Below are 44,289 nucleotides of genomic sequence, written 5' to 3'. Positions count from 1 at the left end.
CAAACCAGAGTGGATAAACTGCTAAACGAACTGACTCACGAAACTGTTGCTTCTATCACTGGTTTTAGCTTCATCAAAGAGGCGTTATTTGTCGCAGGTATTCTTTAAATTGGTATTAGGTTTTCGGCAGTCGATTGGTGAAATAGTCATCAAGTCCAAACGGCTGGCTCAACTCTGCTTCCATGCCGTCCAGCATCTCTGGATGATTTGAGGTTAGTGCCCAGTCGCGATCCCAGAAGATGCGATCAATCAGTTGATCAACAACGGTATGCCAGACTCTTAGATTATCCGAGTGGGGTTGGAAAGTGTCTAATTCTTCGTCAAACCCAAATTCTTCTTGCCCCGCTTGCCAATTGGTTAAAAGATATTCCTCAAATGCTCTCCAAACTAAGGTCCGGTAAAAATATCTAAGGCTGTCCTCTTCATGGAATCCTTCTTTCTCCAGGTAAATCTCATCTCCGAGCCGCATCTTGAGAAACGCGAATGGAAAATAAGCGGCAGCTTCGACCACATTGGTTAGCATTGGAGGTTCGATGTTTGGGTCGAGCAGGGCAGAGAGGCATCGGTGAAGCAGAACCACTTTTTGTTCAAAACTGGAAATGTCGAAGATACGATCGCCTGTCAAAACTTCTGGCCCCTCTAAATCACGGGTGTCCTCAAGATGCTCGATCGCATCTTGCATGGCAGGAGATACACTTCTGCCTCAACCCCTTCGAGAACTCGCTCTCCTAAATGAGTTCGCCAGGTCATAAAACCATATCCTCCACCTTCCATTCTGACGATCGTCCCGTATTTGATCAGGCAGCCCAACTGACTACAGATTATTTTTTGATTTACACAAGTCGTCGAAGTTTCGGTATGCTGCGATCAACACCTCGTAACGCTGTTGATTGAAAAGCTGTGAAACCTGAGTATGTCTTGGATGGTCGTCACACCACGACGCTTGAACAGTTCTACAGCGAGATTGGTCGAGTTTTGTTGGATGGGCAGCCTTGGGGCGAGAGTCTCAATGACCTCGACGAAATTCTATCAGGTCACTACGGGCTGCTGCCGCGATCGTTCCGATTAGTGTGGTGTCATGTGGACATTGCCCGTATCGGTCTAGGCTATGCCGAAACCGTTCATCAACTCACACAGCGGTTGCGCGATTGTCATCCTACTGTCCTAATTAAGACCGCTTGGGCATTGCGCTCAGCACTGCGAGAACAGGGACCCACCGTGTATGACTGGATTGTAGAGATAATCAGTAATCATCCGAACGTAAAGCTAATTTTGGTTGAGTCAGATCTACAGAGTGACGCTTAACAGCAGACACTAACACCCGTGTTCCCGAGGCACAATCGGGCGAGCAGTCTTGCGGATTCAATCTGACAGCTTGAACAAATCTGAGTTGTGTCGCAAAAATGCTAATCTTGGGAAGCTTAATTTTCTCTGCTTCCATCCTAAATAACTTGCCAATCCCTGTTTAAACCGCGACATTTTTTGCCAGAAATCATCTTGCTGAATGTGCGGTGGTATTGTCGCTATCCCTTGAGCTATTGGAACCTGGAAGGACATTGCCAGGTTAATCGGGACGTAGAATAATTGGACTGGTTTAACTCGGATTACACCTTCTCATGTACTCTCGTCATCGCTTTCCCGGTGAAATCATTAATTCCTGTGTTTGGCTGTACTACAGCTTTCCCCTCAGTTACCGGGACATCGAGAAAATGATGCTGGTCGCCTACAGCGTGGCGAAGACAACGCGGTATTGAGGTGACTTACGAAACGATTCGGGAATGGTGTCAGAAGTTCGGGCAGTAATAGGCGAATCAATTGCGGCGCAAACGCCCTTACAATTTGAACAAATGGCATCTCGACGAAATGGTGGTCACGGACACGCTGCTCGTGTGTCAGAGACAACAAAGGGCAGCAATACTATCTGTGGTGGGCAGTGGATTCGGAAGGGAATGTGCTTGATGTCTTGCTGCAACGACATCGAGACACAAAGGCGGCGAAGCAATTCTTGGGCAAGCTGTTGGAGCAGCAAGGCTTTGTGCCACAGGTGAGCACGTACTCGTCGTGTAGCGCAGCTATCGTGAAGGACAAATTGAAGAGCGACGAAGCGGCGAAGAAACAAGTGATGCTGAGTGTAGAACATCAATAGCACAAAGGATTAAACACGAGCGGAGAATTCGCATCAACCGACAAGAGTGCGAGAGCGACGAATGCGGCGATTCAAGCCCCCAGACAAGCCCAATGCTTCCTTTCTGCTTTTGACTCGATTCGAGGGCACTTTCACCCGAAGCAACATGAACTGAGTGCAAAACGCTACCGAGAACAGCCACGTCAATGCTTTGAGAATTGGCGAGAAAGTAATATTGAGCAATGCTTAAAGTTAAAGGATCACGGTGCTTGATCTTGAAAATGCGCGGTTAAGTTGATAATACTAACTGCAATGCTCATGCTGCAATTGCAAGGTGCGCGATCATTCAATCTATTAAAGTTCAGCATTAGAATGATGGTAGAGAAAACAAAACTCATGCTTCAAAAATCAGGAAGATGCCCCAGCCAAATTCAGACTCTACCCAAAACACGTTTAACATTTCCAATAGTCCTATCACCAACTTAGCTGGCTCTGGCTCGATTCAATACAATGAGGCGTTAGCAAAAAACGATACTTTGCCAGAGACAGAAAGCCATAAAAAAGTCATCCTGTTTCTAGCGGCTCAACCGATCGCTACAGCAAAATTACGATTAGATGAAGAAATCCGAGGGATAGATGAGGGATTGAAGAGATCGCAACACCGCGATCGCTTTGAACTAAAACAACAATGGGCAGTGCGTCCAAGAGATTTACAACGGGCAATGCTCGATTGTAAGCCTCAGATTGTTCACTTCTCTGGGCATGGTATCGGTCGTGCAACTGATGCTGCTCAATCCTCGGAAGCAACGCGAAAACTGATTCCGGTCGATCATGTGGAAACCTTTGAAGAAGGATTGATTTTAGAAGATCAAACTGGGCAAGCGAAACTGGTCAGCACAGAGGCATTAGCTGCACTGTTTGAACTGTTTACGGATTCGGTTGAGTGTGTCGTGTTAAATGCCTGTTATTCAGAGCGGCAGGCGAAAGCGATCGCTCAACATGTTCCTTATGTGATCGGCATGAATCAAGCGATTGGAGATCGAGCGGCAATTGAATTTGCGATCGGCTTTTATGATGCGATGGGTGCTGGGGAATCCATAGATCGTGCGTATAAGTTAGCTTGTGTTGCAATTCAGATGGCAGAAATTCCAGAGCAGCTAATCCCAGTGATGAAGCACAAAACCTAGGGTAGAGAGATGAAAGCATTATTTCATTAACTAGATTATGTATCAACCACCCTCAAAATGCGGTCAGAATCAATCCTATCTACACGCTTTTGATAAACTAGGGCTTGATAAAGCATAGCTGCAATTTCTGCTCTAGTTGCTGGCTCCTGAAAATCGAGCTGAGTGGAGTTGGCAACCTTACCAATTATTAGTTCATTCTTGAGCCCCCCTGCAATTTTCTCAAGAGGAATCCAGGAAAATCGAGTCTTCTGCAATGGAACGTCAGAAATGTTTCTCAGCAACTTTTCACGCTCAGCAGCATCGGGTATGGTAGGAACGTTTTCCAAAGAATCGAAGATAGCATCAAATACTTGACCTCGATTAGTAGGATGATTTGGTACGAAAGTTATTTCTCTTACTAGCAATCTATCATCATGCTTTTCTGCCTCACCAGATATTAATCCCAGTCTCCAGACGTATTCTATATCGTTACAATACTCGGATTTAATATCCTTATCTTTAAACCGCAGCAGTACATTGGCTTTGTGGGTACGCGGATCACCTCCAAATGTATTAAGTAATAATAGGGCAAACTCTTGCTTCAACATGGGATCGTCCGGTCTAAATTGAACTGCACTGTTATCAACAAACGAGCCAAGCAAACCCACGTCATGCAAGGCATTGAGAATTTTAGCTATCCAATGTTGATCGTCAATATCCGTAAATTTGAGTGCTTTACTTTGAGGAGTAATCCATACTAACTCTTTGGGAATGTCTTGCGGTTCTGAGGATACTTCGCAGTAGCCAGATTGATCTATAAAATTCTCCTTACCATTGAAGCGCCAGTAACCAACTAACCCGTTTTTGACCTCTTCTTCCCTGTTGAGATGTTGGTTGAGATGAGCTTTGATTCCACTGTCAGGACGGACAACTTGCCAAACTCGTAGCTCCGCGATCGAGCAATTAAGAGATTGGGGTTCATGAATATTAGACTGAGAATTTGCACTGTTCTTAGGAGCAATTCTTAAAGTTTGGTGATTTGCAGCAAACTCATTGGCAGGAAAAGTGACGATAGATTTATATGTGGTTTCATAGTTTAATGTTTGCACTTGAGCTTGAATTGCAATCACATCTTGCAGCTTGCCATTCAGGTACAATCTAACCTCTTTAGATGTTGCACCCCATGAAAAGGCAATATGATGCCAAACTTGAGTATTCCGAACTGTTTCTTGAGTCTGAATCTTGGTCAGCAAGTTTTCCGAACTTAATTTCAACTGAATTTTTCCATTAATCCAACTCAAGCTATAGAATCCTTCTTCACTTTCTCCTTCGCTAATAATCTCGCCACTTCCGTATCTAAATTTCATCCAAAACTCAACTGTAATTCCTGGTTCATCTTTTAACACCTCACTTTGTGAGATTGTGTTTAAGTTTTGCGGCGTTGTCTTCAACCTAATTTCCTGATTGGCTTCCAACCCGAAAGGCAAGGGAATCGTTGGAAAGTTACAAGCGCTGTGCAAGCTCAATTGCTGGCTCGCTTCCTGAATTTGAAGTTTACTTTCAGATGCATATGATCTACTTTGTGCTGCATAATTACAAAGATAGTACCCACGTTCTTTAATATTCGCTTTAATTTCTTGAGAATCTTGGTGCCTATCTTGTTCGACTTCTCTAAAGCTGCCTTCTTCAAGCCGCCAATAACCAACTAGGTTCTCGTCGTGGAGATCGTTGTTGCTGAGACGGTAGTACATTTTTCTGGCAATATCCTTGGGTTGAAGAGCCATTTTCCAGAGACGTACTTCCGACATTGTCCCCTTAATGTAAGCTGTGTAAAAATCCTGCGCGTTGCTCAAGTTTGAATTGGTAATTCTTGCACCGATTACAGCCTTGCAAATGCGACCAGGTTTTCGCATACCAACATAGCGTCGATTGGCAAGTTGACCGTTGATGTAGATTTTGACTTCCTTGTCCTCTGGGTCAAGTGTGACAGCAATGTGGCTAAACTCGCCGATCGGCAACTTCTCTCTCGTACGAACCTCGTAGGTTTTTGCCTGCTCTAATGCCGCTAAAGTCAGCGAACCAAAAACGCCTTCATCTGGCTGACAGTACGTGCGTTGCAACCTTTTAACTGCGTAAGCTGTGACGCTTGCTGCCTGCAACCATGCTTCTGGCTCTTTCCATTTTTGAGGCCAATCAAAGTCACCATTAAGAGAAACTTTTGGAGTTTCAGGAAATTTTTGATCTAAAAGAAAGGGGCTATTCCAATCGAGGCTTTCTAAGCAGTGTTGCAGTTCAAGTACTCTCAAGCCATGATGATTTGTATATTCTTCATCTGCATTTGTTCTGGTTTTTCGTTTGGTTCCCAAGCCTAAAAATGTTCCTCGAACTTTAAAGACACTAATAGCCTCAGACGGAATAATAATTATTGTTTCTTCTACTTGAATAGGAGACAGTTTCTCAGTACTAGTTAAGTTTTCTATAGCCTTCGCAAACTTACCGCTAAATTGGCTTTCTTCAAAACACCAAGCATTAAATCCTGTAATAGCTGTTCTCGTATCCTCATCTAGCCGCCCACTCAAAGTTCTAAGATACGTTTCCCGATAGTTTTCTGATTGACCGCTGTAAGCCTTATCAGGAAAAAAGCCAAGGCAGTATAGAACACACTGTAATGCTTTAATTTTTTCTTCCAATTCTCTAACTTCTACTTCCTTAGTGGGATCAATTTCGAGATTTATTTGTATCTCTTTTTGATCGATAGATTGTAAAGCAAGAATATCTAAAGGGTGTTTCTGCTTTTCCTCGCTTTGAATTAATGGGTATAACAAGCCATTTTGGGGGAAAGCAGAAGAAGAGATCTTCCAAAACGGTTCTCTGGAGAAAACAACATGACCCTCCGGTGTAATTTTGAGAGCCAAAATGTACTGGCCAAAAATCGAGTCTTCTTTAAAGTCTTCGTACCACGTTTCTTGGCACACCTGACTAAAAACTGTGGCATCCGTACTAGATGGATAAGGATTGACCCAAGCTTCAATCGCGAACGATGCAAAATCGCCTACAACTTCCTTAGGAGTAATGTCAATGTAATTAGTTACACCATCAAATTCAAGCACAGAAGGTAAGGGAGGAAAATCTAGCTCTTCCTGTGTCAGAACAAAATCATCGATAAAACTTTGTAACTTAGAATTGCTAACACTTTTTCTTTTGAGGTCACCCACAATTTGGCAAATTCTGATCCCTTGCTGAGTAGATTCTTGGTCAGAATTATTTGTTGTAGGGGGAATGACTGCGTGATGCAAAGCAACTAGTTCCCATCTTGCATTAAATACTGGGCTACCTGACGAGCCATAATCTGTGTTTGTGTTGTATCTCAAAAAGTGTTTGTAAAGACCGCGCTCAGTAACCTTATACGAAGAAATTTGTTTTCGTTTTCCTTTAGGATGATGAACAATGAAACCATTATCTCCAGGTAAAAGCTGATCCGAGCAAATTGGTTGTTGATTAGATTCCTCCGCCATTGCTGAGTTTAATGCAGCTTCTAATTCAGTTAATTTAGCTTTGACTTTTGATTCACCTTCGCTTTCTAATGTGGCTGATTCCGCTTCTGATTGCTTTTGCTGCACTGGCAGTGGCAAAATAACGAGGATTGGTTTTTCAACTCTGTTCTCCTGTTCATATTGGGTCACCCAGTCCTGTTTGACAATAAAACCACTATTTTGTATCTCCTCAATCTTGGCTTGCAAAACTGCATTTAACTGCTCATGGCTATCTGGATCAATATCCAGTTGAAGATAAGAAAGCCCAGGACAAACACTGTCGCTATCCTCAGCAAGTGGTAGCCAACCAAAGTAATATCCTGGTGGCTGGGCAAATCTATCGGATTTTAGTTGAACCAGTGTGTAGTCTAGCCCTGGTTCAGATACGAACAACATTTCAGGAGCTAGTTCGTAATCGATCGAAGATTGAAGATTGCCCTTTTCATCTTCAATGTAATTAAACTGAGCAATACACTGTTGAGCAACTTCTTTACAAGAAATGACATGATGATTTGTTAGAAGATGCCTTCCTCCAATCAGGAATCCTGTTCCAATTGGAACAGGATTAATTTTAGCAAGCTGGTTTTCATTGATCTGACTGAGTGCATCTAGATTGCTGATGGAGACTTCCAATGTATCCACACTGTCAAGCGCGCTTTGCAGTCCTTCAATGTTTAATTGGTTGGGAATAGAGAAAATCTCTTTTACTTTTTCTACAGAATCAAATTTATCTGAAGCTTCCCACTTCTTAACATCAGTCTTTATAGCCTTTAAGAAATCCCGAAACGCTTCGAGGGAGAAGTGCCTAGATATACGACATACAGCAGAACTCTGTTCAGCGCCTGCTTTCAGAGAGGAAATCGGCAGAAATGCTCCTTGATCTGACAGTACAGTTACCAAGGCAGGTCGCCGTGAACGAATTCGAGCTTGAATAAGCTTAATCACTTTAGTCCAATCTTCGACCTCAGGCTGTAAAGCATTGCCCTTTAGCGCTCCTATCGCTGAGATCTCAATTTTACCTAGGCTAATAGCACCTTGGTTCAGCCAATCTTTGTTTACATTTGTAAATTGCTCAAGACTATGCTTCATACCTACGTTTTCTCAAAGTGAAATATTAGCCTAGGAAAAACTGCTTAAAGAGTTCTCAGAACTTCAGGAGTAAAGCTACTAGATTGACATCATTTGCTTAAAGAACCTCGTTCATGTATGTAATTTATGCTGAGAAAGAAGACCAATTCAAGACTTATTTTGTTAAATCATTCTGTTGATTTAACAAAATAATCAAGACAACTGAATAATTTGTAGAAGAAAATCTGGCGATTTCGAGATCGTTTTATTATGCAGAAGATCAAGCAGAGTCAGCATTTCGCCCACAACATCAGAGGTAAGCGTTTTCAACAAGAAGCTTTACAGAGTGACTTACAGAATGCTTCCGCTGGTCAATCGATTTGGGCTAAGCTACTTCTAATTGTGTTCATTGTTCTTCTTTGTTTTGCTGCGATCTTCCTGGTTGGCTATGCAGGAGGAATTACCAGTTTAAATGCTGCTGTTGGAAAGAAGGCTCCATTGGAATTTCGAGCAATGGCACTCGTGACGATTGTTGTTCTCACAACAGCAATTTTTCAGACGTTGCCTCGGATTTTGCTTGCATTTCTTCTCAGCTTTTGTGGGGCGGTAGTTGTACACGAAGTCTTTAGAAATTTAGGCTTGCTTCAGCTTTCTGATTCTGCACCTTCTTTTAGTGTAAATACGTTTATTGCGATCGCTTTTGGTTTAGGCACTAGCACCATTAGCTTTTTAGGCATTCGCTTTGTTCTGGCTCTGACGGATATTGTATTTCTTCAAACGAAACCTTTAAAGTTATTGGGTATCTTGATTGCTATTTTTGCGGCATTCTCTGGTTCGCTTGCGGCAATTTCAGGGGAGTTGGAAGCCCCTAATTCTGAGTTTAGAACTTTATTGACAGTGTCATCGAATGCTCGAATGCTAGTAATGGCTAGTGGAACGGTATACGGGCTGAGCTTAGCAATGGGCGGTTGGCTTGCCAATGTTCTTCGAGGTACACCCTGGAGATATCCGAGTTCATATCGGCAGTGGGCAATCGCTGTCGGCTCTTGGTGGGGCACGTCTTTCTTAAACTTAGATTTGAGCGACGTTAACTTTAGGGGTACGAAGCTTGCGAATACAGACTTTCGGGCACGCAAGCTATACCGCACTTGTTTTCAAGGCGCGATTGGCTTAGAGCGAGCACGAGTAGACAATCAGTACCTCGACTTAGAGCATCCCAAAGTTCAGCGCCTGTTGACGCATGGTAGTAGCCGTGATCAAGATTTTCGAGGGTTTAATTTACAAGGTGCATATCTTCAGAACGCAGACATGCGAGGCTTTGATCTTACAGACACTAATCTTACCGGAGCAGACTTCAAAGGCGCAGATTTACGAGATAGTATCCTGATTCGTACTCAACTAACCAACACAGATTTCCAGGGCGTTGACTTGCGAAAAAACGTTTTAATCGATGCAAACCTTACTGAAGCTGATTTACGAGGAGCAGACTTGCGAGGCAGCATTCTCGTCCGTGCTCAAGTTGCGAGAGCGAATTTTACAGGAGCAGATTTAACGGGAATTTGCATCGAAGATTGGAGTGTCAGCAGTAAAACTCGCTTTACTGATGTGCGCTGTGATTATATTTTTCGCAAATATCAGGATGGACAACCTAGCGATCGCTATCCGATCGATCGAAACTTTGAACCCGGAGAATTTGCTTCATTGTTTGCAGAACCTGAAGACGAGGTGGAATTAGTCTTCAAGGGCGAGTTCAATATTGCTGCTCTTAGCCTTGCACTCTACAAATTGCAAACGGATACTCCAGAACTAGATTTAGAGCTTAGAGGCGTAGAACAACGCGGAAAACTGTGGGTGGCAAAAATCAAAAGCACCAGTAGTTTGCTCAATGAACAGCTCATTCAAGAGCGTTTGACCTCAGTCTATCAAGATCCTTCCAATGGCAATATCACTGTTGAGGAAACGATTAAAAACTCGATTTACCGAGACTATGAAGAAACAAAACATCGGCTGGCAGAAAGTGAGCAGTTAATTAGACAGCTTGCCGGTGTTACTGGAAATCAAGCAGAAGCATTGAAGGAACTATCTAAGCAATCGTTCGGCAACAATTTCTTTATCTCAGGCAGCACAATTACAAACCTTGCGGGTTCAGGGCAAATTGAGTATCGCGAAGCTGCCAGTAGTATTCGTAGTCTCGTAACTAATCGTGTCGATCCCCGCGCAACTTTGCAAGGGCTCATTGATCAACTCAATGCTCAAAACGTCGCCACAACAAGTGCAACTCAGAGGGAACTGATTCAACAAGTCCTGGTATCTGAAGCAAACCAGGACCCTAAATTTAAAGAATTTCTGCTTCAGCAAGGACAACAGATTATCAGCAGCGTGTCGAGTGGAGAGATTACGATCGCTGTCCGAGCCGCGATTAGCACTTTACGCAACTCCGAATGAAGCGCAGCAATTGATAACTTAAGACATTTATCTTCAGAAAACTTTAGTAGTTATTGAACCCGTGACACTACATTTTTAAACGCTTTATACATTGCCATAGAATTGCAAAGATTGCTTTCTCAACGCCCTGATCAAAGCTGTTAGGTTACTATTGATGTAGTTGAATTAAACAGATTACCATGTGGCAATTGCTCTCAATGAACAAGATTTTACTTACGTTTACGTTTTTATTACTTGGCGCGTCGTCGGCGCTTGCGGTTGATTTAGGTAACAGAGATAGCCAGAGTTATGAGGTTCGAGTTACCTTCTCTAAGGGAAGATCTAGGGATACCTCTATTGGTGCTACGTCGTTTATCAAAGATATTTGTCGCAGCGATTGCGAGATTGAGGTAAAGGGGGTCGGAAAAATTGTCGCATATCAAAATCAGGTTGTTGTAATTGAGAATGGTGTATTAAAAACACAGTAGAAATTTAAGCATCTCTTGAGTATTTCGTGGAATGTCAATCGGAGGGATAACGTTCAATTTCCTGACAATCTTTTTTCTGTACGCGCAACGATGGATTACTTGTTAGGTAATTATGAGCTAACTGGCAACCCTTTTTCAGAAGTGAGTCAAGATCAAGATCTTGCAAAGGATTTAATCGCCATAAGATAACTGTTTTATCTTTGCTAGCAGAAGCAAGAAATCTTCCATCAGGGCTAAAACTCACACCATTGACTTCATCAGCGTGTCCGTCCAGCGTTTCTATGGGTCTGCCGTCTAGCTGCCATAGTCTCACCGTTTTGTCCCAACTTCCAGAAGATAGGATTTGTCCGTTGGGGCTAAAACTAACGCCAATCACGGCGTTTTTATGACCTGAAATGGTTCTGACTAATTCTCCGGTCTCTACTTTCCAAAGTTTAATTGTTTTGTCACCCCCTCCAGAAGCTAGCATTTGTCCGTCGGGACTAAATCCTACACCTGCAACAAAATCTTGCTGCGTGCGTAACGTTCGCTCAAGACTTCCATCCTGCCTCCAAATTTTAACTGCTCCATCTTGACTTGCTGTAGCGATTCTTTGTCCTTTAGGGCTGAATTGAACATCAAAAATCCAGCTTGCATGTGCGTTATAAATTGTTCTAATCTCTGATCCGTCTGAATTCCATAATTTAAGTTCTTTAGCATTGCTGACAGTAGCAATACGCTCTCCATCAGGACTAAAACTCACGCCCCAAACCTGGGCTATATGAGGTAGAACTTTTAGAACAGTTTGACTATGACGATCCCAGAGTCTCACTGTTTGATCGAGACTCGCAGAAGCGATCGTCTTGCCGTCCGGGCTAAAACTGATCCTGGTAACTGGTTTTTTGTGTCCCCAAAAAGTTGCTGTCAATCTTGATCCGGAAGGACTCCATAGTTTGAATGTTGAATCAGCACTCGCTGAAGCAAGAATACCCCCTCGATCGAAGCTAACACTCCAAACTCGCTCAGCATGATCCGCGAAGATTAGATTGTGAGTTTTAATTTTCGAGTTAGATGAATCTTTGTTTTCTATACGACCGAGTTTCCAAAGCCTCACGCTTGCATTAGTACTTGAATTAATATTAGACGAAACCAACGTTTCACTATTCCCCACAAAACTAACTCCTGAAATGTCGTTTTCATCGCTATGCAAAACTTTATCAGCTTTAATAATGTCATCGCCTTGCTGATCAACCGACCAAATTCTAATTGTGCCGTCTCTACTACTAGAAGCAACAATCTTTCCATTTGGACTGAAGCTGACGCTCCTGACTAAATCGCTGTGTCCTCTAAAGATTTTGAGTTGGCGACCATTGAGGCTCCAAAGCTTAGTGGTTCCGTCATCACTAGCAGAAGCAATCATCTTTCCATTAGGGCTAAAGCTGACGCTATTAATCGCTTTAATGTGCGCTCGTTGGATTGCTCGAATTAATTTTCCATCTAAATTCCATAGTTGAATTGTTCCATCATAGTTTGCAGAAGCAATTAATCCAGAACTGCTCACAGCAACATCTCTGATTAATTCACTTCCTTCCCACTTATTAGTCAATGTTCCATCAATTTTCCAGAGTCTGATTTTGTGGTCTTTGTCTGCTGACACGACCGTTTTACCGTCTGCACTAAAACTAACACTGGTTACTTCGTGTGTATGTCCTTTCAAGGTTCTGATCAACTGTCCATCTTTCAAACGCCAAAGCTTTACCGTTCTATCAACGCTAGCAGACGCGATTGTTTGTCCATCGGGACTGAAGTTGACTCCATAAACTCTATCTTTATGCCCCGTTAAGTCGTGAAGAAATTTACCATCTTTTTGCCAAAGCTTCACCGTTTTGTCGCCGCCTGCTGAAGCAATAATTTCACCATTTTGACTAGCAGCAACATCCCAAACCTCTAATGTATGACCCAAAAAACGATTGCGTTCTCTTAACTGATACACAGCTTGTTGCAAGGCGTTAATCACGTCGCGCCGCTTTTCATTTTCTATCAAGATACTTTTCCAGTTTTTTAGCTCTTTACCCGCTTTGAGTGCTGTTAATAAAGCATCAAGCTGCTGACCGGACGAAAGAAGCGCTTTAGAATTAGTACTCAATACTTCCACAGTTCTGATTTGAGTCTCTCTAATTTGGTAGATTCCTTGAATCGTTAAGATACTAAAAATGATGGCTGCACCGATGAGTCTGCTTTTAGTCCTTGCTGCTTTCGCTTGTAACGCTTCAATTTCTGCTTCTTTTCGTTCGTTTTCTAATTCCAGTTCAAATCTTTTCTTCTCTAATCGCTCATTTTCTAATGCTAATTCAACTCTTTGGTTCTGCAATTCCTGAGAAGCTAGCAGAAACTGAGAATCATCATCGCTTAGACTCTTCCCAATTGACCAACTCAGTGCATCTTCTAGCGCTTTGCCACGCAATAATCGTGATTCATCTTGCTTATTAGACTTGAGCCAGGCAGAGATCGCAACCGGATAAGGTCGCAGTTCAGCGAGACATCGCTCTACCCAGTCTTTATCAAACACACAAGCATAAATGCGGTTAAACACACAGAGTTGACCCTGGCACTTCATCACCAAACCCGTGAGGCGCAATTCGATCTGATCGGAACTATCATTGATCGCAATACTGCCCGCTTGTAAGATTTGCTGATAGAGTCCGAGCAAACGTCCTTTTCGATGATCCCCACTTCTAAGGAGACGATTGCGGATCGTATTTAAGTGCTCTGGTGTGTCTTTTATTTCCCAATTTTCCAGAATTTGAGTTTGCACTAATTCTGCAACCCAAGCAGCTTCTTGCCCTGGTAGAATTTCTTGATTTGATTTCAGGGCGAGTTGACAGACTTTTTGCGTGAGAAACGGTTGTCCCCCTGTCCACTCTAAAATCGCCTGGATTAAAGCCTCTGGCTGATCCGTTTTACCGGCTAATCCTCGTGCAAGCGGAGCAGATTCAGAAAATTGAAATCCTGTAAGTGCGATCGAGTGCCCAATGTTGAATGGTGTTCGCTGCTTATCTCGCATCAGATCAGAGGGCGTCGCCACACCGATAAGCACAAAGGTTAAGCGATTAAATATCGGCTGATCAGCCCGTCGATTATAGAAATCGCGAATTGCTGCAAAAAAATCATCAATGTTGAAATCGAGGCTTAAAACGCTATCAATCTCATCAATAAAAATGACAATACTGCTTTGAACCGCAGGTAGCAGTACAGTTTCGATAAACTTGCTAAACCGCTGTACTGGTGAGAGTAGGGCTTGACTCTTTGACCAATCATTCAAATCAAATGCGGCATAAAGTTCAAAACTGCTGACTAAACTATCAATAACTCCGGTGTACCATTGCTCAGTCGTGATGCCTTTGGTGCCGATCGTCGTAATATCGATCCCAGCACAAGCAATTCCTTCTGTTTGCAGTCGCTTTGTTGTTTGCACTTTCAGGCTCGATTTACCCATCTGCCGAGAATTCAGCACATAGCAAAACTCACCTGCTTTTAGTTTTTGATACAGTTCCTCATCGGCTGCTCGTTGGATATAAGTTTCGGCATTGAGCGCTAAACTGCCACCAACTTGATAGCGAAAAGCCATGCTTACTCAACTCCTAAGCGATCGCGAAAATATAGGCGGTAGAGATTACACAATGGGATGACTCCATTCCCTTGAAGTTCGACGAGTCCCATACTTCTTAGCTTGAAGGCAACACTCGGATCAAGACAAACAGGTTTCGTAGCAGAGATTACTTGCTGCATTCCTGCTCTTAGTTCTGGATCGTCTTCTAGGTTGAGCAGATGCCGTCGGAGATGATCGCCGAACAAGCCTTCCTCAGTAGGTGCGACTTGCATAAACTCAGATAGAGTGAGTTCCCGACGCGCGATTTTGTAGAGCGCTTTGCGGAGTAGATAGGGATGACCATCCACGATCGACATTAACTGCTCGATTTCAACCGACGACCAATTCAAACCGTGGCGACTAACTAAATCTTCGACTTGAGGCTTCGTCAGTTCGGGCAGATCGATCGCCAATCCGACATTAAACGGAGATTGATGAATATTGAGCGGAATATAAACCTCTTTGGAATGGACAATGACAAGCCGGAGTTTTCCCCACTGAGGTTTAATTTTGCCGTCTTCGTTCCAGTTTCGCAATAATGGAAAAAAGTCTTGAGCAATTTCTGGATGCTGAAACACCTGATCCACTTCATCTAAACCTAGCGTTAATGGCTCACTTAGGTTCTTGAGCAAGTACCGCTCAAAGTATTTTGTGCAGCTACTTTTACTCCCTATGTTGTCATCCCAGTAATCGTCAAGCCGATTTTTCAACTCTAGTTCCTCGCTGACCTTGGCACAGAACCATCGCAAGAACGAATTCAGACTGGTGAGTAGACCACTATCTATAGATAAGAAATTGAGATAAACAGTGCGATGCCCTTGCTGTCTCGCATGATTCAAAACACGCTGCATCAGCGACGATTTTCCCATCTGGCGAGGTGCTTTGATCCGAATTAATTCTCCCTCCTGCTCGATCGTCTCATAACAATCGTCTTCGATCGGCGGACGCTTCACATAGAATGGTGAATTTAGACTCACAGTACCTTCTGGATTCGCTAGGACAACTGGTTTAGTCGTAGTAACCTTGGGGCTTGATGGCTCGGATTGTTTTTCAGCGTCACTAGAGTTAGGAGCCACAACAACCGTAAGTTTGCGAGGATTATCAGGCATCGGTTCTTCCACAACAACAGGAGCGGACGAAGCAAGTTCTCCACGCTGCTTTAGAATTGGCGTAAGCTCTTCAGGAATACCTTCTAAACCAATATTGCAACAGCCATATCCAAAGGCAGCTTCAATTGCTTCGCCAGCGCCAAGCGCACTATAAAATCCAATCGCAAATTCTCGTGCCGCATCATCTCCAATTGCTTGATTCATCCCGATAACATGGGGAATGTGCTGCACGATTTCGTTAGCTTGAACTTCTGAATAGCAAGCGTTCAGCACGACACAAGTAACTTGCTCTTGTAATTTGAACAGCTTTGCTAAGGTATCGGTCCGCACAGTTTTAGGCTGCCCAGCGTCATCTTCAAGCACCAATCCCTCTGTGCCAGCACCATGTCCTGAAAAGTGAACAATATTTGGCTTCACCTCTATCATGGCTTGCAGCATGTCTCTTGTACGCACTGCCGATTTTTTAGTTAACTCGAAGCGATCGCGATATTTAGCAGATTTCAATACATCTTCAACTTCCCGAACTTCTTCCTCTAATCTCAAAGAAGTTGTGGTTGTTGGATTGGCAGCGAGAATCAGGATTCGTGTGGCATCCGTGTTCATTGCATAGCTCGCTTGAGAATGGTAACTCAATGAATAAGGCTTAGAATAATTATCAACCCCAAGTTGCTAACTCCGGAGGTTTTTTAACATTTCTACTGAATTAGTCAGATGAGCATTCTCACACATCAAGTAGTTGCTTTCAAGCAGAGAAATTGATTCTATAAGTAGTTGCTTTCAAGCAAAAAATATTCTATTTCCACCCATTAACCAAGTATATTTTGCCAGGACGTAGGCTGCCTGTAGCAGTTAATGAATCTGGCGTTGTCTTAATTCTATCTGCTTCAAAATCGACTCGCGATCGCTGAAGTCTTTCAACGGTAAATATATTTTCTTGTTGTCACCCTAGATGGTGATTGTGTTAGAAAAAACTGTTTTATAAGCTTAGCTTTTTCATTATCCTTTGATTGTTTGATTGCATTCTCAACTCTGTAAAAGCTTAGGGGTCAAACTAAACTGAATCGATTTCACACTGATATCTTTCAAGTCATCGGGATCGATCGTATCAAGTTGGGCACCATAAGCATCAGGAGAAGCCGGAAACAGAAATAAAGGAATTTGCCTAGGCGATGCGAAGAGACGCACCTCCCGAATGCCTGGTTGTCCTTGAGGCCTGAAAACATAACTGGTTTTGGTTTCCGTCGGCGGCAATCCCTGTAAAATAACGATCGCGTCGTTCCAGAGAGTTTCTAACTGAAACCGACCTGCCTCATCAAAACCAACCATGTAAACATGCACTGGATTTTGAACCGGATTGGTGATTCTAAGCTGACAAGCTGTTTTGGGTTCAATCAAATACCCCTAGCTGTCACCAAGTGGCTGCTGCTCGACAACGCGAAGAGTTTCTTGAGTGGAACCGTTCAGAACGGTTACTTCAAGCGGAAAATCAGACTCTGGAATTGAAAACACGGGTATCCAGCAGGGGAGCCAAACCTGAAGCTTCATAAGATCATTGTTGGACAGCGGAATTTGTGACTGATTCAAATTGAGATTCACCAGTTGATCAATCACCTCGGTTACACGGTCGAACTGTCTTTCAAAGAATCTCAACCTAAACTCCAGATAGAGCACTTCAGGACTCAATGGTTTCAGGGCGATGACCTGTTCTGTGAGATCTTTGAAAAGAGCGAATTGCCCTGTTTGTAGGGCTGAGAATGCACGAGCCTTTAGTGCCTCAAAGCTTTGATTTCGCAATGAAAATACGATTTCACCACGATCGTCGAGATGAAATGAGCCGAAGCCTGGCGTCTGGGCTGAGTTAGAAGCCTGAGCCACTTTTTGCTGCACAAATAGCCCCAGTTCTGACCCTGTGATCAAGCCATTGCCCTCCAGGTCTGCTTCACCCCAATTAAAGCCATGAATCAAGGTTCCGGTAAACAGAGAATGTCCAGGAATAGCTCCACCGTCAAGTGCGGGCTGTTCTCGTTGAGCAGAGGTGATCACTTTACGGCTTCTGCGCTGGGTGAGATCTTTCTGATAACGAACCGCATCTCGAAAGCTGTGTGCAGCTCCACCCAGGGCAAAACCACTGTGACAGGAATCCAGAATGACCAGAATATGTCTGGCGGGAAGTTCTGCAATCTCCTCCAGCCAATGGCTGAGCCGAATGTAATCACTCCAATATTCCTTCGAGTCAGGTCTACGAGCATCGACCGGAACAATAAATCCGGTTTCGGAATGGTCTTCAACACGGGTATGACCATGACCTGCAAAAAACAGAACTAGGCTGTCATCCTCTTCCAGAACATCGCGTAACTGATCCTCAATCAGGGCTTCGATCGCATCTTTGGTTGCGGCACCATTGATGAGCGGAGGAATCGGTGCCAGAAATCCGAGTTTATCAATAAGCGCCTGCTGAAAGCCAATCGCATCCTGAACGGCATTTTTCAGTTTTTGCCAGTTGGCATAGTCATTAATCCCAACGACAACGACAATGAATCGCCCCATTGGTACATCAGAGATTTTGGAATCAATGGGAGTCAGTTTGCGTTTCAGTGAAGTTTCATCAACTTGTTCAGGCATCGTAAATCGGGAAAGGTCAAAGGCTTTTACTTGAGTTTAAGTGGTTTTTTCGCTGTTCACTCTCTTACAACCTCAAATACATCGTGAACGGGTGTCGGAGCCTGTTCGCTGTTGGTCTCAGTTCTTACCCTTACTCGGTAGAGTCCTGGCTGTAAGTCATCGATCGCTAGCACCCATTCTTTCTCCTGCTCTACAAAATCGAGGGTAAGAGCAGGTCGATCACCAGAAATAAGCTGGATATCTGCCTTTAATGTTGTTGCTGCATCTGGTAAGTTAATGAGTCTTGCACGCATCAAAATCGGCTCGTTTGCCAAATACAAATCCTCTAAGCTTAGACCAATTGCAGTTTGAGGTTCGCCCTTTCTGACATCGGATAGATTGTACTGGCTCATGCGTAGCGTGTTGAGCAGATTATCTAGAACTTGCGCCTGATTTTGCACTCCTCCATGTTGTTCGGCGATAAAGAAATTGTCGAGTTCTTGCGATCGCTCGATCGGAATCGCAGAAACCTTCGGCACGGTTCCGTCTCCATCTCCCAAATCGAAACGGTTTTTCAAAATGGCTGGTAAATCCTCGCTGACAAGCAGTTTTCCATCCATCAGTGCAGCCGATTGCAGCGTTGGCTGTTGCACACCAGAGATCGGCATTGTTGTGAACGATCGAAGATATTGCTCATTCTTGAGGTGCTGCTCAACTGCTGTTTCAATTTCTCGATGGAATGCTAGAGCATCTTGCGCCTTCAGCTTGTCAATATTGGGAAGGTTATCTACTTCTGCAGTGCGATGATATTCACCATTGATGTTGATGGCTTTGTAGATCGGCAGGAGTTGATAGATGGAAGTGAGCGATCGCATTACGTCTGTCAAATCTAAAAAAAGCTTTTTGTACCCATTGGCTAGGAAATTAACGGCATTGAGTGAGCCACGATAAGGTGTTCCAAAGGTGAACAATGCTCTGCTGTCTTGCCAGCCTTCCAAAACTTCTAGGTAGTAGCGAGACACTAACCCTCCCATGCTGTGTGCCATCAGAATCACTTTGGCATCGGAAGCTCCACTTTTTTCACGCCAGCATTTGAGCCGTTTATCAATTAGCTTTTTCAGAATTCGGGCATTGGCTCGATTATCTCGTCGCCAATCGTAGGGAAACTGGTAGAAGTTTGCTGCTTTGTCATCCGGGTCGTTGTAGATATCACCAGGAGTGATATCAAAGTTATCGGTAACCAGGCGTGCGGTTCTGGTGTAGCCATCAATCTTCCAGAATCCTGGAATCAGATGAGTATCTTGAATCAGTGCCGTTGCCCGAATGCCATCACCCAAACTTGCAGCTTCTGAATCATCTTCAGATAACTTTAGATTGCGAATCGTTTCACCAGTCTTGCTGAGTACCTGCCAAACTGCCTGCCCGGAGATAGCCCACAGGTCTTTGCCATCCTTCTGCAAAACACTTCCCAGGATGCCAGGAAGGATGATGACCATGTCTTTCATTGGAGCTTTGTTTGCCATGGTTACTCTCCTAAAAGTTGACTGTCTTCACTTTACTGGTTGCTTGTGAGGAAGCTTGAATCAAACATGATTCTTTTGCTTGGCTTTAGTTGGGATTCATTCGGGCAAAATGCTCTAGAAGCATACGATGGAAAAAGACATAACCACCCCCGATTTTTTTCATCAAGAGACGATCTGAAGCAAAGTCGAGGAAGCGAGCATAATTGTTGGGAATTCGGCCTTTCTCGTGAAGCAACTGGCGTAAAGTGAAGTGTTGAATGCAAGCAATTCCACCATATTTCAACCCAAAAACCAGTCCAAGAATCAGCCCATAAATCAGCACCAAACACAGCCCATCAATCAGCCCATAAATCGGCCCAAAAATCATCCCAAAAACCAGCCCAAGAATCAGCGCATAAATCAGCCCAATGAGAAGACCGTTTCTTAGAGAGGTGTGAGTTCCTTGATTCGGAACTGCTCGTTGAACGATGTCAGAGTTGCCCAGTCCGCTACCCAGCCCAAAACACAGCCCACCAATCAGCCCACCACCCAGCCCATAAATCAGCCCATATCTCATCAGTTCATAACGCAGCCCACCAATCAGCCCAAAACCATAACACAGCCCACCAATCAGCCCACCAATCAGCCCAAAACCAACTCCGCTAAACAATTCGCGAATGAATCCAGACTTTGCCCTTTGCCACGACCAACTCAGTTTCTCTAAGGGTAATATTTTTCGGGGTAAGCTAATAATCAGCCCAACACTCAGCCCAACACCCAGCCCAACACTTAGTCCAACACTCAACCCAACACTCAGCCCACTCAGCGGCTTACCAGTCAGCTCATAATTCAGCCCAAAAATCAGCCCAGCAATTAGCCCAGCAATCAACCCGGCAATCAGCCCAGAAGCTACAAAAGCTCTAATTCGATAAGCTCTTTCCTCACTGCGATTCTCGAGCCAGTTGGGCTGCATCTTCTCAATCAAAAATACCGTTTGCTTTTCCTGCACCATCCGGCTGGCTAACCAGCTTAGCCAACGCAGCACCTGGTTTTTGGGATAGTCTGAAGCCGCCCCTCGCTCTAGCTGGCGATCAATGTAGGTATCAAACAAGTGCTGGCTACGATCTGACGTTGAGCCAAGTTCCTGCGTCAACTGTTCCACAGACCACCCTTGATAGGCCGCACTCATCAGATTCAAAATCAGTGGGGTTTGCGCAAACTGCTCTAGGTCACCATCTCGTTTGAGCAAGGTTTCTAAGCCTGCGAGAGCACCACCCACACTGTCTAAAAACTGATATACCTGCTTAGAGGAGAGCGGTTGCAGGCAAAGCGCACTGCTGATCTGGAGGCGTGCAGTCAGGGCTTCATAATCCTTGACCCGGCTACAGACCGCAATCTCTGTTTGAGGAAACAGCCCCATAAACTCGTTCAAGGCCCGAACACAATCATTGCGATACTCTTCCTTGACTTCATCTAGACCATCCAGCAACAGAATGAGCTGCTGCCGTCTAATCCAGGGTTCACTCAAGGATTTTGGCACTTGATATTTTTCTCGCAGTTCATCGATCAACCAATCCACAATGGATTTGCGATCCTTTGCCCAAGACGACAGGTTAAACACGATGGGTACGGGTAAGCTCAAATTCTGTTCACTGCGTTCAATCAGGCGTTGCGCCAGTTGCAGCAGAGCAATCGTCTTCCCAGCTCCCGGACTACCCAAAATTAATAGGGTTCGACCCTGCCCCATTTCCTCATAGATCTGCGTTTCCCGTAGCTCCTCATAGGAGTCATCGAGTTCCACAGACAAGGCTTCAATTCTCTGAGACAGGTCGGCGATCGCATCGGGACGAGCTTTCAGGTCAAGACGCATAGCAGCATTCCCCTGAAGCGACGGCTTGAGAAATCCTTCGATCCAGAATTCCTTCACCTTGCCGACGACAATCTTGCGCTGGGCATACTCCGATTTTGTCAGATCCACCGCCTGCTGGGCCGAAAACTGTCCAAAGTTGTCATAGGCTTCTCTTGCCTGATCTTTGTAGTCTTTGCGATCGATCTCCTGGTGAATCGTTTGAACAAAATCCGGTGGAAGATTCAAGTTTCCTGACGAAGGATGAGCTACCTGAGCCGAAATGCTTGCTACTGCACTGGAAGAAGGCAGCATCCCCTTCTTCCATAACACGGGCTTTAAATGTTCAGGCAGATGAAGTTGTTTTGACGGTGCAACTGCTCCAACAGGCGCGAATTTGCGATACTGTCTCGATTGAGTGGATTGAACATTAGTTTCACTCCAAATCTGAATGGCAATACACCCTAGCTCATACGACTGCTCGATCGAGCTTCCATTCGCCAATCCCTGATAAAATCCCGTGGCAAAGTAGTAGGCTGCTTTATCGAGAATCGGCTGACTCATCCCAATCACATAATTGATGGATTCAACGATCGCTTCTGCCTGTCGATCGCTGTCGCAAGCATTGAGTACTGCACAATTAATCTCATTTGAGAACGTCTTGAACAGCCCAGCTAATATCTCTGTGCTAACGAGGCATTCTCGTCCTTCCTCATCCTGAAAAACTAACCCTTGCTCTCCCCCTCCATGGCCACAAAAGTGCACAACTTGTGGATGATGTTCTGTCAACAGCCTAATCAGGTCATGGGGACGCGCCCCCAACCCCAATCCAATTTCAAACTTCCCAACCCGCTGTATCGCGGTAATCAAATCGGAAACTTCTCGATCAAGATCAAGGTCTCGTCGTGGATTAGATGACAGAATGAGAAGCTTTGGCATGGCAGTCCAATGGCTCTATATCTCTAATGTAATTTTGCTTTCTAGGAAACATCTCTCTAAACTTAAAACTTAGCCTTGCCTTGTTTACCGTTCCACCACAATCTGAATTTGCTTCGTCACCCACTCTTGTTTTGGATCAACGACCATTGTTGCAGCGCGAGTGATGTTCGGTGCTTTATCTAAATCAGCCCCGATCGCTGCCAAAAGATTGTTGAGCGGATTAATCCCTTCAGCTTCTCCTCTGGTCGTAGATTGTTGAACTACGTCTTTTAATTCCTGATCCAGTTCGGCTCCTCTTGTTGCAGGTGGCTCATCTAGTGGCGGTAGCGTTAACCAACGAAAGTCCGCTAGCCCCTTTTGAACTGCAAATACTTTGAGCGTTTCTTTTGCCTGTTGATAATCTCCGTTATCTGGGATGGTCATTCTTAGCCCAATTTCTTCCTTTGCTCCTGTTTCAAGCTGAAAGAATGGTGACTCTAGCCCACCCAGCGGAATCTGTGAAATTGCCCATGTGGGTTCAATATCTAGTACAGCGACTTTAAGTGGTTGAGATCCCTTGTTAGTTAGACGCAAGGTAACAATATCACCATCCTTAATAACCGGATTTTGGGGATCATCAAAGGCGGTACCATCCTCTTTTAACAACTCCAGGTCAACGGCTTGAGCTAGCTTGGAGCTAGAATTATCCAGGCTCTGCACGGCTTGATATTTGGCAAGATGCACCAGTCGATCAACCACTCGTGTAGGGGCGGTTGGATCATCAATCCGGAGTAGGGGATTGAGATTTGGAATCGGAGAGCCGATGCTAATTTCGTAGTTGCCCCAACGATCAATCGCGACTTGATAGTGGGCAGATTCCCCTTCTTTGACTTCCACAACCCAGCTATTCCCGATCAGCGCTTGCCTCACCGCCTCTAGTGCTGGTGTTTGGTCATTCATCAGCCTCAACGGCAGTTCATGTTTCTCTTTTCCCTTAATCTTCTGGAAGAAACGAACCCGTCGAATTAGATCAATCGGAGCAGAAACCATAATTGCGGGCGCACCGGGTTCTAGTCTGCCGTTGAGTTCGATTCCGCCTTCTTCTAGCTTCAAGATTCTTGCTGTAGATTGAGAAGCATCGCTCCCCGTCAGTTCTACGATCGCGACTTGACGCTGCTTGTCGGAGAAATCAGTTGTGTTGAGGGGATAGATCGAAAAGCAAGTGCCTTTGCTCAATCCTTGTGCTTGTCCTGCATTTAGCGTGATTTGAGTCGCATCGACTTTGATCACAGAAACCGTATAGGGAGTAGCCCAGAGATCGCTGCCAAACACTCGTCGATCGCTTTCTCCCAGAATCATTGGTAATTGCTGTGGAAACTTGCTTTGAATTTTGGCGTTGATGCGATCGTGCAACAGTTTGTAAGTCAGCGGCTGATTGCTGGTCGCAACGCTGGTGAGCGTATCAATCATCCAGTAGGTTAAGGCACCGTGACGCTCTGTACCGCCATTAACAGCATATTCATAAGCAAGCTCATTTGGACGACAAGCTGCCAGTAAGACATACTCTCTCGCTTGTGGCAATCCTGCAACTCCAATGGCTCGATCGCGCGTCAATCCCCGCCAGTTGCGCTCTAGCTCTTCGCGTTCAGCCACTAGGCTCTCTGTCGATCGTTCCAGCGTATCCAGTTCTATACTGCTGCGGATTTCGACATCTCCACGGGTTGCACCACCGGAATTACAGCAATCTAAAACAACGGTCACAATCAGTCCTTTATCCGTCATTCGCTTCAGCAGGGTTGTTATCTCAACGTCGCGAAGGTAGCGACCTTCTGGCGTATCCCCAATATCCATTGGCACAATGCCTTCATCGGTTTGGTCACGGCTTCCCTGCTTTAGGGTAGGGTAAATTGTTTTGACGCGTCCTCCATGACCAGAGTAGTGGATATAGACTTGCTCATTCGGTTGGGCTGATTGGGTAATATCATCGAACGCCCTCACAATGTTCTCGTAAGTTGGCTCTTCTCCGGCAGATCGAACGGCTGCGAGTGTTGTATCTTCTGGGTTGGGAGAAAGTAATTTACGGATGCGCTCCTGTGGAACCTTTAAGGTTTCCTTAAGAAATGTGTCAACGAGATTAATATCTCGGACTGCTCCTCTCAGGCTTCTAAACAGGCGATTGGGTTTGTAGTAATCGATGCCAATCAGGAGAACATGAAGGTTTGAGGCTACTTCTGTCATAAATTACGCTCTGCTTTGCGGTTGGCTGCATACATTTGCATCACTTGCTGCATCAACGTTGATGTTGATGCAGCAGGAATTTTAGCTTGAGGAACTAATTTGAAGATAGTTTTTATGCCATCATGCCCAGTGTTTTGGGTCCAACAATTCCGTCAGACACCAAGCTCTTCTTCTGTTGAAATTCTTTGACCGCTTTATCAGTGCCAGGCCCAAATTCCCCATCGATAGCAACAGCAATGCCCGCCTTCTTCAAGCCTTCCTGAAGTCGCACAACATCCGAGCCTTCCATACGCGGCATCATGAGCTTGAGCAGACGAGGTGTATCATCCCAGGGAGCTTTGGCGAAACCTTGAGCCGGGGAACGATTTAATGCGCCTTCAGTTTGAGGTCCAAAGGCTCCATCTTCGCCAATTCGATCGTTAGGGTTGTTCTTATTCCAAAGCTGCTGGAATGCCTGGATTGACTTGCTCCGAATATCCGTTGTGCCTCCTCCTTCAAAGTCGAAATGGGGCGGATCACCCGGTAGCGGATTCCAACCGTAGCGCATCAGATAAGGTTCCCAACCTATCGCATCTTCGATGTCGATCGCCAATCCAGTTTGGTGATTGCTCGTTCCCGGTGGTGCAACAGGGTTGGAGTTATTAAAGCGATCGTTGTACAACAGCATTTGCTGAGCGATCGTGCGATAGCAAGAGTTGACGAGCATTTTGATTCCCCGATCTTGAATTGCACGCGCTAAACCCTGCTTTGCTGCTGACTGAACATAAGGAAAAGCTGCATCGAGCAAATCCACATTGAGGTCATCAAAGCTGGAAAACGCATTGGGTAAGTTCAGTTGAAGCTGGTAAATCAATTGCTGCGATAGACCGTTGACGATCGACGTTGAGGTCGCGCTGGGTGCATCTTGAATCAGACCTTGAAAGCTAGCTCTAACACCAGTTCGATCGCGCTCATTGATTTCAAGACAAGGTTCGATGATAGAAGTCATAATGATTTTCCGGTTTGAGGTTGAACAAGTTAGAGACCCAACGCTTGCAAGGTTTGAGCACCAACAATTCCATCTACGTCAAGTCCTTTTTTCTGTTGAAACTGCTTAACGGCGGTATCGGTGGCTTGCCCAAACCAACCATCGGCACCATCGCCAACGCTTAATCCTGCTTTGAGCAATGCTTGTTGCACTCGGCGCACGTCCTCGCCTTGCATCATTGGCGTTGTTAGCTTCAATGTTCGGCTTGCTGATGTTCCAGTGGCGGCTGGGATGTCACCCTCAAAGGTGAGAAACGATTGCCAGGGTTTACCCAGGAAGAGGGCTTGTTCTGCCAGGCGGCGGCGGGTGAGTCCGAGCCAGGGTTGTCCATCAACTTTGTTCCAGACAGGGAACTGTTCAGTTGCGCCTTGGTAGTCTCCGGTGTTGAGTTTTCTCAGTAAGGTGGAGCCGCCAAAGCCCTCGGTTCCGGGCCCTACATTAAAACAGAAGCAGACGAGTGCGGAGAATTGGTCGTCGTTGAGATCAACTTGAACTGCCTCTTCTACATAAGATTCAAACCGCCCTAAATCTTCATGCAAAAATTGCTCTGCTTGGGCTTGAGTAATCGTCATGCCATCGTATACCCCATTGGTATGACCATAGCCGATCGTCCAGACCTGTGCACCATCGTCGTAAGCTTCTAGCTCACAGCCTTCAAAGGTTGTCAGGAGTTTGAAACCTTCGCTGTTAATCCGGCGACCGCCTCGCGGAGTGGGAACATCAGGGGGTGATTGATCGGGTGAGGCAACTCTAAAAGTAGTAGCAGTACTAAATTTTAGGGCTTCTGACAGAGCAGTAACCTGCCCGTGGGTTTCTGTGACTTTGACTGCTTGATCGCCTTCATATTCGTAGAGGCGACCATCGCTGTACAATTCAAGCGATCGTTCCATGCAAATGCTTCCTATCTTTAGAATTTGCACAAGCAACACCTTACCTTGAGGTTTTTGTTCTCAAAGCATGAGGTGACTTGCGCTGATACAACAGTTCAAATTGAAGCGAGCGATGACCTTGAACGGAGCAAATTTTGTGTGTTAATGAAGCACACTTGAAGCTTTCAATTAAAGTTAGAGTGTTATAGCTAAGCCGAGCAGAGATCTCTGGAGTTTACTGCTCAGCGCTTCAAGAATATTGAAGGAGCACTGTTTCTTTGAAGACTAATTCATTGATCTACAAGTGAGACTAAAGCTAGCACAGCAATGAAAACAGATACTCGAAATGCGATTAGTTCTGAGTCTTTTTAGATAATAGGGTAGGTTAGCCGTTTAAGATCGCAAACACTCTTTAAATTATATTAACTTCTTCATGAGTCAGTAGCCTAAGAGCTATTGTCAGTAGCAGTATTTAGGAAGAATCTTGATATGGCAGCTTCTACAGATCAGGCGGTCGACCATCTCAATCAGTTAGGCTACAACGCGCTAAAACTGCCAAGACAAAACATTGCTCCCTTAATGGTTCTATCTCGCGATCCCCAGACTTCTATTTGTAGTCTCTTTGGTCATATTAGCGATATTGTCGAAGATCCCAGTGTGCCTTTGCCCAAGATTTGGGAGAATCTACACGCTGGAACGATTAGTGGGATGCGGACGAACCGACTAGAGTTCAAATTTGGTCTGTCAATTTTGAATACGCTGCTATCGGCGATCGGGGCAAAGAGTGCTGGATTTGAGTCGGCGTTTGGCAATGCATCAACGCTTGAGTTTGAATATGAAAATGCAGTTTTGGACAACGTAATGCCTGCTTCAGTCTCTGCCTATCTTCGCAGAGCGACACCGTTTATTGACGAGTCTTTGATCCCGCACTTCGATGCGCCAGGAGAAGCCTTCATCATCATTGATGTGCTGAAATCCAATTCTTTCGGGATTCGAGCTTATCGAGACGATGGGGGTGGTATTGATCTCAATCTGAATGCAGTCAAGGAGATTGTGGGTATTAGCGCGAAGTTTGCGATTGAGAAGAAGGCAGACCTAAAAATCTCTTTCAAAGGTGAGGAACCCTTGGGATTTGGGTTCAAAGCTTGCCCAATTTGGGTAGATACGGTGGATGGAAAATCGCGCTTTCGGTTAGATCCAAGCACGAATCAAGCGATCAACTTTCGCGGAGCAACCGAGGCAACGGCAGAGGTTGAGGAAGAATTGACACCTATGTTAATTGCTCCGAATGAATTGATGGAGCTTGATTGAGGTCGAGAAGCGGTGTTCGATCGAAGAGTTGATCCTTAGTGAAGAGAACGATCGCGCCCATTGGATTGCTAGGAAAAGAGTGAACCGGACAACTCTTCGACAAACGCTACCAAGCTATCCGGTTCGGGTTGATTTTTGGAGGTTGTTACCTTCCTCGCCGGAGCAGACTGGACTCCCTGGTGTACGCCTGATCGAAATCCCTTCGACCAGTTCTGACGAGTTGGGAGTACTCACGCGAGAACGCAAACCACCCGAAAACCGAAATTGAAGTACCGAGTGGCGGGATCGATGAAGAAGCGAGCCGCAGACCGACAGATCCTCGGATTGCTGCTCCACGAACCGCCGCGCAACAGCCGAGATTCTTCAGCTCCGCCTTCACTCCAAACAGTTCCATCAACTGGAGCACGATCGTAACTATTATGCCCATAATCGGCGCACCATTCTCGAACATTTCCGTGCATATCGTATAACCCAAAGGCGTTAGGTGGAAAACTTCCTACATCTGTTGTTTCTCTACGGTATTCTCCTTCTTTACCAGAACCATAGGTATAGTTGCCGTCGTAATTTGCTAAATCTGTTGTGATAGTCTTGCCAACGTGAAAGGGTGTAGTTGTGCCAGCACGACAGGCATATTCCCATTGGGCTTCACTAGGCAGGCGGTAAGACGTTCCGGTTTTATGAGAGTTGCGACCTTCTACAAAGCGGTTTAGCCGTTCGCAAAACTCAACCGCTTCAAACCAAGAAATCCGTTCCACAGGGCGATTATTGCCTTTGCCTTTGAAAGAAGAAGGGTCAGCACTTAGATCACGATCCACTTTTGGGAGCGCTGCGATCGCGCTCCACTGAGCTTGGGTCACGGCAAACTTGCCCATGTAAAAGGGCTGAATTGTCACGGTATGCTGTGGTCCTTCCTCGTTCGATCGTTCTAATTCACTTGCTGGTGAACCCATCATAAATGTTCCACCAGGAATAGCTACCATCTCCAGCATCACACCATTTCCCAAATCCTCAACAAAATATTCTGCCTGTCCTCCCCGATAGCTAACAGCGTAGGTTCGTTCAGTTTCAGTTTTATTACGAAACAACCCCGGTTTCTCAACCAGCTTATCGGTAACGCTGAGGGTAGCAGCCTGATACTCAAATGTCTGGAGCGGAGGATTGCGTTTTGCTTCTTCTCGCTTGCGATGCTCTTCTTCCAGGCGTTGCTGCTCTAGGTCTTGTTGCCTTTCCAGTTCAAGCTGCCGCTTTGCTTCTTCTCGTCTTTGTTGCTCCTCCGCTAGTCGCTGTTGATAGGCTTGTTCCTTCGATGTGATTAATGGTTCTTCAATTCGCGCAACATCCTCATCGCTCAATTTTAATGACTGCTGAAATTTCCTCAACTCACTCCGAACGAAAGAATCGATTGGGTATTGAGAATCGACTGCCCTTGTAAATTCCTGCTCATACCGTTGCAGCTTAACCTGATATTCCTGCTGTCTCTGCCGTTCCTGCTGTTTGAGCTTTTCCCGATACTCCTCCTCGGCGGCTTCAAAAATTGGGTCTGCAATTGTCTCTACTTCCTCATCCGTAAGCTGCAATTCCTGACGAAACTCTTGCAGATTAGCCTCGATTTCAGGATCAAACGGATAATGCCCCTCCTCAATTAGCCGAATCAGCATTTCCTGATACTCGTCACGAGCTTGCTGAAGTGGCTTCCGCTCTTCTTCGAAAATTCGGTTCGCTTCTTCAACAGACAATCCTAAATTTCTTCTAAGCTGTTCTAATCGAATCTCTTCAAACTTCGTCAACTTGCGATCGACTAAAAACTCTCTGACTTTTGCACGATATTGCTTCTGGCTAGAATCTTCCTCAGTCAGCGCCTTCGCCACATCCAGTTGAATTTCTTCTCGCTTTGCCTGAGAAAGTGGTTGCTCAGACCCTAGTACAACCCGATTGGCATCTTGTGCCAGTGTAGGCCTGCACCTGAGAATGGGCTTCAAATGCTCTGGAATTACTATCTTCGTAACGGTATCCACCACCTCAGCCTTACGCTGCTGCTCTGTTACCGCAGAGCGCACCTTGGAACTCCCCGAAATCTCTAACTGAATCGCATTCTTACCAAACTCAAACGCTTCTCCGATCGGACAGTCATACCCTAAGGCTCGATAAAATCCCTTCGAGAACGAGATCGCCGCATCATCCCGAATCTCCTGATTCATGCCAATCACATAATCAATATGATTGACGATCTCATTCGCTTGCTCTTCTGAATAGCAGCATTGAGCAAAACACAGCCCACATTGCCAGAAAATAGCCGGAATAGGTCAGACAGCGCTTCTGCTCTAACCCACTGCTCACCCCCCTCATTGTCCTCAAACACTAACCCCTGTTCACCACTGCCATGCCCGCAGAAATGCACAACTTGGGGACGATATCTGAGTAACAAATCTTGCAAGTCCCCGACGCGAACCGCCAAAGCATCCTCGACCTCAAACTGCTGCCGGTTGTGCGATCGCTCAATCACCTGTTTCAAATCTCGAATTTCGCGATCGAGATTCAAATCTTTGCGAGGATTCGATGCCAGAATTAGAATTTTCATGGAAGCAACAGTCGGGGGCACAGCCTTGTGGGTTGGGACTATCTATTAGAGTAGCAAGCCTTTTAAGGTAGCAGCTCTTCCCTTAAGTTACCTTTACGATTGTTTCGACCCCTGGAAGCTACTCAAACTCCGACTTGCAACATCTGCACTCAACCCCCAGAGAATCAGCCCCAAATAATCAGGCAACGGTCGCGCCCCAAAGGTTGTCCCATTTTCCACGTAGAGCGTGTTCAGTCCCGCGATCGACAAGCCAATCAAAAGCGCCAATGACAAAATAGGACGCACAATCCAAAACGTCGCTTCGGTGCGAACGCGATCAGATACACCAGAGATTCCTACTAAGAAATCTTGAAAACGGTTTAAGCGAGAAGGTTGGGCAAGCACGATCGCAGGTTGCTGGATATTCTCTTTCAGGTTAATTTCAGCACCGCGAATAGTTTCAGCCACGTCCGAGTCACCTGCTCCACGCGGAGCATAACTATCGACAAGCTGACCAACTTTCTCCAAAGCTTCTTTACATTTCGCATCCTCTTCTTGAGTGAGGTAATGTCTCGCCCTTTGCAGAAGCTCGATCGCTTCCTCCTTCTCCGGCTCTGGCAAGTCTAATGAGGCTTCTATTTGTCGCGATCTGTTAAATGTATCAAGCCGATTCCGGATCATGCTTAATCCGGTTGTTGCATCCTCAAGCTGTTCTCGATCAATCAGGGTTCGGACGCGATCGAGCATTTGAACTAAGATTCTTTGATCGGCTGGATCAGCAGTTCTCAGATCGATCCGCAAGCGATTGAGGTCTTTGAATACTTTCATTTGTGCCTCACCACGAGTGTCCATGTACTTGAGCAATCGACCCACGAGAATACCTAAAAACAGAATCAGCAGAGGTGCGCTCGGTCCAGTTCTGACACTGAGATTAATCGGTAAAGTCAGGCGATTTGGTTGATTGCTCAAAGTGAGATAGGCAGCTCCTGCATAATGGTCAGGCGGCATAGTGGCGCGATCGAGAGTTAAGACCAAGCGACTAATTTGATTAGCAGGTAGGGAATTGGAAGCGATCGCGATCGTTTGACTTGGAAGCTGATAGTTTGTGAGCTTACCTTCGAGAATGACTGCAGTATTGAGGACAGTCACGACAGTCGAAGCAGGATTGTCAAAATAGAGTTCACGCTGTTGGTTTTGAGTACTGGCTGGCAGCAAAAGGCGAGCAAGACCACAATCGAGCAATCCAATGCAATTGACCAGTTGAAGCTGAATTTGCTCGGTTCGTTGCAAGGGAATTAGGGCAGGCTGCGGACTCGCAACAGTAGTTACGCTCGGCTGTGGAGAGGGTACTAGAGAATTGGTAGGCTCTGGAGCCGTTTGGGCAAGAATCGGGGGCTGAAGAATTGCTAGTGGAACTAAAAGCGTAAGTATCAAGCGTCTCATGAGTTTTCCTTACAAAATGAAGCAATGAATGATTAACGATCAGCTTTGTTTAGGTTCAAAGCTGGCAGCCGATTTACTTGGAATTGTCTAATTAGGGTGAATCTGCATTTTGGGTTTCTCGGATTGGTGCGATCGCTGGTTAATTCTACTCTGATCGCTGCTCTAAATTCGTCGTAAGAGAGCGATCGCACACTTACCTTTTGCTGATAATGCTGCACAAAGCATAATCTCTCATTTAGCAGGAGAGCGACTGTAAGCTTAAGGTATGAAGATATGACCAAGAAGCCATACGGTACATCTTTATAACTATCGGATGATTAAGACGTTAGTAGAAGGCTAATCTTGCACGACCTACTTCATATCAAGCTCGTAAGTGAATCTGAATAGTTCGGCAATGCGTTAAGGTCAAGTCAATCTCCTGCTCTACTATTGCGTTCTCTCTTTATCTATGTCCTTAAGAAGCGCTACTCTTCGCGATTTGCTCCCGATTCATCAAAATTAAACTGGGATTGTACCGTCAAGTTTTATCCTAGATAGAGAAGCAATTTAGGCACATGAGTACTCAAGCAGTTCTAATTTTGTGTAACGATCAGTCTCGCTATCCATTAGTAGAATCAGTAAAACTAGGTCGAGCAGCAGACTGTCAAATTAGGCTTGATAGCTACACAACAGTTTCAAAGGTTCATGCTGCGATTCGTCTGATTCCTGATGGTGAATGGGAGATTGAAGACTTCGATAGTACAAATGGTACTTATGTGAATGGTCATCGCATTCTGAAAAATCAGCGTTTGAAGAGTGGCGATCGCATCACGCTAAGTCAAACACAACCCGAATTTCTATTTCAGCTTGAAACTCAAGAAAGTTCTGAGCAGGTTTCACAAACGATTCAGCAGGTTGAGAATAATCTCTGGGGATTAGTTCACGACCTCTCTTTACAGACACTAACAGGTCATTCGTCTCCTGTTCGTGGAGTAGCTTTTAGCTCAGATGGAAAGTTGCTCGTGAGTGGAGGAACAGATAAAAGTATTCTGCTTTGGAATTTAGTAACAGGGCAGCAAGTGAGAACATTTGAAGGGCATAAGCTGGCGGTGAATGCTGTTTCATACAGTGCTGATGGCAATGGATAGCCAGTGGGAGTGCTGATAAAACTATCCGAATCTGGGAGAGTCGAACAGGGAAACAGCTTCAACTTTTAGAGGGTCACAGCATGGCAGTGAATGCAATCTCGTTTCACCCTCAGCAAAAATTGCTTGTGAGTGGGAGCGCGGATAAAACAACTAAAATCTGGGATTTGAACACATCAGAAGTACAGACGATCGAGAGCAAAATGGCAGTAACCGCAGTGGCCTGGAACGCAGATGGTTCAGTGTTGGCGATCGCTACTCGCGATCGGCTCTTAAAACTTCGGGATCTGAAGACTCAAGTGGAAATAATGACAATTTCGAGTTTGCGATCGATTGTGAATACGATTCGGTTTAGTCCAGATGGGCTGGTCTTGGCGATATCAGGAGACGACAAGATTTTGCGGCTTTGGGATGTGAAGAATAATCAGGAGATTCGAGCGATTGGGGGGTTATCCTTGGCAAGTGGGTAGTCTTGCAATTAGCTCTGCGGGAGACTGCTGTGCAAGTGGGAGTAGTGACAACACCGTTAGGGTTTGGAACGTATGCGAATCGTTCGCATGAAGAACATTAAGTGTTTCAATCTTTATTCGATCTCAAATTATTAAGTCTTTTCAGTGTTTCTTTGGGCATTAGTTTTTTCCAGTTATGCTATGACTCAGCGAACAATACAGTATCTAGAATTTGTCGAACTGCACGATCGATAATTTCTTTCAACTCCTGCTCAATCTTGGTCTGACTCTGATCAACTAGAGGATCGACTGATTCACGCACCACAAACTGGCTTATGTCAGTTAGTCTGCGATCGAACTCGCCTTGTTCTAGTAATCCTCGAGCAACGAATTGCTGGATTTGGGCGATTGCGTCTTGTTGATGCTGCTCCATGCTCTGAATTAGCGTTGAGACTTCGGTTTCGGTTGCTGTTTTTGCTTCAGTAATATGCTGATTTAGTCCTTCGATTTGCTGATGGGTAGATTCCAGGGCTGCAACGAGTTGTTCCTGCCTTGCCTGAATCGAAGCCTCGGCTTTTGCTAGAGTCGTTGAAAATTGCTCACTGAGTTGTGTCACCGTATCTCGACTCTGATTGAGTTGCTGCTGAAACGCTTCAATAGCTGTCTGTGCAGATTGCAATTCTTCAACAAGGCTTTCCCCTTCTGAAAAACTTTGCTGCAGTTCCTCGATAGATGATGCTAATTCATCTACTTTAGACTGAATAAGTTCTGGTTTCTCTGCAATCTCTGACTCTAATTCTGCGATCGCACTTGCAATCTGCTCTAATGTCGAAGCTAAAGCTTCGGGACGCTCTCCCAATGCTGCTGTCAGACTTTCTAGTGGATCTTGAACTTGATCATTTGTGGAATCTGTCATCTTGCTATATCCCAATCACATCTAGACCTGCATTGACTAATTCAGCCGTCTTCTTCGCACCTACTAACGCGGGCAGAGATGGACTAATCGAGCTAGTAACGCTTGTTCCAACACTCATTAAAACTAAGCTGGTTGCAATCTCGCTAATGAGTTCCGAGATCGTTTCTTCAATGAGCGATCGAATCTCATCTTCTAACTGGCGGGTTAGCTCATCTGTGCAGTGATGCCCTGTAGTTTCAAACATCTGACAGGCTTGATCGCTGAGAGTTTGCCCTAGCGTTTCCGCCTCAGTGCTGAAGGTTTGAAATCCTGTTGTTATCTGATCAGAAAACTGATGAAACTGATTTTCTAGCTCAGTTAGCTGTGTTTGACTCATTTGCTCAGTGAAGCCTTCTAACTCAGTTTGAACTGAGTTAGTATGAACCTCTGACAAATCATGCTCTAACTCTTCAAGGCTAGTCTCTAGGGTACCTTGGAAGGTTTGAAGTTGAGAGGTGAGTTGTGCGATCGTTTGCTGAAAATCTTGGACTCTAGACTGTATTTCCTGATGACTTTGATTCACTGCTTCGCTAAGATGTTCTACAACTTCAGAAGTTGCTGTAATTGATTCTTCAGCCTGATCACACACTTCCTCCCAAGAACTCTGTAAGTCTGCTAATTGTTGCTCTACTTCATCGGCAGATTGCTGAATCGTTTCTGTAATTTGCTCTATTGACTCTTCAGCTTGACTTGCCGCTTGCTGCAACTCATTCAGTTCAGCAACGATCGTCTCGGTATCTAATTCCTGAATTGCAGCCTCTAGAGCTTGCTGTGTTTCTAAAAGATTAGTACTCATAGCATTTTCTCGACTAGATCCAAAACAGGTTTAATGTCTTCAATCAGACGGGTTACTTCTCCAATTTGATCTACGATTCCCCCTATCGAGCCGTCTAATTGGTCATGTACTCCGTCTCCAGCTTGACCTAGTACATCGATCGCGTGAGTTAATTCTTGACTAGACTGAGTTAATTTTCCAAGAATTTCATCCGTAAAATGATGACTGAGACGATCGAGATTTTCAGTACTTGTCGTGTCTAGTAAGGTTTCAAATTCAGTGAGACGGTGTTCGCTGGAATCAGCAAGCGTTGTAAAGGCATCGACCAGAGATCGTATCTGTATGCGTGTTTCTTGTCCAAATTGATCAAATTGAGCGATTAAAGCAGTCTTGCGGGCTTCAACGCTACCTTTCATAGTTTCGACTACAGTTTGTAACTCGTTCACGTCATGTAGCGATTCTGTAACTTGCGTCTCAAGTTCTTGTTCGACAGTCTGAATGTGGTTGGAGATTTCCTCAAACTCACCCTGTAATTCTTCTGTTTTAGATTGAATTTCTTCTAGTTTCTGATTAACTTGTTCGTTTAGTGTGGAATAGTGCGATCGCGCTTCGTTAATGCTCTCAGTTGCCTGTGATTCTAGAGCTTGTGCTTTTTCTGCAAGCGGTTCTAGGCTATCAATAGTTTGTTGTATTTCTTCTTCTAAGCTGTTTTCTAATTCAGTGAGATGAGCCTCTAAAGTCTCTAAACTTGCTTGAACATCAGAAGCAACGACGGTGTTTTCTGCTACCTCTTCATGAACTTCTTCAAGAGGTGCATCTGTTACCGATTGATTAAGCTCTACGCGCTCTGTCATCGATCACTCCTAACGAATGCAAATCTATCAATCATTACATCGAAGTCCGGTAAGTTCCCAAATTTCCAGGAAAAATTAAGGCGTAAGAAAAACTAGGGCGGCAAACTTGCTGCTCATCAGCGAGATCGCGCTTTAGAGTCAAGCCGACAAAGCGAAGGCAACAGCTTAGATTACTCAGCCTTCTTGGGAAATTGACATTTCACGTTAATTTCCAAATTGCAGTCACCTTTCGCATTCTCAATGTAAGGGACTTCCGCTTCGCTGCTGATGTTGATGCCGAATTTGAGCGTCACTTCGCTGACTTCGGCGATCGCGACACTCTTAAAGGTATTCAGCGTATGCAGCGTATAGGCTCGAATGGTGTGTTCGATCGCTTGGAAATTTTGTGTAATTGCCTTCTGGGGTTCGTCTGTAAATAAGCCTCGTTTCGGTTCACTGGTTCCCACAGATTTATCGGGTACGAGAACACCAGAGGCAGTATTGTCTGTTGCTTCGATGTAGATGATGGTGCCGTCTTCAAGAGCGATCGGGGTCAGTTTTGCCATAAAGTGCGTATCAAATAATAATTCTGTTCAAAGTTAGCTCAAGAAGCCAGTCGAGTAAATGAAGTTCAACGAGAGTCAATCGTACTCTTACTTTTTGCTGGTGATGCCGCACATGGCGCGATCGCTCTCGCTCACATTTCAATTCGTTCTTAGGTAATCCTGCACCCAGTTACACCCAAGCTCTATGAGGTTGTCAAGGTTCCAGCTCCACAGCTTGACCGTCTTATCAATACTTCCTCCTGAAGCAATCGTTTGTCCATCAGGACTGAAGCTGACACTCCACACAGATTCATCGTGCCCCTTCAGCGTGGTGATGGGGGTGCCGTCTCGCTTCCACAGCTTGATCGTATAATCAAAACTTCCTGAAACGATCGTTTGTCCATCGGGACTGAAGCTGACACTCACCACAGCATCATCGTGCGCCGCCAATGTGTTTTGTTCCCTTACTCCGTAAACGTATATCTGTTGGTTTAGCTACATCTGTTACGCAGCACTACCGAGCTTCAGGAGTTCCAATCATCCGAAACCTAAAATATTAGAGATGGTTTTTTTGATGATAGTGATGTGCTTTACATTAATGAGGCGTTTGCTAAAGCAAATGGTAGTAAAGCCGCACGAGCATTCGATGTTTTAACTGTTAGGACGGGTGCAAACCTGGGAGATACTTGCGTCCTACCCGCAAAGTTCGACAATTGCCAGACATTTACGACCCTCATCACAACGCCACAGCAAACCCTCTTAGATCCATATTTCTTATGTCTCCATATGAGCTCTTTCAAGGGAAAGAAGGAACTCGCGCGATTGCAAGTAGGTGGTGGTAAACAGAATTTAAACACAAGTAACCTGAAGAATTACCGGGTTGAGCTTCCTCCTTTGAGTGAACAGAGATCGATCTCCACAGCCCTCTCCGATATTGATGCACTTCTCTCCGAACTAGACAACCTCATCGCCAAGAAGCGCGACCTCAAGCAGGCAGCGATGCAGCAGCTTCTTACTGGTAAGACACGGCTACCAAGATTTGATGGTGAGTGGGAGGTAAAGCAATTAGGCGATTTAGGGCATTTTCTGAAAGGCAGTGGCGTAAGAAAGGACGAAGCTCATAGTGGAGATTTGCCATGTATTCGGTACGGTGAAATCTACACACATCATCACAATTGCATAAAGTCATTCAACTCGTGGATTTCATCAGAAATAGCGAAGACTGCAACGCTCATTAAACAAGGTGATATTCTATTTGCTGGATCTGGTGAGACAAAAGAAGAAATTGGCAAATGTGTTTGAAGCATATGCAGGGGGAGACACTGTGATCCTTAAAACGTTTGACGTAAACGCGATGTTTTTGGGTTACTACTGTAATACTGAGCCTATTAACTTACAGAAGGCAAGCAAAGGACAGGGAGATGCCGTCGTTCACATCAGCGTTAACGCCTTGTCCAGCATTGAGGTAACGCTACCAGGCATTCTTGAACAAACCGCGATCGCCCAAATTCTCTCCGACATGGACAGCGAAATTGCCGTGATCAAACAACGCCGCACCAAAGCCCGCGATCTCAAACACGCCATGATGCAAGAACTCCTCACCGGAAGAATTCGCCTTAAAATTGAGGCGTGATGTGAAGCAACAAGATCATTGATTCAAAGGAGCCGCATCAATGGCACTACTAGAAACCTTAAAACAACAGCGCTCAGAAATTCTGCAAGTTGCAGCGCGGCATGGAGCATTTAATATACGAGTCTTTGGCTCAGTCGTGCGGGGAGAAGAAACCCCAGAAAGCGATATTGATTTTTTGATCGACTACGACAAAGAGAAAACCTCAGCTTGGTTTCCAGGCGGCTTACTCATGGATTTACAGGAATTGCTAGGACGAAAAGTCGATATTTTGACAGAACAAGGAATCAGTCCACGGATTCGAGAAAAAGTCCTATCCGAAGCGCAACCCCTATGATTTCTGAGCGCGATCGTGTCTACATAGACCACATTCTAGAATGTGCCGCCCTGATTCAAACCTACACCCGCACTGGCAAAGCAGACTTTATCGCAAATTCGCTGATTCAAGATGCCGTACTACGACGACTGCAAACAATGGCAGAATCAACTCAGCGACTTTCTGACACCTTAAAGCAACAAGCACCCGCGATCGACTGGCGTGCATTAGCAGGGTTTCGGAACATTCTAGTCCACGACTATTTAGGCGGAATCGACCTTGAGCAAGTCTGGAATGCAGTAGAGCAATCCTTACCAGAGCTAGAAACCGCGTTGCGGGAACTCATAGAGCAGATCGAAAATGACACGCCATGAACTGCGATCGCCCAACTTCTCTCCGATATGGACAGCGAAATCGCCGCGGTCGAGCAACGCCGTAACAAAACCCGCGATCTCAAACACGCTATGATGCAAGAACTTCTCACCGGAAGGATACGCTTACAATAAACCCAATCCTAGGGACGATCGTGCAATGGATAAATTAGACCACTACCGCACCTGCATCCAAACCCTGTTAGAAAACACAGTCAATTCAGATCCCAAACCGAAGACATCGAAAACGAACTTTTCTGGCTCTTACGCAATTTTGGTGAAGTAAGGAATTTGAGCAGCCTGAAACCCAGTACATACGTCAGCAATCAGCGATCTCAACTTTGCTTCACCAAAATTGCGTAAGAGCTGAAATAATCTAATACTCAACACAACACACATTGATTTGGGAAGGAAAGTGAGCAATCACTACGCACCTCAGATAGAACAAAAAGGTTAGCATAACGTGTTAGCTCACCTAGGCACACCTACTCTAGCCCAGATAATTGTGTTATTGGATGAACTATTTTGATCTACAAATGTTTTGATTTCAAGTATCACTATCATTTGATTTGGTGTTAGAGTGCTGACTTTCTCCTGTAGCTTATAGTCAGGTGGCTTGGGATAATCAACCCTCACATTCACGCCTGTAATTACTACAACTGGATCATTAATAGTTGGGACTCGTGTTGGTGTAATTGTAACTGGTTGAGAAGTTGCAACTAATGGTTCTCCGGTAGAAGCAGAACCCGATGTATTTCTTACAGCACCTAGCCTAATCCAACCAATGGATTGTACCTTTGAGTCGCTACTAGATGATGCTGATGTACTACAAATATCTCTGGCAACGTTTGCTTTGTCTGTTGGCTGCACTGCTTCTCCAGACTTAATCATCCCTGTTTTGCAATCAACAGCAATCTGATATAGTCCGTTGGCAGTTTCTATAGTTGCTATCGAATACGCCGCTAACTTCTGAATCTTAGTTATTGTATATATTCCTTTTCCTAGGAAAAATCGGCAGGAAGCCAAAGTGGACATTATTAATCCCATTAATAAGAAGCAAGTTATGATTTGAGGCTGTTTTATCCTTTTGAAAACCCCCATTTAGAATTTTTCCTCCTGACAGCAATATTTTCACTCAAAAACGTCTAGATCCTTGCTAGACAAACTTGTCTAACTCTGTACAAATAATATTGTCCAAATCATATCCGTGATTGTGCTGAATATTTCTTTTCTTTCACCAAATCTTTACCATCCTGGGTACGTTTTGATCGACTACCAAAGGTGTCCGTAGCTGATTGACGCACAAAAGCGGTAGCCGCTGGTGCTGGGACTAGGCAGGAACTTGTCGAGTATCTCGAAAAATGGTGTCGAGTTTCAGCTTCACCAAAACTGATATTGGTAGCGAAACATTGCTTAATGCTAAATCCCTCAAAATTTCGTTGTCGATCAACCTCAAACAGTTAAGTTCTGTAATTTAATCGAGGCTAGAATCAGGGTTGCAGAGGTAACGAAAAGTTTCGCCAGCAATATCAAAACTGTGTAAAAGCTACTTTTCTGTGACACTGTTCGCGACCATTATCAACTTATGTGGATTGGCTGGAACGGGCTTAGCCGCGTATATCCCACTATTCTCCACTTCGACATCAAAGACGGCAAAATCTGGCTCCAGCAAAACACTACAGATATCGATGTCGGTCAATCAAAACAGATATCGTACTCAGACTACATCCTTCTTATAAACGCCCGTATACTGGTTACGGTGTAGCCTAAATTACCTGATTCATGCCTGAAAAAGCCCGCTCCGAAAGAGTGACCCAAAATCGCGTCGTTGCCCTCTTTACCGACAAAACTCGACCCGACTGTTTGGAATACCGCTATCTCGGTGACTGGCACAAGCGATCAAGCAATCGCAACATTGAACCCGATCTCCTACGCGACAACTTGCGATCGCGCGGCTACACCGATGCCCACATCTCCGCCGCCCTGCAAAAACTCGAAACCGCAGCCGACACCACAGGGATCACCCTCTACCAGGCAAACCTCCGCACCTACCAACTCCTACGCTACGGCATCCCCGTCCAAATTGCCGCCGGACAAGACCACGAAACCGTCCACCTGATCGACTGGAACAACCCCGAAGCCAATGACTTTGCCCTAGCCGAAGAAGTCACCCTCAAAGGCGGACACGAACGCCGCCCCGATCTCGTCCTCTACCTCAACGGCATCGCGATCGCCCTCATCGAACTCAAACGCAGCTCTGTCGAAGTCAACGACGCAATCAACCAACTCATCACTAACCAAGAAGAAATATTTAATAAGAACTTCTTCAGCACGATCCAATTCGTCTTTGCTGGAAGCGACTCTAAAGGACTCTACTATGGCACCACAGGCACACCCGCAGAATTCTTCGTCGCCTGGAAGTCCCAACATCCCAAACCCAATCCAATCCCGACCGGATATTTCTTCGATCGACCCCTCGCCGAACTCTGCAAAAAATCCCGCCTCCTCGATCTCATCTACAACTTCATCATCTTCGACGGTGGCAAGAAAAAAGTGCCCCGCCCGCATCAATATGCAGGCATCAAAGCCGCTCAAGATCGGATTCACCAACGAGAAGGCGGTGTAATCTGGCACACTCAGGGCAGCGGTAAAAGCATCCTCATGGTGCTGCTGGCGAAATGGCTACTCGAACACGACCCGGAAGGACGCATCCTAATCATCGCCGATCGCGACGAACTCGATAAACAAATCGAAGGAGTCCTGAAAAACGTTGGCATCGTTGGGGAAAACTCCCCTTCCCCTCGAATTACCTCGCGATCGCAATTCGTCGAAAAACTGACCGACACTAAGCCCCGCGTACTCTGTGCCCTGATTCATAAATTTGATCTCGACTCCAAAGCGCCCCCGCCCAACATTCACGGACGCTTCTACGTTTTCGTTGACGAATGTCACCGCACCCAAGGCGGCGACCTGAACAAGCAAATGAAGCGCTGGCTGGCGAGTGCGATCTTCATCGGCTTCACCGGAACCCCCTTGCTCCGAAAAGACAAACAAACCACCCGCGAAGTCTTCGGCACCTACATCCACACCTACAAATTCCACGAAGCCGTCACCGATAAAGTCATTCTCGATCTGAAATACGAAGCCCGCGATGTCCCGCAGCGCCTCACCTCGCAAAAAGCGATCGATGCCTGGTTCGATCAGAAAACCCGAGGACTCAACAACTTCCAACGCGCCGTTCTCCGCAAACGTTGGGCAACAATGGAGGAGTTGATGAGTTCCGGCGAACGCAAGAACCGCATCGTCGCCGATATCATTCATGACTTTGGTACAATTCCCCGCTTGAATGACGATCGTGGTACTGCCATCCTCGTCGCCGCTTCGATTTATGATGCCTGCCATTACTTCCGCCTCTTCCACAACACGACCTTCGGTCAATACTGCGGCATCATCACTTCCTACGAACCGAATCACAACGCCATCTCCCGCGAACCTCCGAACAGCGATGAACACTACAAATACAACACCTACACCCAGTACGTTCTCCGAGACTTCCCCACTACAAAAAAATACGAAGACGAAATCAAACGCCGCTTCAAAGATGAACCTGTGAACTGTAAACTTCTCATCGTCGTGAGCAAACTTCTAACTGGCTTTGATGCGCCTTCTTGTACCTACATCTATCTCGACAACGAAATGCGGGATCACACCCTCTTTCAAGCCATTTGTCGCACCAACCGTCTCGATGGTGATGACAAAGAATATGGCTACATCGTCGATTACAAAGAACTTCTAGAGCAGGTACAAACCTCGATCGCGGTTTACAACTCCGACGAGTTAGATATTGATGAAACGATCGGAGACTCCAACATTCTCCTGAAAGACTGCGTTCAAGAAGGCAAAGCAAGACTCGACTCTGCCCGTGAAGCCCTCCGCTATCTGTGTGAACCCGTCCCCCTCCCCCGCGAAGTCGAGCAATATCTGCATTACTTCTGCGGCGATGCCGATGATTTCAATGCGCTCAACGACACCGAACCGCTCCGAATCTCGTTCTACAAAGCGGTAGCAACTTTCCTCCGCGCCTATGCTGCGATCGCTAGAAGTCTCGATGTTGCAGGCTGTTCAGAAACAGAGATCGCCGCGCTAGAACAAGAGACAAAATTCTACACCGACATTCGATTGGCAATCAAACAACACTCCGGAGAAGAGCTAGACATCAAGCCCTATGAGTCAGATATGCGTCATCTGATCAATACCTACATTCAGGCTGACCCATCGGAGAAACTCGGAGATCTCAGCAGCCTGTCTCTAACAGAAGCCATTATCAAAACGGGCATCCACGACGCGATTGCCCAAAAGCTCAATAAAAAAGGGAATCTCTCGAACAATGCGATCGCGGAAGGCATCATCAACAATGTTCGCCGAACGATCATTCGGGATCAACTCACCGACCCCAGATTCTATGCAGAAATGTCGAAGCTTCTCGATGATCTGATTCAGCAGAAACGCGACGATACCCAATCCTATGAGCAATTCCTTAAAAACGCTGAAGCCCTAGTTCGTCAGTTTCAGCAAAGACAGCCGACTGTGGATCTTCCTGCGACATTGAATGGCAAACCAGAAGCGATCGTCCTGTTCAATAACCTCGCGACCATTCCAGCCGCCACCTTCCAATGCCCCGAAGATCCAGACGCAAAAGCTGCGATCGCCCTCGAACTCGATCAAGCCATGCGAGAACGCGCCCCGGCTGGCTGGAAAGGTGACGAAATGCGAGAAAGACAAGTTCTCAATGAAATCTTTCCTATAATGTTGCGTGATCGGAGTGCGACTCTGGCAATCTTCGAGATTATCAAAAATCAGATTGGCTACAGATGACCCAAACCATCCAAGTTGGAGAGATTCCCATTTCCGTCACGCTCAAAGATGTTCAGAACGTTCACCTGTCTGTGCATCCCCCCGATGGGCGCGTCACTTTGGTCGCTCCAGTTTCAACCCGACTCGATGTCGCCCGAGCTTACGTCATCAGTAAACTTGGATGGATTCGCGATCAGCAACATCAATTCCTGAGTCAAGCGAGAGAAACGCCCCGACAATTTATCGATCGAGAAACTCATTACATCTGGGGACGACGCTATCTCTTATCTGTAGTTTACAAAGATGAGAAACCCAACGTTACTCTCGACCACAAACGCATTACGCTCACAGTTCGCCCCAGCAGCGATACCATCAAACGCGCCGAAATCTTTCACGAGTGGCATAAATCTCTGCTGCATGATGTCGTTCCAACTTTGCTTCAGAAATGGCAGGCAAAGATGGAAGTTGAGGTGATGCTCCTATAGATGTCAAGTGTTTTTTGTGTTCTTAAGCCTGAGTCACGTCAGGCACTTCGGAAGTTGAGCGCGTTTTGCGAATGATGTGATAAATCTCCCGTGCTACAT

33 protein-coding genes and 4 pseudogenes are annotated in these 44,289 nt (G+C 45.5%); 17 read left to right on the top strand and 20 right to left on the bottom strand.

All coding sequences use genetic code 11. From position 1 onward, the window contains the following. Window positions 1-115: 115 nt before the first annotated feature. On the bottom strand, window positions 116-682 hold the full coding sequence (locus tag NC980_RS21440) for a hypothetical protein (RefSeq protein ID WP_190377305.1): 567 nt from the start codon (window positions 680-682) through the stop codon (window positions 116-118). 218 nt (window positions 683-900) lie between these two features. Between NC980_RS21440 and NC980_RS21435 the strand changes: the two genes are divergently transcribed. The 5 genes and pseudogenes from NC980_RS21435 (at window position 901) to NC980_RS21415 (ending at window position 3,312) form a co-directional block, all read left to right on the top strand. Next, complete coding sequence (locus NC980_RS21435) at window positions 901-1,305, top strand: barstar family protein (protein WP_190377304.1); 405 nt, start codon at window positions 901-903, stop codon at window positions 1,303-1,305. Between the two features lie 141 nt (window positions 1,306-1,446). Further along, window positions 1,447-1,551: pseudogene (locus NC980_RS21430) on the top strand (IS6 family transposase); the annotation flags it as partial. Between the two features lie 65 nt (window positions 1,552-1,616). After that, window positions 1,617-1,754, top strand: a complete 138-nt coding sequence (locus NC980_RS21425; RefSeq protein ID WP_242027011.1) for a hypothetical protein — start codon at window positions 1,617-1,619, stop codon at window positions 1,752-1,754. Between the two features lie 179 nt (window positions 1,755-1,933). Then, window positions 1,934-2,146: a DDE-type integrase/transposase/recombinase gene (locus NC980_RS21420; protein WP_347272615.1), complete on the top strand. Its 213-nt coding sequence runs from the start codon at window positions 1,934-1,936 to the stop codon at window positions 2,144-2,146. A 395-nt stretch (window positions 2,147-2,541) separates the two neighbouring features. Continuing rightward, a complete protein-coding gene (locus tag NC980_RS21415; protein WP_190377303.1) occupies window positions 2,542-3,312 on the top strand; it encodes a CHAT domain-containing protein in 771 nt (256 codons plus the stop codon). A gap of 35 nt (window positions 3,313-3,347) precedes the next feature. Here the strand turns inward: NC980_RS21415 and NC980_RS21410 are convergent, their stop codons facing one another. Next, window positions 3,348-7,913, bottom strand: a complete 4,566-nt coding sequence (locus tag NC980_RS21410; RefSeq protein WP_190377302.1) for a LamG-like jellyroll fold domain-containing protein — start codon at window positions 7,911-7,913, stop codon at window positions 3,348-3,350. Window positions 7,914-8,162: 249 nt separating this feature from the next. Here NC980_RS21410 and NC980_RS21405 point away from each other — a divergent pair, with 249 nt between their 5' ends. Then, on the top strand, window positions 8,163-10,337 hold the full coding sequence (locus NC980_RS21405) for a pentapeptide repeat-containing protein (protein WP_190377301.1): 2,175 nt from the start codon (window positions 8,163-8,165) through the stop codon (window positions 10,335-10,337). Between the two features lie 501 nt (window positions 10,338-10,838). Here the strand turns inward: NC980_RS21405 and NC980_RS21400 are convergent. The 9 genes from NC980_RS21400 to NC980_RS21360 form a co-directional block, all read right to left on the bottom strand. Continuing rightward, on the bottom strand, window positions 10,839-14,411 hold the full coding sequence (locus NC980_RS21400; protein ID WP_190377300.1) for an AAA-like domain-containing protein: 3,573 nt from the start codon (window positions 14,409-14,411) through the stop codon (window positions 10,839-10,841). A 2-nt stretch (window positions 14,412-14,413) separates the two neighbouring features. After that, complete coding sequence (locus NC980_RS21395) at window positions 14,414-16,144, bottom strand: AAA-like domain-containing protein (protein ID WP_190377299.1); 1,731 nt, start codon at window positions 16,142-16,144, stop codon at window positions 14,414-14,416. A 420-nt stretch (window positions 16,145-16,564) separates the two neighbouring features. After that, the gene (locus tag NC980_RS21390) at window positions 16,565-16,936 is read right to left on the bottom strand and encodes a hypothetical protein (RefSeq protein WP_190377298.1); all 372 of its coding nucleotides are present in this window, start codon (window positions 16,934-16,936) and stop codon (window positions 16,565-16,567) included. Window positions 16,937-16,942: 6 nt separating this feature from the next. Continuing rightward, a complete protein-coding gene (locus NC980_RS21385) occupies window positions 16,943-18,163 on the bottom strand; it encodes a caspase family protein (RefSeq protein ID WP_190377297.1) in 1,221 nt (406 codons plus the stop codon). Window positions 18,164-18,219: 56 nt separating this feature from the next. Further along, the gene (locus NC980_RS21380; RefSeq protein WP_190377296.1) at window positions 18,220-19,665 is read right to left on the bottom strand and encodes a lecithin--cholesterol acyltransferase; all 1,446 of its coding nucleotides are present in this window, start codon (window positions 19,663-19,665) and stop codon (window positions 18,220-18,222) included. Window positions 19,666-19,750: 85 nt separating this feature from the next. Next, the gene (locus tag NC980_RS21375) at window positions 19,751-22,429 is read right to left on the bottom strand and encodes an NACHT domain-containing protein (protein WP_190377295.1); all 2,679 of its coding nucleotides are present in this window, start codon (window positions 22,427-22,429) and stop codon (window positions 19,751-19,753) included. A gap of 84 nt (window positions 22,430-22,513) precedes the next feature. Then, a complete protein-coding gene (locus NC980_RS21370; protein ID WP_190377294.1) occupies window positions 22,514-24,646 on the bottom strand; it encodes a caspase family protein in 2,133 nt (710 codons plus the stop codon). 112 nt (window positions 24,647-24,758) lie between these two features. Then, entirely contained in the window at window positions 24,759-25,634 is an 876-nt protein-coding gene (locus tag NC980_RS21365) for a peptidoglycan-binding protein (protein WP_190377293.1), read from the bottom strand. Between the two features lie 29 nt (window positions 25,635-25,663). Beyond that, entirely contained in the window at window positions 25,664-26,563 is a 900-nt protein-coding gene (locus tag NC980_RS21360; RefSeq protein ID WP_199298569.1) for a glycoside hydrolase family protein, read from the bottom strand. Window positions 26,564-27,031: 468 nt separating this feature from the next. Here NC980_RS21360 and NC980_RS21355 point away from each other — a divergent pair, with 468 nt between their 5' ends. Further along, a complete protein-coding gene (locus NC980_RS21355; protein ID WP_190377292.1) occupies window positions 27,032-27,853 on the top strand; it encodes a hypothetical protein in 822 nt (273 codons plus the stop codon). Between the two features lie 230 nt (window positions 27,854-28,083). Here the strand turns inward: NC980_RS21355 and NC980_RS21350 are convergent, their stop codons facing one another. The 3 genes from NC980_RS21350 to NC980_RS21340 all read right to left on the bottom strand — a co-directional run bounded on the left by NC980_RS21350 (window position 28,084) and on the right by NC980_RS21340 (window position 31,853). Further along, window positions 28,084-30,051, bottom strand: a complete 1,968-nt coding sequence (locus NC980_RS21350; protein WP_242027010.1) for a formylglycine-generating enzyme family protein — start codon at window positions 30,049-30,051, stop codon at window positions 28,084-28,086. Between the two features lie 5 nt (window positions 30,052-30,056). Continuing rightward, on the bottom strand, window positions 30,057-30,431 hold the full coding sequence (locus NC980_RS21345; protein WP_190377291.1) for a hypothetical protein: 375 nt from the start codon (window positions 30,429-30,431) through the stop codon (window positions 30,057-30,059). A 93-nt stretch (window positions 30,432-30,524) separates the two neighbouring features. After that, window positions 30,525-31,853, bottom strand: coding sequence for a hypothetical protein (locus NC980_RS21340; RefSeq protein ID WP_190377290.1), 1,329 nt, complete (start codon window positions 31,851-31,853; stop codon window positions 30,525-30,527). A gap of 554 nt (window positions 31,854-32,407) precedes the next feature. On the opposite strand from NC980_RS21340, the gene NC980_RS21335 reads away from it, so the two are divergent. Both NC980_RS21335 and NC980_RS21330 read left to right on the top strand, forming a co-directional pair. Continuing rightward, window positions 32,408-32,980 (top strand): FHA domain-containing protein, encoded by a 573-nt coding sequence (locus tag NC980_RS21335; RefSeq protein ID WP_199298568.1) that lies wholly within the window; start codon window positions 32,408-32,410, stop codon window positions 32,978-32,980. After that, the gene (locus NC980_RS21330; RefSeq protein ID WP_347272616.1) at window positions 32,977-33,447 is read left to right on the top strand and encodes a hypothetical protein; all 471 of its coding nucleotides are present in this window, start codon (window positions 32,977-32,979) and stop codon (window positions 33,445-33,447) included. Before NC980_RS21335 ends, NC980_RS21330 begins: the two co-directional genes overlap by 4 nt. Before the next feature lie 178 nt (window positions 33,448-33,625). Here NC980_RS21330 and NC980_RS21325 read toward each other — a convergent pair whose 3' ends face one another. The 5 genes from NC980_RS21325 to NC980_RS21305 all read right to left on the bottom strand — a co-directional run bounded on the left by NC980_RS21325 (window position 33,626) and on the right by NC980_RS21305 (window position 36,984). After that, a complete protein-coding gene (locus tag NC980_RS21325) occupies window positions 33,626-34,342 on the bottom strand; it encodes a hypothetical protein (protein ID WP_190377288.1) in 717 nt (238 codons plus the stop codon). 4 nt (window positions 34,343-34,346) lie between these two features. After that, window positions 34,347-35,177: a hypothetical protein gene (locus NC980_RS21320; RefSeq protein ID WP_190377287.1), complete on the bottom strand. Its 831-nt coding sequence runs from the start codon at window positions 35,175-35,177 to the stop codon at window positions 34,347-34,349. Next, window positions 35,174-36,010, bottom strand: a complete 837-nt coding sequence (locus NC980_RS21315) for a hypothetical protein (protein WP_190377286.1) — start codon at window positions 36,008-36,010, stop codon at window positions 35,174-35,176. The genes NC980_RS21320 and NC980_RS21315 overlap by 4 nt, the downstream gene beginning before the upstream one ends. 170 nt (window positions 36,011-36,180) lie before the next feature. Beyond that, window positions 36,181-36,555, bottom strand: a complete 375-nt coding sequence (locus NC980_RS21310; protein WP_190377285.1) for a CU044_2847 family protein — start codon at window positions 36,553-36,555, stop codon at window positions 36,181-36,183. Between the two features lie 138 nt (window positions 36,556-36,693). Then, window positions 36,694-36,984, bottom strand: coding sequence for a PD40 domain-containing protein (locus NC980_RS21305; RefSeq protein ID WP_199298567.1), 291 nt, complete (start codon window positions 36,982-36,984; stop codon window positions 36,694-36,696). A gap of 135 nt (window positions 36,985-37,119) precedes the next feature. Between NC980_RS21305 and NC980_RS21300 the strand changes: the two genes are divergently transcribed. The 5 genes and pseudogenes from NC980_RS21300 to NC980_RS21280 all read left to right on the top strand — a co-directional run. Continuing rightward, window positions 37,120-37,836 (top strand): restriction endonuclease subunit S, encoded by a 717-nt coding sequence (locus NC980_RS21300; RefSeq protein WP_190377284.1) that lies wholly within the window; start codon window positions 37,120-37,122, stop codon window positions 37,834-37,836. A gap of 52 nt (window positions 37,837-37,888) precedes the next feature. Beyond that, a complete protein-coding gene (locus tag NC980_RS21295) occupies window positions 37,889-38,167 on the top strand; it encodes a restriction endonuclease subunit S (RefSeq protein ID WP_190377306.1) in 279 nt (92 codons plus the stop codon). Between the two features lie 40 nt (window positions 38,168-38,207). Next, window positions 38,208-38,501 carry a nucleotidyltransferase family protein gene (locus NC980_RS21290; protein ID WP_190377283.1) on the top strand — a complete coding sequence of 98 codons (294 nt, stop codon included), beginning with the start codon at window positions 38,208-38,210 and terminating at the stop codon, window positions 38,499-38,501. Beyond that, on the top strand, window positions 38,498-38,854 hold the full coding sequence (locus tag NC980_RS21285) for a HepT-like ribonuclease domain-containing protein (protein ID WP_190377282.1): 357 nt from the start codon (window positions 38,498-38,500) through the stop codon (window positions 38,852-38,854). The genes NC980_RS21290 and NC980_RS21285 overlap by 4 nt, the downstream gene beginning before the upstream one ends. Further along, window positions 38,855-38,986 (top strand): annotated as a pseudogene (locus NC980_RS21280) (restriction endonuclease subunit S); the annotation flags it as partial. 336 nt (window positions 38,987-39,322) lie between these two features. Here the strand turns inward: NC980_RS21280 and NC980_RS21275 are convergent. Beyond that, window positions 39,323-39,886 carry a hypothetical protein gene (locus NC980_RS21275; RefSeq protein WP_190377281.1) on the bottom strand — a complete coding sequence of 188 codons (564 nt, stop codon included), beginning with the start codon at window positions 39,884-39,886 and terminating at the stop codon, window positions 39,323-39,325. A gap of 514 nt (window positions 39,887-40,400) precedes the next feature. Between NC980_RS21275 and NC980_RS21270 the strand changes: the two are divergent. The 3 genes and pseudogenes from NC980_RS21270 to NC980_RS21260 all read left to right on the top strand — a co-directional run. Further along, a pseudogene (locus NC980_RS21270) lies at window positions 40,401-40,621 on the top strand (element excision factor XisI family protein); the annotation flags it as partial. Window positions 40,622-40,633: 12 nt separating this feature from the next. Beyond that, window positions 40,634-43,726 carry a type I restriction endonuclease subunit R gene (locus NC980_RS21265; protein ID WP_190377280.1) on the top strand — a complete coding sequence of 1,031 codons (3,093 nt, stop codon included), beginning with the start codon at window positions 40,634-40,636 and terminating at the stop codon, window positions 43,724-43,726. Continuing rightward, window positions 43,723-44,178 (top strand): annotated as a pseudogene (locus NC980_RS21260) (YgjP-like metallopeptidase domain-containing protein); the annotation flags it as partial. The gene NC980_RS21265 and the pseudogene NC980_RS21260, both read left to right, overlap by 4 nt. Between the last annotated feature and the right edge of the window lie 111 nt (window positions 44,179-44,289).

The sequence above is a fragment of the Leptolyngbya sp. AS-A5 genome, assembly GCF_039962495.1.
Lineage (GTDB): Bacteria > Cyanobacteriota > Cyanobacteriia > Leptolyngbyales > Leptolyngbyaceae > Leptolyngbya.
The sequence above is the reverse complement of the archived record's forward strand: the minus strand, read 5'-3'. Positions and strand labels throughout refer to the sequence as shown.

Bases quoted from the DNA above. Each gene is read 5' to 3' on its own strand.
- NC980_RS21355 (WP_190377292.1), top strand. From the start codon at position 27,032: ATGGCAGCTTCTACAGATCAGGCGGTCGACCATCTCAATCAGTTAGGC.
- NC980_RS21425 (WP_242027011.1), top strand. From the start codon at position 1,617: ATGTACTCTCGTCATCGCTTTCCCGGTGAAATCATTAATTCCTGTGTT.
- NC980_RS21265 (WP_190377280.1), top strand. From the start codon at position 40,634: ATGCCTGAAAAAGCCCGCTCCGAAAGAGTGACCCAAAATCGCGTCGTT.
- NC980_RS21395 (WP_190377299.1), bottom strand. From the start codon at position 16,144: ATGAACACGGATGCCACACGAATCCTGATTCTCGCTGCCAATCCAACA.
- NC980_RS21285 (WP_190377282.1), top strand. From the start codon at position 38,498: ATGATTTCTGAGCGCGATCGTGTCTACATAGACCACATTCTAGAATGT.
- NC980_RS21335 (WP_199298568.1), top strand. From the start codon at position 32,408: ATGAGTACTCAAGCAGTTCTAATTTTGTGTAACGATCAGTCTCGCTAT.
- NC980_RS21350 (WP_242027010.1), bottom strand. From the start codon at position 30,051: ATGAATCAGGAGATTCGGGATGATGCGGCGATCTCGTTCTCGAAGGGA.
- NC980_RS21385 (WP_190377297.1), bottom strand. From the start codon at position 18,163: ATGCCTGAACAAGTTGATGAAACTTCACTGAAACGCAAACTGACTCCC.
- NC980_RS21375 (WP_190377295.1), bottom strand. From the start codon at position 22,429: ATGCCAAAGCTTCTCATTCTGTCATCTAATCCACGACGAGACCTTGAT.
- NC980_RS21410 (WP_190377302.1), bottom strand. From the start codon at position 7,913: ATGAAGCATAGTCTTGAGCAATTTACAAATGTAAACAAAGATTGGCTG.
- NC980_RS21440 (WP_190377305.1), bottom strand. From the start codon at position 682: ATGCAAGATGCGATCGAGCATCTTGAGGACACCCGTGATTTAGAGGGG.
- NC980_RS21290 (WP_190377283.1), top strand. From the start codon at position 38,208: ATGGCACTACTAGAAACCTTAAAACAACAGCGCTCAGAAATTCTGCAA.
- NC980_RS21365 (WP_190377293.1), bottom strand. From the start codon at position 25,634: ATGACTTCTATCATCGAACCTTGTCTTGAAATCAATGAGCGCGATCGA.
- NC980_RS21345 (WP_190377291.1), bottom strand. From the start codon at position 30,431: ATGAAAATTCTAATTCTGGCATCGAATCCTCGCAAAGATTTGAATCTC.
- NC980_RS21295 (WP_190377306.1), top strand. From the start codon at position 37,889: ATGTTTTTGGGTTACTACTGTAATACTGAGCCTATTAACTTACAGAAG.
- NC980_RS21415 (WP_190377303.1), top strand. From the start codon at position 2,542: ATGCCCCAGCCAAATTCAGACTCTACCCAAAACACGTTTAACATTTCC.
- NC980_RS21400 (WP_190377300.1), bottom strand. From the start codon at position 14,411: ATGGCTTTTCGCTATCAAGTTGGTGGCAGTTTAGCGCTCAATGCCGAA.
- NC980_RS21315 (WP_190377286.1), bottom strand. From the start codon at position 36,010: ATGACAGAGCGCGTAGAGCTTAATCAATCGGTAACAGATGCACCTCTT.
- NC980_RS21340 (WP_190377290.1), bottom strand. From the start codon at position 31,853: ATGAGACGCTTGATACTTACGCTTTTAGTTCCACTAGCAATTCTTCAG.
- NC980_RS21310 (WP_190377285.1), bottom strand. From the start codon at position 36,555: ATGGCAAAACTGACCCCGATCGCTCTTGAAGACGGCACCATCATCTAC.
- NC980_RS21370 (WP_190377294.1), bottom strand. From the start codon at position 24,646: ATGACAGAAGTAGCCTCAAACCTTCATGTTCTCCTGATTGGCATCGAT.
- NC980_RS21380 (WP_190377296.1), bottom strand. From the start codon at position 19,665: ATGGCAAACAAAGCTCCAATGAAAGACATGGTCATCATCCTTCCTGGC.
- NC980_RS21275 (WP_190377281.1), bottom strand. From the start codon at position 39,886: ATGTCCACTTTGGCTTCCTGCCGATTTTTCCTAGGAAAAGGAATATAT.
- NC980_RS21360 (WP_199298569.1), bottom strand. From the start codon at position 26,563: ATGGAACGATCGCTTGAATTGTACAGCGATGGTCGCCTCTACGAATAT.
- NC980_RS21405 (WP_190377301.1), top strand. From the start codon at position 8,163: ATGCAGAAGATCAAGCAGAGTCAGCATTTCGCCCACAACATCAGAGGT.
- NC980_RS21320 (WP_190377287.1), bottom strand. From the start codon at position 35,177: ATGAGTACTAATCTTTTAGAAACACAGCAAGCTCTAGAGGCTGCAATT.
- NC980_RS21325 (WP_190377288.1), bottom strand. From the start codon at position 34,342: ATGACAGATTCCACAAATGATCAAGTTCAAGATCCACTAGAAAGTCTG.